This is a genomic window from Bacteroides sp. OF04-15BH, assembly GCF_003477995.1.
GTDB lineage: Bacteria > Bacteroidota > Bacteroidia > Bacteroidales > Bacteroidaceae > Paraprevotella.
The window spans coordinates 57,672-115,342 of sequence record NZ_QUEM01000002.1 but is presented as its reverse complement, the minus strand read 5'-3'; the positions used below and the strand labels follow the sequence as shown (position 1 = coordinate 115,342).

The window sequence follows — 57,671 nt, the reverse complement described above, 5'->3', positions numbered from 1 at the left end:
AAAACTTCCGCAAGGAACAGACCGACTTCCCCGAAGGGGCGCACTATCCGAAGTTCCTTTACCTGAAGGCGATGAGTGAACTCTACACCGGCGAGCGCGACTCGTTCCTGGTTTCCCTGCGCACACTGATCCAGAAATACCCGAAAGAGGAACTTACCGAAATGGCTTCGGCCATCGTCAAGGGTGTGGAAGAAGGACGCGCACTGAATAACAGCAAGTTCGATGCCGGAAGCATCTGGAGCCGCCGCGGTATGGCGCTGGCCGCAGATTCCACAGGCGGACAGGACACGCTCTCTACCGAACGCTACTGCAACTTTGTGTTCCTTATGGCTTATCCGAAGAACAGCCTCAACGAGGACCGCCTGCTCTATGAGCTGGCACGCTATAACTTCAGCAGCTTCCTAGTGCGTAACTTCGACATCGAGGTGACCGAAGACAACGAGATCGGCGAAATGATCGTGCGCGGATTCCTCAGCTTCGACGAGGCACATGCCTATACGCAAAAACTCTATACCAATCCGACCATGTCGGAGATTCTCAAGAAGGTGCGCGTCATCCTCATTTCCGAAGAGAATCTGAAACTGCTGGGCAAGGCCTTCAGCTTCGACGATTATGCCGCCTTCTACGAAAAGCATTTCGCTCCGCTCCAGATCAAGGAGGACTTGCGCCTGGACGAACCGTCGGAAATCCGTATCCGCACCGAGGAGGACTTCCCGGGAACGGAAAACGGCGAGACCGAGGACAAGTACAACGAAGACGAATATGGCTATGATTATTAACCGAGAAAAAGTGAATGGATATGAATAACGGTTCCCTGCTGTGGGTGGACGATGAGATAGAACTTCTGAAAGCCCACATCATTTATCTGGAAAAGAAAGGTTATCAGGTCACCACGGTGTCCAACGGCCAGGATGCTCTGGACTGCTGCAAGGATACGACCTTCGACCTCATCCTGCTCGACGAGAACATGCCGGGCCTCAGCGGTCTGGAAACCTTGTCGCGCATCAAGCTGATCTCTCCTTCCACGCCCGTTGTCATGGTGACGAAAAGCGAGGAGGAGAACATCATGGACCAGGCCATCGGAGCCAAGATTGCCGACTATCTGATCAAGCCGGTAAATCCTACCCAGATTCTGCTGACCCTGAAAAAGAATATCCATAAAAAGGAAATCGTATCGGAGGTGACGCAGACTTCCTACCAGCAGGAATTCGGGCGCATCGGCATGCGCATCAACGATTCGCTCACCCTGGAGGACTGGAAGGAGGTCTACAAGGATCTGGTGTATTGGGAACTGGCGCTCTCCGAAGCGGACAGCAGCATGTATGAGATGCTGTGCATGCAGAAACAGGAAGCCAACCAGATGTTTGCCCGCTTCATCAAAAAGCATTATGAAGACTGGCTCACGGGCGATGACCGTCCGGTACTGAGCACGGATCTGTTCAAGACAGCTGTGTTCCCCGCTCTGAAACGGGATGAAAAGGTGTTTCTGCTCGTTTTCGACAACCTGCGCTTCGACCAGTGGAAAACCATCTGCTCGGAGATTTCGGACAGTTTCCTCATCGACGAACAGCTTTATTGCAGCATTCTGCCCACGGCGACACAATATGCCCGCAATGCCCTGTTCTCAGGACTGATGCCTCTGCAAATTGCCCGTATGTATCCCGATCTGTGGGTGGATGAGGACGAAGAGGAAGGAAAAAATCTGAACGAAGAGGCACTCATCGCCGCGCATCTGGAGCGTTACCGCATCCGGAAATCGTTCAGCTATCATAAAATCAATGAGTCGGCCGGACTGGAGAAACTGAATGCCCAGTTCCGTCAGCTGGAGCATCAGGACCTGAATGTAGTAGTGCTGAACTTTATCGACATGCTCTCGCATGCCCGTACGGAATCGCGTATGGTGCGCGAACTGGCTTCGAACGAGGCGGCCTACCGCAGCATCACTTCCAGCTGGTTCAAGCATTCTCCGGTGCGCGAACTGTTCCGTCTGCTGGCTGCCAGCGACTATACGGTGGTCATCACCACCGACCACGGAAGCATCCGTGTGGGAAACCCGACCAAGGTGGTGGGCGACCGCAATACGAACACGAACCTGCGCTATAAGCTGGGCAAGAACCTGAGTTATCAGGCACGTGATGTGTACGAAGTCAAGGACCCGCAGAAATTGCAGCTCCCCTCACCCAACCTGAGCACAACGTACATTTTTGCCACGGGCAATTATTTCTTTGCCTATCCCAACAACTATAATTATTATGTGTCTTACTATCGCGACACCTTCCAGCACGGAGGAATCTCCATGGAGGAAATGCTGGTGCCGCTGATTACATTAAAAGGAAAAAAACGATAAACCAATCAAATAAACAAGCATTATGGAAATCAAGATTCAATCATTGGAAGAGATACACGAAGCGGCACGCACCTTTATCCGCGAAATGGGCGACAACACCGTTTTTGCCTTCTACGGCAAGATGGGAGCCGGAAAAACCACTTTCATCAAGGCGGTGTGCGAATGCCTGGGTGTGGAGGATGTGATCAACTCACCGACTTTCGCCATTGTCAATGAGTACCGCTCTGAAACCGGCGAACTGATTTATCATTTCGACTTCTACCGCATCAAGAAACTCGAAGAGGTGTACGACATGGGGTATGAAGACTATTTCTACAGCGGTGCGCTGTGCTTCATCGAATGGCCGGAGCTGATCGAAGAAGTACTTCCGGGCAATGCCGTGAAGGTAGAAATCGAAGAAGCCGAAGACGGTTCGCGCGTGATCCGCTTCTAAGCCGCAAATTGTTTCTCTGAATCCACAAAAAGACAGCGGGCAGGATGTGATTTGGATGGGATACCATTCCGACGCACCTTGTCCGTTGTCTTTTTATTCTTTCATCCCTATTTCGAACACAGCTAACAAAAATATACTTATCCATCAAATAGCAATTTGACAAAACAAGCGTCTTAATATTGACAGAAATTAACCATATATATATAACCTTAAAAAATCTTGTTATATTTGCAATTAGACAATTGACAATATACTTTTCTGATAAAAGGATCTATTATGGATTCCAATAGGCTCTCATAAGGAATAAGCAATCAGAAACAGAACATTGCCCCAAAAGCAACTGCTATCATTTACTTTTATATCATAAAAACAACCATGAAAAATTACAATCTCTTTCCCTTAAACGAATAGCTTGATTCTTCATTCATCTCTAAATGGCATACATTTACTTTATCTTTTGGCCTATGATTCAACGTTTATCTCTTGTATTTTTATTGATCTTTTCTTTTATAAGCACTTCTGCCCAACAACTTATCTTGGGGTCTGTTCGTGATGGCTTCTTAGAAGTACCACTCGTCGATACACATGTAACCTTGCTGACCACTGACAGTGTCGTAATACAGGACTCTATCCCTGTCACTCTAAGTAAAAGAGACGGAGAACGTTGGGGTAGTGCCAACTTCATAATCAAGCTACCCAAGAAAACTTGTACCTACCTGCTCCGCGCTACTCTTGATGGATATGAAGATGCTTGGAAAACATTTTCTGTAAAAGCAGAAATCAATGATGTTTGGGGTCTGGATCCGCTCGAATTGCATCGAATCTCCAAGAAAACATTGGGCGAAGTGACTGTCACTGCCACAAAACTCAAGATGTATTACAAAGGGGATACCCTGGTTTACGATGCCACGGCCTTCAAGATGCCTGACGGCTCCATGCTGGACGATCTGATACGCCAAATGCCTGGTGTCACCATGAACGATGACGGCGAGATCTTTGTCAACGGGCGTAAGATTGATGAGTTACTTTTAGGTTCGCGCTCCTTTTTTGGCGGAAACAGTAAAGTCCTGCTCGAGAATCTTCCTTACTATACTGTGAAAAACCTAAAAGTATATGAGAAGGAAAGTGACCGCAATCAGGCTGTCGGATATGAGATAGAGCCCAACAAATATGTGATGGATGTGAATCTTAAAGACAACTACCGGAATGGCTATATAGGTAATGTAGAAGCTGCCGGAGGAACCCAGGAGCGTTGGCTGGGCCGTGCATTCCTGTTGGGATATACTGACAAATTACGTTTTTCGCTTTTGGGAAATGCGAATAATGTCAATGAGAAACGTCACATCGGAGAATCGGGCAGCTGGAAACCGGAAAACATGCCGCGCTCCTTACTGACCACCAAGAGTGTGGCTGGCGAAGTGGATTACCTGTCAAAAGACGGTAAGGTGCAAGACGTTGTCATGGTGGATTTTACGACATCAAAGGACGAAGGAGAAACCACACAACGGCGTGAACTTTTCCTGGATGGAAGTACTCCTTATTCTACATTAAAAGCATCCAATACCTCACACATAAGTCGGCTCCTGGCTAAGAACAGTTTTAAACTCAAAATCCCTAATAAAATCTATACCGACCTTGGACTGGAGTTCATCTACAATAAATACAAAGGTAACAGTGAGTCTATCTCGGAAGATTTTCTAGACAGTATCAACACCCGCTTACGGAGTACCAGTTATAACAACGGACATTCTTTTCGTGCGACTGCGAGTGGATTTATCTCTCCTCGTGCAGACATCTTCCTCCGTCCACTGGCTGTATTCTACGGTTTCAAATACTCTGAAGACAAGAACGAAACGGCTCGTGGCTTCATCACCCGGCAGTTTGTTCATCCGTCTACCCAGACACAGTATAACGCCAATGATTTCTTCCATAGAGAGACTCTTGGAAATATCCATCTTTGCTGGAACAGTAAATTGAACCAGTATCTTGATCTGGAAATACAGGACAGACAGGAATATGCCAAAAGATACAAGCGTGACAACCTGTATCACCCGGATACTCTTTTTCTGCCTTCACAACTGGATGCCTTACAAGCGATAACTGATCCAAGAAATTCTTATGAGAGTGATTATCATATATATTATAATGCCCCTACTCTCGCACTGAAGTGGAACAAGTACATTCCCGGGGAATATATGAAGATGGAGTTTCTCAGCTGGGATTTACGCCTGACCAGCATCATCCGTTCTGAGCATCTGATTTATACGCGCAACTATACGGTGCAGGACAAAAGACGTACCAGTTACAACCTTATGCCTTCGTTCAATTTCAAGATACACCCAACCAGAAAGGCCGGTGAGCAACTGCAGTTCCAATTGATGTATAACCAGGAGACTGCTTCCATATTCGACTTACTTGACTATCGGGACGATGCCACTCCGCAGATTGTGCAACTGAGTAATCCGGATTTAAAAGGCATTGCTACGTCGAAAGTCCAAATCAACTTTACAGATTGGGAGAGCAAACGGAAGGGACAACAATATCATATTCAGGGTGCATTCAATTATTTCCATCGACAGATCGCGCAATCGGTCATATTCAACCCGAGCAACTCCCAGTACACCTACCAACCCAGAAATGTAAGTGGAGCTTATCAGGCATCCGCCAAGTTCGACTTTACACGCTTTCTTGACAAACGGCAACGCTGGTCCTGGCAGACAACACTTGACGCGACTTACAACCATGCCATTGACCATGTCCTGCAAACTGGTATGACGGAAAGCGCGCCTAACGCAGTCAATACGCTTGTCCTGCATGATGGACTCTGGTTGCAATATCAGCACAAGGATCTCAGTGTAAGAGCTGTCGGCGATATCCGTTGGCGTCACTCCGAAGGCAAAATGCAGGACTTTACAACATTAAACGCATTTGATTATCAATATGGAATGACAACACGTTATACAATTCCTGTTCTGAAAACGACACTATCTTTAGACTGGAATATGTATTGCCGGCGTGGTTACGGCAGTCAGGACCTCAATACAGACGACTTTGTCATGAACGGTTCTATCAGCCAGCCTTTCCTGAAAGGCAAGCTTATTGTTGGGTTAGAGTCTTTTGACCTGTTCCATCAATTGTCTGCCGTGCAATATACCATCAACGCTCAAGGAAGAACGGAAACCTGGAACCGGACACTCCCCAACTATGTCATGCTGCACATAGTCTATCATTTCAACAAACAACCGAAAAAATAAAAACAAAGGCCACTAAATAACGAACAAGAGTCGTATCAAACTCTAGCATAGAGTAATGATACGACTCTTTTTGTGTGTAAAATCAGGTTGACTCACGCAACCTGTGTATTTATTCCTCTTCGTCGAGAGAATCACTGAATTCAGCCTCTCCCTGCACTACCCACAATACATCTTCGGGATCGAAGTCGCCGATTTTGTCCTTGTGAGCCTGTTCCACCACGTACTTCACAACCTCATCCAGATCGATGTCGATGAATCCCTCCTCGTCCGGTGCGGCATCCAGCACTCCGCTTGTGGCGTAATAGTCCACAATCACATCCAGAAAATAGTACAGCTCATCGTCTGTAAACTTTCCTTTGACGTCCTGTGGCAGATAATTCTTGATGAATTCGACTGTGCGTGCATCGTCAGCGGCGTCCTGCAGCAAGTCCTGTTCAAAATCTCCCATAAGAAACGAAATTAAAGAATAGCCTTGAGTTTTTCTTCGAAGGTAGCCTTCGGAGCAGCACCGACCTGCTTGTCTACCACTTCACCGTTCTTGATGAAAAGTACGGTAGGCACGTTACGGATACCGAAACGGGTAGCCAGATCGTCATTTTCCTCTACATCGCACTTGCCGATGATAGCCTGGCCTTCGTATTCTGCAGCCAATGCCTCGATATCCGGACCGATTTTCTTGCAAGGTCCACACCAGGTAGCCCAGAAGTCCAAAACGATAGGTTTGCCGGTTGCTACCAGTTCTTCAAAATTTGCGTCTGTAATTGCTAAAGCCATAATTTTCTATATTTATTGGTTTGTTGATTTACAAATATACTAATTAATTTTATAGGACAATGCGGGTTTGCTCTCAATAAATGAAATTAAATTCTTTTTTACAGAAACCTTCGTACTGCGCGAATGCATATTCAGATGCGTCTGCCCGTCGGAATCGGCAATCAGGAAATACAAATCCGAGTTGCCCGGACATTCGCGGATGATGCATTGCAGCGAGAGCAGCGTATCATCGTCGAGCGCATCCACATTCATGGCAATGGTGATTTTCTCAATGACTGAGTCGCGGATATCGGCCAGAAAATCTATCTTGCCCACCTTCAGCTCCAACTGATTGGGGTTCCACTGGCGCGGCTGACAGCGGGCATAGATCATCAGCGTGTTGCCCACTTCCATATATGAGGCCCATTCGGCCCAGTCCTGTCCGAAAAGCGGCAGCTCCATGGAACCGCTGTAATCCTCAAACTGCACGATACCATAGGGTTTTCCGGTCTTGGTGACTCCCTTACGTACTCCCGTAACCATACCTCCCAGCTTCAGGTCGCTGTTGGCAAAACGCTCCATCTGCTGCAAGTCGGCTGCATGCACGTTGCAGACATCGGTCAGAATCACCGAATAGTCATCCAACGGATGCGCAGACAGATAGATGCCCACCAGTTCGCGTTCGCGGTTCAAACGTTCCAAAGCGCTCCACGGTTCGGCCTGCGGAATCTCGGGCGTAGCCACTTCCACCACATCCAATCCTCCGAAAAGAGAATTCTGAGCCGTGTTCTTGTCCATCTGATATTTGGAACCATAGCGCGCCAACGTGTCAATAAACGTTTCTCCCTTACTGTTCAAAGCAAGATATTGCTCACGGGTCAGCTCCGTAAAGCAGTCAAAGGCTCCAGAGAGCACCAGACTCTCCAGATTGTTACGCTTGCAGGCTCCCGTCGGCACGCGCTGGATAAAGTCAAAGATTCCCTTGAACGGACCGTTCGCCTCGCGTTCCTTAATAATAGCCTCCACTGCCGAATCACCCAGTCCTTTCACGGCACCCAGACCGAAACGGATATTTCCTTTGGAGTCGACACTGAACTTGCGGCGACTCTCGTTTACATCCGGTCCCAGGGTATCAATACCGATGGCCTTGCACTCGCTCATCAATTTGGTGATGTCGGAGATATTGGCCAAGCTTCGGCTCATCACAGCCGCCATATAGTGTGCCGGGAAGTTCGCCTTGAGGTAAGCCGTCTGATAAGCCACCCACGAGTAACAGGTGGCGTGACTCTTATTGAAGGCATAAGACGCAAACTTGGTCCAGTCTCCCCAGATTTTTTCCAGTACCTTCGGATCGTGACCGTTTTTCTTTCCGCCCTCGATAAACTTAGGATACATGTGGTTCAGCTTGTCGATAAGTTTCTTACCCATCGCCTTACGGAGCGTATCACTCTCGCCTCGCGTAAAGTCGGCCAGCTGGCGCGACAGAAGCATCACCTGCTCCTGATATACGGTAATTCCGTAGGTATCCTTCAGATAGGTCTCCATGCAGGGAATATCGTACTCCACCGGCTTGCGTCCCTGTTTACGGTCGATAAAGTCGGGGATGTAATCCATTGGTCCCGGACGGTAGAGGGCATTCATGGCGATGAGATCCTCGAAAGTTGAGGGCTGCAGCTCGCGCAGATATTTCTGCATACCGGCAGATTCGAACTGGAAGGTACCGATGGTGCGACCGTCGCAATAAAGCTTATAGGTGGCAGGGTCTTCAATATCCAGCTCGTCTACATCTATATCAATGCCCAGACTGTCGCGCACATTGGCCTGACATTCCTTGATGATGGACAGGGTTTTCAGTCCCAGAAAGTCCATCTTGATCAGTCCGGTATCCTCAATCACCGAACCTTCATATTGTGTACAACGGAGTTTCTCTCCGGTTTCCTTATCTTCGGCCGTGCTGATCGGTACCCAGTCGGACACATCGTCACGGCAGATAATCACACCGCAGGCATGCACGCCGGTGTTGCGCACATTGCCTTCGAGCATCTTGGCATAGCGGATGGTGTCGCGCAACACGGGGTTGGGCGAAGCCTCCGCTTCCTGCAACTCGGGAATGCAGGAGATGGCATTCGGCAGGTTCATCTTGCGCTTCTTGCCGTTTTCATCGTCGGGCAATTTATCGGGGATGAGTTTGCACAGTGCGTTCGAAGTGTCGAGCGGCAGTTTCTGCACGCGCGCCACATCCTTGATGGCCAGTTTCGTGGCCATGGTACCGTAAGTAATGATGTGCGCCACCTTCTCCTCACCGTATTTCTGAGTCACCCAGCTCAACACCTTTCCGCGTCCGTCGTCATCGAAGTCCACATCAATATCAGGCAGGGAGATACGGTCGGGGTTCAGGAAACGCTCGAACAGCAAGTCATATTTAATCGGGTCGATCTTTGTGATACCGAGACAGTAGGCCACTGCCGAACCGGCCGCCGAACCACGGCCCGGGCCTACTGATACGCCCAGCTCATGACGCGCCGCATTGATATAGTCCTGCACAATGAGGAAGTAACCTGGGAAACCCATGGTTTTCATGATGTGCAGCTCAAACTTGATGCGCTCCTCCACATGGTCGGGCAGCGGGTCGCCATACATCTTGCGGGCACCGTCATAAGCCAGCTTGCCCAGATAATCGGCCTCCAGTTTGAGTCGGTACAGTTTGTCGCAGCCACCCAGTTTCTCTACCTTATCCACGGCAGCATCGTGACTCATCACCACTTCGCCGTTTTCATTTCGGGTAAACTCCTCGAACAGCTGTTCGTCGGTATATTTCCGGCGATATTCTTCTTCGGTACCGAAATCTTCGGGGATTTCGAAGCTCGGCATGATCGGTCCGTGGTCAATGCTGTAAAACTCCACCTGATCGCAGATGGCACATGTATTCTCCAGAGCCTCGGGCACATCAGAGAACACCGCATTCATCTCCTCGCGCGTCTTGAACCATTCCTGCTTGGAATAGAGCATACGCTTGGGGTCGTCCAGATCGCGGTTCGTACTCAGACAGATCAGGCGGTCGTGCGCTTCGGCATTTTCCTGATCCACAAAGTGGCAGTCGTTGGTGCACACCAGCTTCACCCCATATTTATGCGCCAGACGGATCAGTTCCTCATTGGCCCGTTGCTGCAAGGGATAGGTCTCACGGTTGGCCCGCTGATTCGGGTCCGTAACCTGATGACGCTGCAACTCCAGATAGTAGTTTTCGCCGAACACGCTCTGATACCAGCGCACGGCCTCTTCGGCCCCTTCCAGATCGCCCTTCAGGATTTTGTGAGGTACCTCACCGGCAATACAGGCCGAACAGATGATCAGTCCTTCCTTATGCGCCTCCAGCTCCACCCGGTCGGTACGGGGCTTTCCATAGAAACCGTCGGTCCAGGCTTTCGACACCAGTTTGATCAGGTTGTGATAGCCCTGCTGGTTCTTGGCCAGCACAATCAGGTGATAACGGCGGTTGTCGCCCTGGTCCTTTTCCATCTGAAACAGACGTCGGGGCGCCACATACATTTCGCAACCGAAAATCGGTTTGAACAGTTTCTTCTCCGTTTCGGCCAACTGCTGCTGCGCCTGCTCCAACTGAGCTTCTACCGACGGGAATTCGGGAGCGGTCTGCCCCTGTTTCTCCTCGTCGGGCAGGGCTTCCCATTCTTCCGAAGCCACATTGCGCCCGGCTTTCAGGGCCTTGATTTTCTGTTTCAGGGCCTTGATTTCGCCTTTTACGGGACCGTTCTTTTTATTCGTATAATTAAAGAATTCCTTGATGGCCATCATGTTACCGTGGTCGGTGATGGCCATTCCGCGCATGCCGTCCTTCATGGCCTTATCGACCAGACGCGACACGCTGGCCTGACCGTCGAGGATGGAATACTGGGTATGTACGTGAAGATGAACAAAATCGTGCATAGGAATCAGGTAAAAATGCTATATCAAAAAATGATTACGTAAATCCGGATAAAGTTACGTCAGTTTCGCGGGAATGCCAAACAGCCGGCCGTTTTTTTTATCATACAGGACAGGAATCCTTTCAAAAGAAGCGGAAGGACACAAATAGATAGAAGATTTTTTTTGTTCTTCGTTAAAATATATCTATCTTTGCCCATTAATATCATAAATTTACTCTAAAACGTGACTTTTGTCTATTGCGGACAAAAGACTAAGACTCTATAAATCCATGGGAAGAAGACTAAAGAAACTGAAGAAGATCAGACTACACCGTGAAGGCACACACACCCTGCTGTTCGGCGGCCTGGCGCTGCTGGTATTGAACGGGGCTTTGTTCTACGGAATCGAAAACAAGATACCTTTTTATATAGTTGCCGTGATCAGCGTCATTCTGTATCTGATTGTGGTAAACTTTTTCCGTTGCCCGATCCGTGTATTCGAGGGCGACACGGAGCGCGTTGTAGTGGCTCCTGCCGACGGTAAGATCGTGGTGATTGAGGAGGTGGACGAGAATGAATATTTCAAGGATCGCCGACTCATGGTGTCTATCTTTATGAATGTGGTGAATGTGCATGCCAACTGGATTCCGGTGGACGGAACCGTGAAGCTGGTGCGCCATCACAACGGTAATTTCCACAAGGCATGGCTGCCGAAAGCCAGCATCGAGAACGAGCGCTCTACCGTGGTGATCGAAACTCCGGAAGGTACGGAAATTCTGGCCCGCCAGATTGCCGGTGCCGTGGCACGACGCATCGTGACTTATGCCAAGGAAGGCGAGGAATGCTACATCGACGAGCACATGGGATTCATCAAATTCGGTTCGCGTGTGGATGTCTATCTGCCGCTGGGCACCGAAGTGTGTGTCAAGATGGGACAGAAAACCACCGGTAACGAAACCATTCTGGCCCGCCTGAAATAACCAAACAACATTTGCATTATGGCTAATATCATTACCAAACAGATACCCAATACGCTGACCTGCTGCAACCTGATGTCGGGCTGCATAGCCACTGGAGCTGCCTTTCACGGCAATATGGAATGGGCAGTCATCATGATTATCATCGGTGCCGTGTTCGACTTTTTCGACGGTATGAGCGCCCGCCTGCTGCATGTGTCCTCGCCCATCGGCAAGGAACTGGATTCGCTGGCGGATGTGGTGACTTTCGGCGTGGCTCCTTCGGCCATGATATTCTATATGTTCTCGCAGGTAGTCTATCCGGATTTTCTGGAGCCTCTGCGCAGCATCCTGCCCTACTCGGCTTTCCTCATGGCTGCCTTCTCGGCACTGCGACTGGCCAAGTTTAATCTGGACGAACGCCAGACCAGTTCTTTCATCGGTCTGCCCACTCCGGCCAACGCTTTGTTCTGGGGCTCGCTCATCATCGGCAACCGGGGTTTTCTGGTTTCGGAGAAATTCAATGCCGTATTTCTGTTCCTTTTCATGCTTCTGTTCTGCTTCCTGCTGGTGGCCGAGCTTCCACTCTTCGCCCTGAAGTTCAAGAATCTGAGTTGGAAGGACAACAAGATAAAATACGTATTTCTGATTGGCTGCATTCCGATGTTTGCCTTCCTGAAATACAGCAGTTTTGCCGCCATTATCGTGTGGTATCTGTTCCTGTCTATACTGACACGCAAGCAGAACTGATTCGTTTTGGCACGCTTCTTGTACCTCTTCCCTACGAAGAAACTAAAATAAAGAAGAAAACAATATGCATACAATAGGTTGCCTACTCACGTTTATCATTGCACTGTTCATTGCAGTACTGGTAGCTGTGCGCCAGATTATCAGCCGTTTTTTCGGCATTTTCCGGAAAATGGACCCACGCCAGCAACAGAACGACAACCCTTTCGGTGGACAAAACAACAGCAGTAACACCCAGAATCGGGAACAGAAACAGCAGCAACAGCACTCGGGAGGCAAACAGAAACTCTTTGACGACAACGAAGGAGAGTACATCGATTTTGAAGAAATCCGGGAAAAACCGGACCAAAGAAACTGACATTCTGACAGATAAAACGAAAAGGACCAAAGCAGAAGCCTTGGTCCTTTTCGTTTTTTAGAAACGGCCACGAATCGGCAACAGCAAACACCGGTGCTTATCCGCAATTATCTTCAGGGAAATAATAAATTATCAACGGGAAAGTAATAAATTATCATCAGGGTGATAATTTATTCCCATCTCAAACGGATTCATCCGGCTAGCGCTTGTTCCGGAAAAAGCGACGCATCAGCTCTCCAGCCTCTTCGGCCATTACTCCCTGCACCACTTCAGTTTTAGGATGCATGGCTCCGGGAGCCAGACGTGCATAGCCGCGTTTCTCGTCCGAAGCGCCGTAGACCACCCTTTTCAGTTGTGCCCAACCGATAGCTCCGGCACACATCACACAGGGCTCAACGGTAACATAAAGCGTACACTCCGTCAGGTATTTCCCACCCAAGGCATTGGCAGCTGCCGTAATGGCCTGCATTTCGGCATGAGCGGTCACATCGGTCAGTGTTTCCGTAAGATTGTGTGCCCGTGCTATAATACGGTCACGGCAGACTACCACCGCCCCCACGGGTATCTCATCCTGCTCAAAAGCCACTTGTGCTTCTTCCAAAGCCTTTTTCATATAAAACAAATCGTCCATCTATATACTCTTATTTTGTTTTAACAAGGCACAAAAATATCTATTTCCCGCCAAAAGTGAAAAAACAAAGATAAAAAATTGGATTTTATATCAATAATGACATATATTTGTAATTAAGAAACAAAATAAAAACCACAAAGATTTTTTACATCATGGAAGAAGATAAAATCAAGTCACCACAAGCGTCACAGCGCTATCGCCGGACACGCGCCACTCTGGAGCAGGATATCATAACTGCTGCAGAACAGTTGATTGGCGAGAAAGGATTCAGCAGACTGAAGCTGACCGAGTTGTGTGAGAAAGCCAAAATTGAGAGCCCCGTATTTTATAACCGTTATGAGGACATCGACGATTTTGTTGAGAAGTTTGTCAGAAACTATGACTACTGGTTGAGCGATAACGTCACACTCGACACTAAAAATCTCTCACCGGTAGAAAATATGAATCATATAATTCAGACACTCATTGATTCGCTTGCAGCCAATCCGGTGATGCAGAAGCTGATTGCCTGGGAATTGAACGAAAACACTTATGTCACCCGCCGCACTGCACAGAACCGCGACAACAACTCACAGGAAGTGATTCATTATTTTGAGAACCAGCTGAAAGCCAACGACATCAACTTCAATGTGGGATGTGCCATTCTGATCGGCGGTGTGTATTACCTGATTATGCACAAGGATCTGGCCACTTTCAACAATATAGACTTCAGCACCGACGAGGGCATGCAGATGCTGAAAGAAACCGTCACCAAGATGATTTACAAACTGTTTGGCACTGCCCGCGGCAGAGCGGCCTCAACGACAGAAAAACTTACCTCACAACGTATCGCCCGCAATCTGCTTCAAAGTGGAGTGGACCGTGACACCATCCTGAAGGCAACCGGACTGAGCGAAGACGAACTGAACGTCTTAAATAATCCCGAAGAAGCAACAGCAGAATAAGATTTTCTTTTTTCATCTTGTTAAATCAGGCATATCCCATCAGGAAGTGCAAAAAACTCCACTTTAAGAATATAGACTCATAATTGAGGACTGAAATAACTTAAAATATAATGAAAGAGGGTGTGTCAAAAACTAAAATGACTACTCCCCGAAATTACAAATTGTAACTATAATAATTAAAAGGACCGTATCAAACTCTGTATTGAGTAATGATGCGGTCCTTTCTTAAGTCTTTTTAAGGTGCTCAAATTTCAAATTATAAGTTCATCTTCCCCAAAAATGAATTTTGACACACCCTCTTTCATTATATATAATCTGTAATGTTTTAAAAGAATATTATTGTTTTATTCCATCCTTTTATTTACTCCATGTTTCTTTAAAGAAACAAATCTGAGTTTCACTGATACACACAAAACCATCCAACAAATTAATTGGAAATCACTAAAATACAGTTTTAACAATACAAAAAGAAAGAAATAATAAGAAAGTTTACATCAATAAAATCTAATATAAATTATAAAATAGTTCTATAAATTCATTGTTTATACAATATATTTATATTATATTTGCATAGTACAAATAAAACAAAAGCAATAGTAATTTTTGCATTCCCAAATAGACGCAAAGTCCATTTTCAGGCACTATATTCTCGATAAAAGATTTATATTCAGAAGAATAACAAACTGATATACTTTTTATTCATTGAAAGATAGATCTATTATATATAACTCTAATAAAAAAACAAAGTATCATGAAACACCATCTTCAAAATCCATGGATTGCCTGAGGTTTTTATATAAACGCAATCTCTAGTTAAATCCAATCATTCATATAAATGAATTTCATCTCTATGATCCATATTTCATAACCCTTTTATACCACAACCCATGAAAAGACTATTATTCCTTCTTCTCTGCGCCATTTCCCTAAGTTTGCAGGCGCAATCTCCTCATTATATATGGGGAAAGGTCATTGACGCATTCACATACGAACCTCTGGATAGTGTACACGTCAGCATTCTGTCTAAAGACAGCACACTCATCACTCAGTTTCAAACCAAACAACCCAAAAACATGACCTTTACCAGTCCCATCAAGTCGGTAAAGAACGGAACCTATATCTTTAGATTTTCTAAAGCAGGATACAAGGATACCTATCAGAACTTCCGTATAAAAAGTTTAAAAAACAGATCGTTCAGCACAGACGTGGGTATCGTCAAGCTGGACAAAAAGAATCTGATACACATGAAAGAAGTGGCTGTCAATGCCACAATGGTCCGAATGGTTTATAAAGGAGATACTCTGGTTTATAACGCCGCCGCCTTCAAGACGGCCCAAGGCTCCATGCTGGATCGCCTGATTGCCATGCTGCCTGGATTCGAACTGCATCCCAACGGACAGATATTTGTCAACGGAAGACGGGTGAGCAGTCTGCTGATCAATGGAGAGGATTTTTTCAAGGGCAAGCCGAGCGTGGCACTGAACAACCTTCCGGTCTACATGGTGGACAAGGTAAAAGTATATGAAAAGATGTCTGACCGGGACAAGGCGCTCGGCATGGACAAGACACGCTACGCCCAATTGCCATTGGTAGTTGATGTCAACCTCAAGAAGGAATACAGCATCGGATGGATTGCCAATGCCACCGCAGGCTACGGCACTGATAACCACTATGTGGGCAAGGCTTTTGCCCTGCGTTTCAGTCCGCGCACACGTTGGGCCACCTATGCCACCGTCAACGATGTATATGCCGGGGACTATTATTCCATGGACGGCAACTGGCAGTCACCCAATTACAAACACAACATCGGAAAGACCATCGAAGGTGGAACCGACCTTTTGCTCACCCACCCGGAAGACAAATACAAAATCAATGCAAACGCAAACGCCAAGTATACGGATTTCTTTGCGGACACGAAAACTTCGTCCACTTATTTTCTGCAACCGGACAATATCTACAAAAGACAAAACAATGTGTCACAAAGCCAGAATGTGAATACCGATCTCAAGGCTAACATGGAATTCAATCCTAAAAAAGGATATTTCATCACTTTCAATCCCTATCTGTCCTACAATCGGAACAAGAGTGATCAGACCAGCAGAAGCGCGGACTTCAATAAGGAACCGTGGGAAAGCTATCTGGGAGAGTCCTTGGACAGCATCTTCCACAACCCGGAAGCAGGCGGATATCATAATGCCCTGATCACTGCCATGAAGAGTCTGAATCGCAGCCGTGGAGAATATTATTATGGAGGGGGAGATTTCAAGGCGGAAAGCCGTATGGCTTATACCCCGGACATCATTACCCTTGATGCCAAAGCCCGTTTTGACGGAAGCAACAACGATCAACTCTATAAGATGAGCACCGGAAAGCCGTTTCAGAATCCCACAGAACAGGATCAGTTCCGGTATCAGAATTGGAACTCCTATCTGTATCAGTTCGGCGGTTCCTATGAATGTATTATTATCTCTGGCAAAAATAGAAATTACAGATATTTCATCACTCCACAGTACCATTACAAGCAAACCCACAGCTCAGATCATCGCCCGCTGTACGAATTGGCCGGCTCACTTTACGAAGACTGGGACCTCGACAAGCTGGCCTCCACAAAAGACCAGTTGGTGCAACAAATGGATCTTCAAAACAGCTATGACCTGAAAAACTGGCAACGGGTACACCGGGAAGAATTGGGACTCAGCACCTCCTATCAGCGACCAGACTGGAAATTTCAATATAACTTTAGCGTCAACCTCCCGTTAGAACAGGTTTATGAAAGGGCACATTACCAAAGAGACCAGACCGATACGGTCATGATCCGTCGGAAAACCTTCTTCACTCCTGAAGTATCCTTGGATTTTCAGGCCGGAGACCGGAATACAACCTGGCGAGGATATAACATCAATTACAAGTTCTCACAGGAAGCCGCTCCGATACAATATAGCATGGACTATCAGGATCATTCTGATCCGCTGGTTGTCCGCTTGGGTAATTCAAATCTGAAAGACAAGAAGACGCATTCCGTAGTGCTGAACTACTATGTGAACAAAAAGAAATTGAACTCTTTCCTGAACGTCCATTTCTACTATGACCTGTGGAAGAATCTGCTCTGCCAGTCCATGACCTACAATAGCCAGACCGGTATACGCACTTACCGACCGGAGGTGATCAACGGAAACTGGCAAACCCGGTTGAACGTATACTACATGCGTCCGTTCCAAAAGAACAAGAAATGGAGAATGACCTCGCAGTCTTACGGAAGCTACCGAAACAGCGTGGACATGCTGCAGACCGAAGCCAGCGCTAATAGCGTCCGAAGCAATGTGCGCACCACCTATATCAGCGAGAATCTGACATTCAACTACGGAAAATACGGAAAGCTCAACCGTTATCTGAGTCTGACCGCCGGAGCGAACCTGAACCATTCCGAAGGGAAAAACTTCCAGACTCTGAACGCATGGAACTTCAGCTATGGAGTGGGCGGTTTCGTGGATCTGCCCTGGAGCATCAATCTACAGAGCTATCTCACCATGTACAGCCGCAGAGGCTTCTCCGACAAACAGTTCAATACGGACGACCTGCTTTGGAACATCAAGGCGAACAAAGCTGTCATGAACGGAAACCTGATCTTTGAACTGGAGGCTTACGACCTGTTGAACCAGCTGTCGGGCACGCAATATTTCATCAACGCTCAGATGCAACAGGAGAAATACGAAAGCGTGCTGAACCGCTTTGTCCTTTTCAAAGTAATCTGGAAGCTGAACAAAGAACCGAAAAAGAAAGGATAAAGGGTGACACAAAAAATGCCTACAGACAGAATTTTTCAAGGATTCCTTGTATCTTTGTGAAAAGAGAAACCTAAACCGTAGAAAACATGGCTTTACACAACGAACTGGGAAAAGAGGGAGAGGCTGCCGCCGAACAGCTGCTTCTCCAAAAAGGCTACCGCATTCTGGAGCGTAACTGGCGCTTCCGGAAGAACGAGATCGACCTGATTGCCCTGAAAGATGACATCATGGTGTTCGTGGAGGTGAAAAGCCGGAGAAATACGGAGTTCGGAAACCCTCAGGACGCGGTGGACATGCCGAAAATAAGACGCACGGTCACCGCTGCCGAGGCGTATATCCGGAAAAAGAGATTTGACGGGAAAGTACGCTTTGATCTGATCTGCGTCGTGGGACTGCAACCACCCTATCACACGGAACATATCGAACAGGCTTTCTACCCGCCACTGGAATTCTAAAAACAAAAGAAGCTATATGGAAAAACATTTCTGTCTGGACGATGGACCGGGATTCAAGATGATTGAACTCGAAAGCATCGACTCTACCAACAATTTTCTGAAATCATACCGCCCTCTGCAACCGTGCGACATGATTCTGGTTACCGCTGAATATCAAAGCCGGGGACGGGGACAGATCGGTAACTCCTGGGAATCGGAACGAGGCAAGAACCTGCTTTTCAGTATGAAGGTGCATCCGCGCTTTCTGGAGGCGGGACAGATGTTCCGCATCTCGCAGGTGGCCGCTCTTGCCGTGCACGATGCCTTTGCCCACTACACCGAAGGCATTTCGATCAAGTGGCCCAATGACGTGTATTGGAACGACCGGAAGATCTGCGGCATGCTCATCGAAAACGACTGGATGGGCAAGCAACTGGAGCAGAGCATTATCGGCATCGGCATGAACGTCAATCAGGAAACCTTCACAGGAAACGCGCCTAACCCGGTGTCGCTCTGTCAGATTCTCGGTCAGGAAACGGAACGTCGCTTCGTGCTGGAGCTGTTTATGGAAAGCTTCCAGAAATACTACCGCATGTTGCAACGGGGCGAAGCCGATACGGTAGACGCCCAATACCGCAAGGCTCTGTACCGCAAGGAAGGCTGGCATCTGTATGAAGATGAAGGAGGACGCTTCCGGGCACGCATTGCCGATGTGGAGCCGGACGGACATCTGATTCTGGAGGATGAACAGGGACAACAGCGGAAATATGCTTTCAAGGAGGTGCGCTATATCCTGAACGGACCGCAGGAACAGGAGCTCACCTTATAGAAAACCTACGGAAAGTACACTTACGAATCGGGGCGCAGAAGCATAGCCCCCACCCTTCAAGACCGCAAAACAGGTACATTCAAGAGATGTGCCCCGGCAGAAGACGTGAGAAAACTTCCGGATTTTATTGGAACAAGAAAACGAAAAAGGTATCTTTGTAGGGAATTCGAATTAACTTAACAAACATCGTATCATGGCTAAATTTAAAAGAATCTTGCTGAAATTGAGCGGAGAGAGCTTGATGGGCGAACAGAAATATGGTATTGACGAGAAAAGACTGGCAGAATATGCCCAGCAGATCAAGGAAGTGCACGAAATGGGGGTACAGATTGGTATCGTGATTGGAGGCGGTAACATTTTCCGCGGACTGAGCGGCGCCGGAAAGGGATTTGACCGCGTGAAGGGCGACCAGATGGGTATGTGTGCCACCGTGATCAATTCTTTGGGACTGAGCAGCGCCTTGGGTGCTATCGGCGTAAAGAGCCGCGTGCTGACTGCCATCCGTATGGAACCGATCGGTGAGTTCTACAGCAAATGGAAAGCGATTGAATGTATGGAAAACGGTGAGGTAGTGATTATGAGCGCCGGAACCGGAAACCCGTACTTTACTACTGATACCGGTTCTTCTCTGCGCGGCATCGAGATTGAAGCGGATGTCATGCTGAAGGGAACCCGTGTGGACGGTGTCTATACAGCCGACCCGGAAAAGGATCCTACCGCTACCAAGTTCACAGAGATTACTTACGATGAGATCTATAACAAGGGCCTGAAAGTGATGGACCTGACCGCCACCACCATGTGCAAGGAAAACAATCTGCCGATCTATGTGTTCAATATGGACATCTACGGCAACCTGAAGAAGGTGATGGAAGGCGAGAATATCGGTACACTGGTACACAACTAATCCCGATATACGGATACAGCAAGGGCTGTTATGCTTCGGAAACATCCGGCATAACAGCCCTTGTCCGTTTTCAACAGGCTGTTGAAAACTCTGTATGCTGACCCAACGGTTATTTCATGACTCCGGCTTCGATCGAAGCATCTACCTGGCCCCCCTTATTGGTGTACGTGCCGGCAACCTTGATGCCCGAGCTGTCCTTTCCGGTATTGACTACCTTGATTTTTCCGGCTTCTACCGTCATGTTGAAGTCTATCTTCATGCCCATACATTTCTTTACTTCCTGAGTTGTCGGATCGGTGTACGGACCACCGGTAGCCTCGATGTCGATGTTCGTAGGATTATCATTCTCGTTGACAAACAGATGACCGTCGGTACTGATACCCTTGGAACCGTTTCCCGTTACCTTTATCCGGATATCTCCGCCGCTGATCGTGATATTCTTGTCGGCTTTCAAGCCCTTGACATCGTTTCCGGACACCATAAGATCAAGCGTACCACCCTTAACCAACAACTGACCGTTGAGTTCGTCCAGCGGATTATTCGTCAGCTCTGCCTGTACCGCGTCTTCCTTATTTCCGGCAACCACCAGGTTACCTCCATTCATCTGAAAATACTGACCGCAGTGCAGACCGTCTTTCACGGCTTCTGTCACCGTAACCGTTCCGGTAGATTTCTTAATCAACAGATACTCATTGCTGCGGATGGCATGTCCGGTCTTTCCGGCCACAGTCAGGCTTCCGCCGTCCTCAAACTCCAGATGACCGTCGCAATTGAGCGCTGCCTTCTGGACACCGCCCGGAGCGTCCTGCAAAGAATTGACGGTTCCCTCGTGCAGAATCATTTCAATGCGCTTGCCACACTGAATGTCGATGGCCGCTCCTTTATTGGAAACCAGATTCAGGTTATTCAAATAGAACTTGCACTTATAATCACCATAATAGAGCAATGAGCCGACAGACGATGTTCCCTGCAACACATATTCCAGTTCATCGGTCGTATTGGTAGAAGTCAAGGTGACATGCGCTCCATTCACCTGTGCAGTAACTCCGGAAACCGTTGCCGGAATGCTTACTTCGGCCCGGTTACCTTCATAGCGCACCACCACTTTGCCGGTTGTATCCAACACAGGAGGTGTAAAGGTAATACTGTCCAGACGCGATACCGGATAGCTCACACCATCAATCTGCAAATAATAACCGCCGCCGGAGAAAGGCATGTCGCCCACTGTAGAACGGTCCACCCGAGTGAAGTTTCCACCCTGCCACACATACATATAACGCTGGGCTGCCACCGGCAGAGCCAGCAACAAGAGGCACAGTACAGCCAGCCCCTTGCCTATATTCATCAATCTTTTCTTCATGACTTCACAATTTTAAGCGTCATTCCGGCATAATGCACCACATAAACACCCTTTGGCAGATGACTCAGCGACAGAGTTCCTCCGGCTGCGGCCATCCGTTCCTTGCAGATCACCGTACCGCTCAGCGAGTACACCGTAGCCCAGGCTCCGGAAGAAGTTGCCGGCAATCCTACTTCGGCAGTCTGTGCGTTCCAGGTCAGGCGGGCGCCGGCCTCAGCGGGTTTCTCTATTCCGGTAGACTGCATCCGGAAAAACATCTTGTTCATATCTTTCAGCGCAAAACGCTCCGAAGTGTTGTCCTTCTTCTCCACAATCATTTCTCCGCTCTGAAAAACCACCTTTTTCAAGTCGGAAACAGCAATCCCCTGCTCGCCGGCCGATGACAGAAACACCATATATTCCGTCTCGTCAGCCTGAACGCACTGAGGTGCCAGCAATGCTATTACGGGCAGAATGCCCCACCAACGTTTTTTCATATTCCTACTATTTTGTGTTTTGGTTTAGAAATCGTATGAATAGCCCAGAATCAGCACATGACGGCTCTCATAAGGATGTGTCTCCATCTCGGTATTGAACAGATAAGACACATTCACTTTGTGCTGTTTGGAGATTTTATAGTCCGTACCACACATCACCTTATACTCTCCGGTTTTCATCTGATTGGCCAGATCGTTGTAGACTTCGAAAGAAACGAACGGTTTCCAGTCGCATTTCTTCTTGTCGTATTGAAACTCCAGACGGGAACGCAGCATGTGCGTGCGCTTCTCGTGCTTTACATCCGGATCAGACTCCGGATATCCGGGTTTGAGTTCACCCTCGTAGAAGCGGTACTTCATGCGCGGCACTTCCTGCTCCGGACGGAATGTGTACTGATAGCGCTCACGCAGAGAAATCTTCAGCCACTTGAAGAATTTCTTGTCGAAAGTGACATCGGCCTTGAAGCGATGGCGCAAGGACCAGTAAGCCTCGGTAATATTATATCCTTCGTAGAAGAACGGGTCCTCAACATCGTTGGTATATTTTTCCTTGCGCTCCTCCGAATTATAGCCATACAGCAAGGCATATCCGGCCTTGAGCTTCATAAACTTGGTGGGCTTGTATCCCAGACTGAGCGTTCCGCCAAAACGGTCGGTCTTGCGTAGACAGTCCTCCATACGGTATTCGCCCTCAAACGACAGTTCCAGGTTATGCGGTAAGGACTTCGACACATTGATTTCCGTCCACAACCCAAAGTCATCACTCTGAGCCCACAAAGCCGTGCCCCAGCAAAGCAAGGCACCGGCCAGTCCTAAGATTCTCTTTTTCATCATTGCTTGCTATTTTTCGTTCTTGTCAATAAGGTATCAGTTATTGCGGGGCAGACGGAGCATGTCCTCCATTTCGCTTCCCTTTTCCTCGGCATCCTCATAATAGATTTTGAGCAGTGCGCTGTCACGCAGGAAATCGATGGTGCCCACCTCCACACGGATCACATTCAGTCCGGTGCGCTGTTTCAGATCGGCAATCAGATCGGCACGCCGCTCGGGAGTAATCAGACTGATGTTGTCATAACAGATATACTTGCTGGGCACGTGACGAACCAGACGGCTGCTCTCAAAGAGCCAGGCCACCAGTATGAAAATCAGGTTCGGAATCAGCAGCTCGATGATGCTCATTTCCTCGGCCATACCGTTGATGACCGACAGAGCCACCAGGAAGAACAGATAAGTCATCTCACGGATGGGCACTGCCTCCGTACGGTAACGGATAATGCCGAAGATGGCAAACAAGCCCAGAGCCGCACCGACCTTCAGTTTGGCCCCTTCCATGTAGTAAACCAGCATAAAGATGCTGACAGATATTAAAATGAAAGTAAAATAATAATCTCTGCGCTGGCTCTTCGGATAATAGAAGAAACGTACGATACTGCCTACAGCCAGAATGTTCAATGCAAAGCGCACCACCAGTTCCAGCAAGCCGCGCATGTCCAGGACGGGAACTCCCATCACGGTAATTGGTTCTAAAAAAGACATAGCTATAAAATTGTTTGGTTTTTAATGGGTTATAGTTTCAATATTGCTCTCTTTCTGATTTCTGTCATTTTCATCTTGAAGCGGTTCTGCTTCAGCGAAGGATTGGTCAATAAAGAACCGATACAGTATTTGCTGAAGCCCAAGGGACGCACCCGCAAACGGCGAAGCACCTGCAACACGGGCGAAGGCACATTGCCGTCGCGCTTCAGTTCTATGATAACCAGATTGCCGGTCCCCTCCTTGCATCCGGTTTCATAATTTTCAAAACAGACCCCGAAATCAATGGTCAGACGCTCTGTTTTTCCTTTGTTGACCAGTGTGATGCGATAAAAGTGATTGCATACGGCCGGTTGGAAAGCCGACAGACCGCAACGGAACTGCTCTTGCAGGAAATTTTCTGCCCCGCTCTCCAGCAGACGGTCCTCGCCGGCCACCATAATCCGCTCCTTATGCGTGCGCCCGTGATTGTTCTTTTCTTTCACCTCCAGAAAGGTGATGTCCGAATCCAGATAGGTACGCACCCGGATTTTGCGTCTCGGCGTCTTGCCGTTGTGATGCATCCGGTAAAAGGCATGGTCGGGAGTGTCCCAATAGATGGTCTGATAGGCACAGATGCGCACGCCCTCCACCTCCTGCACAAAGTAGTCATCCCGGAGCAATTCGAGCATCTGATACAAATGTCCGATATCCGTCACAAATTTCTTGTCCGTACGATTCATCAGACGAATGGACGACATCTCATGCAGAGAAATCGGGTCCATGGCCGCCAGCAGAGGCTGTAGGCTGTTTTTATAAGCTGTTGGATCTTCCACGAATGATATTATGTATTAAGGTTGACGATTATTACGATATGGTTACAAAGGTATTGTTTTTTTTTTCTTATCCACCAAATCATATTGTGAAAGAGAAAAAAAAAAACTATTTTTGCTCCATCATCAAATATTAATTCAATAACGACTAAAACAATTCAATATGATTGACGTAAAAGCATGCCTCGCTGAGGCACAAGAGAAAATGGATGAGGCCGTAATGTATCTGGAGGACTCATTGGCTCACATCCGCGCCGGAAAGGCCGACGTACGAATTCTGGACAGCATCCGTGTGGACTCATACGGAAGCATGGTACCTATCAATAATGTAGCTGCCGTAAACACTCCGGACGCACGCACCATCGCCATCAAGCCTTGGGACAAGAGCATGTTCCGCATCATCGAGAAGGCAATCATCGACTCTGATCTGGGCATCATGCCGGAAAACAACGGTGAGATTATCCGTCTGGGTATTCCTCCATTGACCGAAGAGCGCCGTAGAACTCTGGCCAAGCAGTGTAGCAAGGAGGCCGAGACTGCCAAGGTAAGTGTGCGCAACGCACGCCGTGACACCATCGACAAGCTGAAGAAGGCCATCAAGGACGGACTGAGCGAGGATATGGAAAAGGATGCTGAAAACGACTTGCAGAAACAGCACGACAAGGCCATCAAGCAGATCGATGCCTTGCTGGCTGCCAAGGAAAAAGAAATCATGACTGTCTAAATGAAAGGACTTGTCATCAAGAATACAGGAAGCTGGTATGTCGTCAAAACCGACGACAACCGGCTTATTGACTGCAAGATCAAGGGAAACTTCCGCCTGAAAGGCATCCGAAGCACCAATCCTGTGGCCGTGGGCGACCGTGTGACCATACAACCGAATGCCGAGGGTACGGCCTTTATCAGCGAGATTGAGGACCGCAAGAACTATATCATCCGCAAGGCTTCCAACCTGTCCAAGCAGAGCCACATTCTGGCGGCCAATCTGGATCAGGTTTTTCTGGTTGTCACCGTGAGCCATCCCGAAACGTCGACCACCTTTATCGACCGTTTTCTGGCTTCGGCAGAGGCTTATCGGGTGCCGGTGTGCCTCATCTTCAACAAAACGGACTGCTACAGCGAGGACGAAACAAGCTATATGCAGGCGCTGGTAAATCTGTATGAAACCATCGGTTACCGCTGTTTCTGCTGCTCCGCACTCAACGGCGAGGGCATTGAAGTCCTGCAACAGGAACTGGCCGGCAAAATCACTCTGTTCTCCGGCAACTCGGGTGTGGGCAAATCTACTCTGCTGAACGCCCTGCTTCCGGGTATCGGAGCCAAAACAGCCGAGATTTCCTACGCGCATGATACGGGTATGCACACCACCACCTTCAGCGAAATGTTCGAACTGCCGCAGGGTGGATACATCATCGACACTCCGGGCATCAAGGGCTTCGGCACCTTCGACATGGAGAAAGAAGAGGTGGCGCATTATTTCAAGGAAATATTCGCCGTATCGGCCGACTGCAAGTACAACAACTGTACGCACACACACGAGCCGGGTTGCGCCGTGCTCCGGGCGGTAGAGGACCATTATATCAGTCAAAGCCGCTACAATTCTTATCTCAGCATGCTTGAGGACAAGGATGAAGACAAATACCGGCAAGGATATTAGTCTTCTGCCCCGAACTTATTATCTGGCGTTTCCACTTCTGGAAACGCTTTTCTCCGCCTATTACATATAAGGAACCGTAAAATCATAGGCTTATGGACATCATTCTCATCAGTACCTTATTCGTACTCTGCGTGTTCTTCATGGCTCTGGAGATTTTTATCATTCCCGGAACCAGTCTGGCAGGAATCGTTTCGGCCGCGTGCCTCATCGGTGCCAACGTGCTGGTGTTCGACAGCTACGGTCTGTCGGCTGGCATCATCGTACTGGCCGCTTCGCTGATTGTCTGTCTGGTGGCGGGCATCTGGATGCTCCGCTCCAAAGCTCTGGACCGTATCTCGCTGAAGCGCACCATTGACTCGACCGCCGCTACAGAAGAACAGCTTTCGGTCAAAGTGGGCGACCGGGGAATCGCACTGACTCGCCTGGCCCTGATCGGCAATGCCGATTTCGACGGAAAAATCGTACAGGTACAGTCGGCCGACGGTTTTCTGGATGAAAAGACTCCGGTCGTCATCACCCGTGTCATCGACGGACAGGTATGGGTGAAACGCACAGAAAACCTTATCTGAAAAGAACCCTTTTTTATTCATTTAATTACCTATAACCATGGAAATTCAATTTTTCGGACCGGTTATCATTGCGGTAGCGGTCATCATCGTTCTGAGTATATTCTTTCACTTCGTGCCTTTCTTCCTCTGGCTGTCGGCCAAGGTATCGGGCGTTCACATTTCGCTCATCCAGCTGTTTCTGATGCGCATCCGTAATGTGCCGCCCAATGTCATTGTGCCTTGTCTGATAGAAGCGCACAAGGCCGGACTGACCAACGTGACACGCGACAATCTGGAGGCACACTATATGACCGGCGGTCATGTGCAGCGCGTGGTGCATGCGCTGGTATCCGCTTCGAAAGCCAACATCGACCTGCCTTTTGAAAAGGCTACCGCCATCGACCTGGCGGGCCGTGATGTATTCGAGGCTGTGCAGACTTCCGTAAACCCGAAGGTGATCGACACCCCTCCGGTAGCAGCAGTGGCCAAGAACGGTATTCAGCTGATTGCCAAAGCGCGCGTCACCGTGCGGGCCAACATTCACCAACTGGTGGGCGGTGCCGGCGAAGATACGATTCTGGCCCGTGTAGGCGAAGGCATCGTGTCCTCCATCGGTTCTGCCGAAAATCACGAGCAGGTGCTCGAGAATCCGGATTCCATCTCCAAACTGGTTCTGAAGAAAGGTCTGGATGCCGGTACGGCTTTCGAGATTCTGTCTATCGACATTGCCGACATTGATGTGGGTAAGAATATCGGTGCCACCCTGCAAATGGATCAGGCAAACGCCGACAAGAACATCGCACAGGCCAAGGCCGAAGAGCGCCGTGCCATGGCGATTGCCGCTGAACAGGAAATGAAAGCCAAGGCTGAAGAAGCACGTGCCGAGGTGATTCAGGCCGAAGCCGAGGTACCTAAAGCACTGGCTCAGGCTCTGCGCGACGGTAACATGGGCTTTATGGACTACTACAAACTGCAAAACCTGAAAGGAGACACCGCCATGCGCGAACGGATCTCCAAACTGGGAAAAGACGACATTAAAGATATTCTGGAGTAAAGGCTCCGCAACGATTCATCCCTTTATTTTGTGCTGCATGCTTGAATCCCGGCACGGAATAAAGGGATTTTTTCATACTCTGACCCGAAGATGCGGTATCTTTTCATTTTACTGAGCAGTAAGTAATGGATTACTGACGGCGCAGTAATCTTTTACCGACGGGGAGATAATTTATTATCATCAGGGTGATAATTTGGAACAACCCGCACAAGGATACAAAAAACGGGGCGACACCGTGTGATGTCGCCCCGCATTTTTGACTTCCCTTTCGGAAATTAATGCTGCTTGTAATTATATACTTTCAGATTGCTGATACGGCTAGAGAACTGACCGGCCTTCTCCAATGGGAACACCAGAGTGCGTGACTGGTACATCTTGTCCTTGCCGCCCTCGTTATAATACAGAGTACGCTTGCCCAGTTCCTCTGCCAGTTTGCCGTCGATATACAGACGGCTGGCCTGATTGTCACCCTCGATGGCAATGTTCACCTTGCCCGGTTTTACCCGATAGCCGAAGGTGTAGAGATAACCGTCGCGGGCATATCCCAGCATACCACTGATTGGATCGGCCAGATAGAACACGGCATCGCGTGAACGGAACAGCTCGGTACCCTTGGCCTCATCGGCTCCTTCGATATCAAAGCTTACGGTGTAATCGTAACCCACTTCACGATAAGGCGTCTTCATGCCCGGAGTCACCGCAGCAGCTTCATATACCATTTCCTTACCCTTGCCGATACGACCCAGAATATTCACACCCGGAGCCTCGCTCAGTGCCAGGCGCTTCTGGTTGAAATCGGCGTATGGCAACTTGGTATCCTTGCCGGTCCACATCTTCACAGCCAATGTCTGCATGGCCGGGAAAGCACGGTGATGCACATCCTGCATCGAAATTCCATTACCTACATGATCGTTCCATACGGCAAACATACCACCCAGAACAGCCGGATCGTTTTCATCGAACACCTCGTTGGCAATCACTGCCGGAGTCCAGTTCTCATACAGATACTGGCAGTTCAGGTAATCGTAGTAATAACCGGCCTGAGGCACGATGTAAGTCAGTCCGTCGGGAATGCTGATCATCTTATAGCCCAACGCCTTCATGTCGCGCGGCTGCGCAAACGGATTGTGCCAGATGTTCATCACGACATTATCCACCTTCACCGGAGTTTCACCCTTGGCATGAGTCAGAGCGCCCCATACACAAGCCTGTTTGCCGAACTGCTCTACGTATTTGATGTAGTGGTCGGTAAAGGCACGGAACTGCTCTACCACCTGCTTGTCCTTATTGGAATACTCGTCGGTACCGATATTCACACGCTTGCCGCGGAACACCGGATTGTTTCCCTCAAGATATTCCTTGAACAGACCGTCCATGAACTTGTAAGTTTCCGGATTGCCCAGATCCAGATGGTCCATACCGTAAGTCTGGCTGCCGATTTCCGGCTTATAGTGTGAGAAGGCCAAAGAGTGGGCCGGAGCATCGATTTCCGGAATAATCTCCACATAGTTGTTCTCGGCCAGTTTCTGCAAGTCGATGAATTCCTGCTTGGTATAGAAACCGTCCTCGGCTGTCAGCCCCGGATAAGTGTCGCATTCCAGACGGAAAGCGGCATAGGTCTTGTTCCAGTCATGACCGAAGAATTGCTTGAATCCGTTGTCGTTCAAATGAATCTGGAAGGTATTCATCTTATAATAGGCCATGAACTTCACATAATCGCGCAGGAAGTCGATGGTGAAGAACTTACGACCGACATCGAGCATGAATCCGCGCACGCCATAGCTCGGGAAGTCACGCATGTTTCCTTTGGCCAGACTGCGGCTGTCTGACTGTTCCGTCATCTGCAACAGGGTACGGGTTGCCCAGAAAGCGCCCGAGGTTTCAGGAGCCGTAACCTGTACGCGGTCGGTGATACGTATATCATAACCTTCTTTCGGCATCTTCTTGTCGGCCTTGAGCTGGAATACGAAATCTCCGGCTGCAGCCTTGCCTACCATGACCGGCATACGCACGCCGAACATTTCTTCATAGTCGGCGGCAAAGGCCTGGGCTACACGCAACAATTCAGCCTCACCAGAAGCACAAACGATGCGTGACGATGCGGTCGGCACAAACTGTCCGTCGCCACCCTTCCATTCCTTCAACTCCGGAATGACAAAAGGCTTTGCGTTCTGCGCCCACACAGCGCCCGACAGACAGAATACACTGCATGCCAGCAAAACTAATCTCTTAACTTTTCTCATAAGGGTAATTACAATTTATTGGTTAGTAAATAATTTATCGAGTTTCTGGTAGAGTTCCTCAGACTCTCCGACAAAGATCTGCACCAGATTGCCATTCGGGTCTATCAGCACCTTGGTGGGAAAACCGCTGACGGCATAACGGGTGGTGACTTCTTTTTCATAACCGTTATAAAGATTGGTCCACGGCAGACCGTGCTTAGTCACTCCGTTTCGCCAGGCATTCTCCGTGTCATTGCAGCAAATACCCACAATCTCCATCCGGTCTTTATACTTTTGATAATATTCCTTCATCTGCGGAATGCCCTTAATACACCATCCGCACCAGGTTCCCCAAAAATCCAGAAGCACATATTTTCCCTGAAAATCGGCAAGAGTACGTTCCTGCCCTTTCAAATCGCGTAGGCGGAAATCAGGTGCCTTCTTTCCGGAAACCAGTGTCTTCTGGGCCTCTTCACGCTTCCGGGCCTGTTCATAATCGCTCTTCATCCGGTCAAAAACAGGCCGGAATGCTCCGTTCTGGACCTCAGGCTGAAGCAGCGGTATCAGGGACACGGCGTCATTCAACGGTTGCAACGTCACCAGGTAAGCCGCAGCCAGACTACCGGGCTGCTGCATCACAATCTCCTTGCAGACCTTTTTCTGTTCGGCATAGACCTCTTTCAACTGTCCCATCAGGCGGGACAGGATTGCCTGGTTTTTCTCTTTGTCCTGATAACAGGTATTGATGATCCGCAACAAAGAATCGGATTTCGCATGCAGTTTTTTCCAAGCTCCACAGGCATCCAACTCCTTATAAAGCCTAGTCCCCGAAGGTTTCAGGGCCGTAACCGGACCGTTCAGTTTCAGATGGTCGCCGGGCAAAAACAGAAAGGCATTGCGGGGGCTCATCATCATGGCTGCCGCCGCAGGATCTTTCGGCTTGGCAATTACATGAATCTGCATCAAGCGGTCGGGTACGGTTATCGAGAACGCTCCGTTCTGCAAAACGACCGTATCACGCATCAAAGCCTGTCCGTTGGCAGGGTCATAACTGCATACGATGACTGCCCCGCTCTCAACACCCTGGATATTTCCGGAAAGGTTGTCGGCCAGAACTGTCCCGGCCAACAGGCAGGCAGCCAAAAAGGAAAGAAACTTTGTTTTCATGTTATTGGACCTTTAAATAAACAGTCTGAGACCGGCGCATCATAAATGGTGTTCACCGGTCTCAGAATAAGAATATGAGCCAAGAGAGGCATCAGAAAACACTCCTCCCTTGGCTCTGAATATTATTTGCAGTTACCCAGACAACGAGGCTTGATCTGCTTGAAGAAATCATTACCCTTGTTGTCTACCAGGATAAATGCCGGGAAGTCTTCTACTTCAATCTTCCAGATGGCTTCCATACCCAGTTCCGGATATTCTACACACTCAATGCTCTTGATGTTGTTCTGAGCAAGGATGGCAGCCGGTCCACCGATAGAACCGAGGTAGAAACCGCCATGCTTCTTGCAAGCATCGGTTACAGCCTGGCTACGGTTACCCTTGGCCAGCATAATCATGCTGCCTCCGTGGCTCTGGAACAGATCTACGTAAGGATCCATACGTCCGGCAGTAGTCGGGCCCATAGAACCGCAAGCCATACCGGCCGGAGTCTTGGCCGGACCAGCGTAGTAGATAGGATGATCCTTGATGTACTGTGGCAGGTCTTCACCGCGGTCCAGTTTCTCTTTCAGCTTGGCGTGAGCAATATCACGGCCTACGATGATGGTACCGTTCAAGCTCAAACGGGTAGCTACCGGATACTTGTCCAACTCAGCCAGAATCTCGTTCATCGGACGGTTCAGGTCAATCTTCACAGCGTTGCCCTCACCAGCCTGACGCAGTTCTTCCGGAATCAGTTCGCCTGGGTTAGAATCCAGTTTCTCGATCCAGATACCGTCCTTGTTGATCTTGCAACGGATGTTGCGGTCGGCAGAACAAGATACGCCCAAACCTACCGGACAAGAAGCACCGTGACGAGGCAAGCGGATGATACGCACGTCGTGTGCATAGTACTTACCACCGAACTGAGCACCCAAACCGATACGATGAGCCTCTTCCAATACCTGTTTCTCCAGCTCGATGTCGCGGAAAGCACGACCGGTTTCGTCGCCGGTAGTAGGCAGAGTATCATAGAAACGAGTTGAAGCCAATTTCACAGTGAGCAGGTTCTTCTCAGCAGAAGTACCACCAATCACAAAGGCGATGTGATAAGGAGGACAAGCAGCTGTTCCCAGAGTCTTCATCTTTTCAACCAGGAACGGAACCAAAGTAGCCGGATTCAGGATAGCCTTGGTTTCCTGATAGAGATAAGTCTTGTTGGCAGAACCACCACCCTTGGTCACACACAGGAATTCGTATTCCATACCTTCAGTAGCCTCGATGTCGATCTGAGCCGGCAGGTTACACTTGGTATTTACTTCCTCATACATGCTGAGCGGTGCATTCTGTGAATAGCGGAGGTTTTCCTCAGTATAGGTCTTGTATACACCTTTTGACAAAGCCTCTTCATCGCAGTAGCCGGTCCAAACCTGCTGTCCCTTCTCACCGTGGATAATGGCGGTACCGGTATCCTGGCAGAACGGCAGAACGCCCTTGGCGGCAACTTCGGCGTTGCGCAAGAAGGTCAATGCCACATATTTATCGTTTTCACTGGCTTCCGGATCAGTCAGAATCTTAGCCACCTGCTCGTTGTGTGAACGGCGCAGCATGAAAGAAACATCACGGAAAGCAGCGTTGGCCATAGCGGTCAAACCCTCGGGAGCAATCTTCAGGATTGGGGTTCCCTCGAACTCGCTGACAGACACATAGTCTTTGGTCAGCAGATAGTATTCAGTATTGTCCTTTCCTCTCTGGAACATAGGAGCATACTTGAACTCTGGTGCATTTGCCATAATCTTTATTTTATTAGTTTACAGTTATGTTTAATCGTGTAGCAAAGGTAACAAAAAAAGTCGATACCGCGGACATTTCCCGGCAGGAATATCCGGGATTCCGCGCTCTTTTCTTTAAGCCTTGGCACTCAGTCGGGCTATCAGTTCGTTTCCCAGTTCGGTTTTCACCCGGATGTGCTCCAATACGGCCGTCACAAATGGGTTGCTGTTAAAGGCACCGCGCACTTCCTCGAAGTCCATCTGTTGCTCTGTACGACTACCGTCGGCTCCGAAACCGGTCATGGCGCTGAGTGAAAACTCCTTGCGCGCATCTTCATAAACCATACGGTCCAGTCCCACCACGGCGGCCTGCCAGCGCTGCACGATGTCGATCACATCCTGACGGGATATCGTTTCGGGATTCAGATGATAGTATTCCAGAATCTTGCCGTAGGCCCAGGTCCATTCATAAGCATAATAATTCCGGTGCATTTCGGCAAAGCGTTCGTGCATCTGGTCCACCGTGCGGACACGTTCCTGCTCGATATCGTCCATCAGGCACTCCACTTCGCTTTTCGGAGCAATCAGTCCGGAAATGTCTACCCAATCCCCTTCGCCAATCGGACAGTCGGGCTTCAGCCAGACACGCAAGGCCTCATCATCCGTATATTCCAGCTGTTCCAGGCGCTTGATAATCGAATTACCAAGGAACTTCTGAATGGCTGTTTCATAGAACATGATTCCCTTGTTCAGGGCCGAATTCTTGATCTTGGCACTCTGATAAGAGTATATCTCGGACGTTTCGCCCGATACCCGGGCCAGTTCTTTCAGAATACGGCGTCCGTTCATCATCTTCTGAATGGTATACGGGCTGAGCAGATTATAATTAATCTGGTCCAGACGGTTCGGATCGGTACGCTTGTCGCGTTTCGGCCATTTCTGGGCATCGCGGATGGTACCCACACTGCGCAGATTGACTCCCGGCACTAGATAAGTGGTGTTCTGCTCTTCAATCAGATAAGAGAACGGCAGGTTCGTGGTGTCAGGATGGTGCACATGGCGCCCCATCACCAGTGAGAAAGCTCCGATACGAGCCGGCCAAAGCACATAAGAATCGGAAGTGGTCTTTGCACCGCGCTCCAGAGTTCCCTGATGAATCGGGCCCAGTTTATACATGTGATTGCTTTGGTTGGAACCCGAACCTGCGTTCATAAAGGAAAACATACCGGCAATCAGCAAGGTAGACTTGTGGTGTGTCACCGTAAACGGACCGGCAAAAATGGCACAGGCCTCCCCGTTTTCCTCCTGACAGTTGCTGAAAAACAGAGAATCGGATGCGGAATACGTGTGCCCCATGTGGCAGGCCTGCCCGACAAAACAACGGGTCAGCATCGTACCGTCTTCCACACGTGAGCCACTGGAAATAATAAAGTCATCGCAAATCACCCCCTGCCCGATGTGAACAGGAGCCGCCTCATTACTGTTCAGGCTTCCGTTCTTCAGGCGACCGGCTCCCTTGATCTTGGCAAAATCACCGATACGAACATTTCGTATATATCCGGAATCCACTATCGTAACATGACTGCCAATGGTTCCAATCTCCGAGGCATGGATATCGGCATATTCCTGAATGATGCGGCGCATCTTGTCAATCAGCAAGGGGCGGTGACGGTACAAAGCCATGAAATAAGCCTGATGAGCCGACAGATGATCATGGATGAGCACCTCGCGGCCACCGGTTTCATTCAGCACAGACACCTCGACTCCGTTACCGAAGCGGGTCTTACCGTCGACCAGAATCGTATCGACGTTTTCAATAAAGGTATGGTCACCGATACAATAATTCGCAATGTAGTTCTTTACGTTTTCTATCAGACAATTGTCGCCCACGGTGACATGATGCAAGGTGACATTTCTCAATCCGGAATGCTTTACAATGCCTCCGCTCAGAGTAAATTCGTCATGGAACACCCCAAGGCGCACTTGTCCTGAAAAACGGGTCTGGCGTACATGTTCCGGCGAGAAGCCTTCGGCCACCTCAACATGCTGCCAGTCATCTGCCTCGCAGAACTGCCGTTTCAGGCAATCAATCTCCTCCTTCGTTAGTTTGCGATAAGTCTTCATAGCTACTGGTTTTTATAAAAACAAAAAGAGGGTGAAGAACTGTGGTTACAGTTCTCCATCCTCATCATATTTCTGAAATAAGAAATCGTTATACGGATACTTTTGCACGTGCAGCTCGCGCACCTTGTCGTAGAGCACCTTGCGGAACTCCTCGATGTTGGTTTTCTGACGGGCCGAAATAAAGATGCAGTTGTCGTTCATGCGGGCCATCCAGGTTTTCATCATATCGTCGAGCGAAATGTTTTCCTTGGTAGCCGGAGTCAGGTCGTCTTCATCCTTCTCGGTCCAGGTATAGGCATCCACCTTATTGAATACGATCATCGAAGGCTTGTCACTGCAATTCAAATCGGCCAGCGTTTTCTCCACCACCTTGATCTGCTCTTCAAAGTCAGGATGCGAGATATCTACCACATGCAGCAGCAAATCTGCCTCGCGCACCTCGTCCAGTGTACTCTTGAAAGAGTCTACCAGATCGGTCGGCAATTTCCGGATAAATCCTACCGTATCGGAAAGCAGGAACGGCAGATTGTCGATAATCACCTTGCGCACCGTGGTGTCCAGAGTCGCAAAAAGCTTGTTTTCCGCAAAGACCTCGCTCTTGGCCATCAGGTTCATCAGCGTGCTCTTACCCACATTCGTATATCCGACCAGTGCCACACGGATCATTCGTCCGCGGTTGCTGCGCTGGGTGGTCTTCTGGCGGTCGATCTCAGCCAGACGCTGTTTCAGGAGCGACATGCGGTTCAGGATAATACGACGGTCCATTTCCAACTGGGTTTCACCCGGACCACGCAATCCCACAGAACCTTTACCACCACCGGAACCGGAACCACCTCCCTGACGCTCCAAGTGCGTCCACAAGCGTTGCAGTCGGGGCAGCATATAGCGATACTGTGCCAGCTCTACCTGAGTCTTTGCATTGGCCGTTTGGGCACGCATGGCAAAAATATCCAGGATGAGCGAAGTACGGTCCAGGATCTTCACCTTCAGAACCGCTTCGATATTGCGCATCTGCTTGGCCGACAACTCGTCGTCGAAAATCACCATACCGATTTCGCGCTCAGCCTCTTCCTCGGCTTCGATATAGGCGCGTATCTCCTCCAGCTTACCTTTACCCACATAAGTCACGGCACTCGGGCCGGCAGCACGCTGGGTAAAGCGCTTCACAGTGACGGCTCCGGCCGTATCGGCCAGAAACTCCAGCTCATCTAGATACTCATTGGTTTTGCGCTCATCCTGCTGTTGTGTAATCAGACCGACCAGGATGGCGGTTTCGGCCTGAGCTTCTGATATTACAAATTCTTTCATCTGATAAAATCCTTTCGTAATCAATTCCCGGGATTTCCGGCTGCGGAGCGTCAGGAAGGCGCCCTTTGCCGCCCCGGAATGTAAAACAAATACAAAGACAGGACCAAATAGGAACACAAAGAAGCATCCCCTGTACCAAAGGGATGCTTCCTGATGTATGTGTCTGTCGGATTAACGCACCTGGATAACCAGATACTTGCTCACGCTCCAGAATTCAGTAGGATTGGTGATGTGCAGCACATACTGCCCTTTGGTATCCTTCTCCAGTTTATAAGTTCCGGCCGGATGATTGGTCAGCAACTTGGCACTCTTAGAGTACAGTTTGATCTCCTTGTCATAACGGATATCAATCTTGGTGAAGTAATCCTTGTTGAAGTTTCCGCTCTTCAGAACATCGCCGTTCTGCAGAATCTTCTGTTCCTTCAACTCAGACTTGGTACCGAATACGAACCACGCTGTATTCAACTGCTTGTCCTGGGCAGCTACTGTCTGGCTCTTGCTGGTATTCTCGGCAGCCAGATTCTCCACATCGTTGTTCAGGCTGTTGATGGCCTCATCCTGCTGTGCAATCACAATGTCCTTTTCTGCCAGCTGGATTTCCAGTTCCTGAATACGCTGTTTCTGTGCCTCCATATCCTGAGTCAGCTTGTCGATTGTTTCTTTCAGCTTGTCGGCATTGATGGAGCTGGTGCGCAGTTTGTCCTTCAGTTTGGCAATCATGTCGCGGTTCTGCGCCATGGTGCTCTGAATGAATTCCATATTCTCGCGGATAGCTTCCTTGTTTGAAGCAGACTCCAGGTTGCCGTCGGCCACTGCGATACGGCCTTCTGCCTCGTTAATCCGGCGGAATCCGTCCTGAATCTCGTTGAATGTACCCATGATCTCATTCAACTCCTGATCCTTATTATCGATAATGCGTTGCAAAGAGTCGCGCTCTGCGGCAGCAGAATTATCGTCGTTACTCTTATTTCCGGTACAAGAAGCAGCCATCAAAGATACGCAGGCTGCCAAAAAGAAAAGTTTTTTCATATTCTTGTCATTTAAAATTTTACAAAATCAGGCTTCGTTCTCGTTGTCTTCGTCCTCGTCCTTTCGGTTTCGGTTCTTGTTCTTCTTTTTCTTTTCCACTTCCGCTCCGGCCAGAATAATGACAAACTCTCCGCGCGGCTCCACTTCCTGAAAATGTCCGAGCACCTCTTCCAAAGTTCCCCGCACGCACTCTTCATGCACTTTGGAGATCTCACGGCACACGGCCACTTGTTTTTCCGCACCATAAAACTCTATGAACTGTGCCAGTGTCTTCACCACGCGGTGCGGCGATTCATAAAAGATCATGGTACGCGTTTCTTCCTGCAAGGCTTCCAGACGCGTCTGCCGTCCTTTCTTCGGCGGCAGGAATCCTTCAAACGCAAAACGGTCGCAAGGCAATCCCGATGAAACCAGCGCCGGAACAAAGGCCGTAGGTCCCGGCAAGGCAATCACCTGAATGCCGGCCTGCACCGCTGCGCGCGCCACCAGAAATCCCGGATCGGAAATGCCCGGCGTGCCGGCATCGGAAATCACGGCAATGTTCTCTCCTCTTTTCAGACGCTCCACGATGCCGCTGACCGTCTGGTGTTCGTTGAACTTATGATAGGAAATCATGGCATTGCGGATTTCAAAATGCCGCAGCAGATTTCCCGAAGTACGCGTGTCTTCCGCCAAAATCAGATCTGCCTCGCGCAGGATCCGAAGCGCACGGTACGTGATGTCCTCCAAATTGCCCACCGGTGTGGGCACAAGATAAAGTATACCCATTTCTTTTTTTCTGATACGGGCAAAAATAAATAAATTAATATAGTTTTCGAATATTCAACGCGAAGATTTAACAGAAGTTTATCATTTCTACTTTCTTTCTCGTTTTTCTAAAAAGGAAATATTAATTTTGCATTTTTGTTCATCACTAAAAAACAAGATTCACAGCAAACAATGGAAACGAACGGAGAAAGAATAAGAAGAGGACGAATTGAAGTGATCTGCGGCTCCATGTTTTCGGGCAAAACGGAAGAACTGATCCGACGTCTGAAACGGGCCAAGTTTGCCCGCCAGAGCGTGGAAATCTTCAAACCGGCCATCGACACGCGCTATTCCGAAGCCGACGTGGTGTCGCACGAAGGAAATTCCATCCACTCCACACCGGTGGAATCGTCATACAGCATCCTGCTGCTCGGCTCCGACACCGAGGTTGTCGGCATTGACGAGGCACAGTTCTTTGACGACAATCTGGTACAGGTGTGCAACGAACTGGCCAATCAAGGCACCCGAGTTATTGTGGCCGGCCTGGACCTGGACTTTCTGGGCGTGCCGTTCGGACCGATTCCGGCTCTGTGTGCCATTGCCGACGATGTGACCAAGGTGCACGCCATTTGTGTGAAATGCGGCAACCAGGCCTATATTTCGCACCGCACCGTGAGCGACAACAAGCGTGTCTTGCTGGGCGAACAGCACGAATACGAACCGCTCTGCCGGGTATGCTATCTGGAATCCATCAAAAAGGATCAGGACAAAAAGCCCGACGACACACCTGCACAAGAATAAAATACACATATTATAATAGCCATGAGAAAAGAAATCACGTTTGACCGTTTTGTCCGCGGAGGATTGGGAATAGCCGGTACGGCACTGGCCATCTACATCCTCAATCTGCTGAGCGATGTGCTGCTCCCCTTTTTCATAGCGTGGGTATTTGCCTACATGCTCTATCCGCTGGTCAAATTCTTCCAGTATAAGCTCCGGCTGCGCAGCCGCGTGGTGAGCATCATCCTTTCGGGCATCGTCGTTCTGGCCGTGCTGACCGGCATTTTCTGGCTGGTCATTCCGCCAATCATTTCCGAAACCATCCGTTTCAAGGATGTCATTCTGGAATTCATTTCCGCCCGATGGGGCGACTCCGTCATCACGGAACAGGTCAAACTGTTTTTCCAGACTCATGTGGACCAGAACAGCATCTTGCAGCTGCTCCACGAAAAGAATATCATGGAAGCGGCCAAATCGGCAGTTAATCAGGCGCTCGACGTGGTGTATAAAACCGTGGACATTGTCTTCGGAATCATCGCTTCACTCATCACCCTGCTCTATATGTTCTTTATCCTGCTGGACTATGAAAAGCTGTCCAACGGCTGGATCAAGCTGGTGCCGAAAAAGAACCGGCGCTTTGCCGGACGCCTGGCACACGATGTGGAGCACGGCATGAATGCCTATTTCCGCGGTCAGGCTCTGGTGGCCTTTCTCGTAGGTATCCTGTTCAGCATCGGGTTCCTGATTATCGACTTCCCGATGGCCATCGGTCTGGGACTGTTCATCGGCCTGCTGAATCTGGTGCCTTACCTGCAAGTCATCGGATTCATTCCCACGATTCTGCTCGCGCTCATCAAAGCGGCCGACACGGGAGAGAACTTCTGGCTGATTCTGCTTCTGGCCTGCATCGTGTTCATCGTGGTGCAAACCATCCAGGACATGATTCTGGTGCCCAAAATTATGGGCAAGCTCATGGGGCTGAATCCGGCCATCATTCTGCTGTCCCTGTCTATCTGGGGCAGTCTGCTGGGCATCATCGGTCTGATCATCGCGCTGCCGCTCACCACATTGATACTGTCGTATTACAAACAATACATTGATTATAATGAGAAACAGTGGCAAAAACGTCACAGAAATCTCACCCTGAAAGCCGAAGAAGAAAAAAATTCGCAAAAAAGTGCAGAATAATTTGGAAGTTTCAAATATATGTTCTACCTTTGCACACGCAAACAGCAAATAGGATGATTCGCTAGCTCAGCAGGTAGAGCACAACACTTTTAATGTTGGGGTCTTGGGTTCGAACCCCAAGCGAATCACAGAAGAAAGGATCTCATTTTTGAGGTCCTTTTCTTTTTTATTCCCCTTTCATCCCTTTTTCTCCGCCCATCCCTCCCAAAGACATAAAAAAATGATCCTGATGAATTGTAAAAAACATCAGAATCATTTTATCAAATCATCGAAATAAAATTTTCGTGCGCCCAAGACGCCTTTTCCATTCTCCTGAAACAATCTTGAAAAGACGAACGATCCTGCGTCAGGCTTTTGTTGCATGCCCTCTCAGGATACCGCGTGAAAAGCGGGTTGTAGTGAGCAAGGTGCATCCCAGAGCAGCCGCACAACAGAGCACCATAATGAGACTGGTGGTCTGAAGCATATCGCCCAAGCCGGTCAACGGCGACAGCACTCCTCCGAACAGAAACATCAGAAAACCCAACACCGCCGAAGCATTACCGGAATTCGCACGCTCCAGATCGAGTGCCAGCATCGTACTGCTGGGCAGAATCAATCCCAAGAATATCATAAACACGAACAAGCAGCCCTCAACAATCATCACCGGTGCACCGGAAATCAGTACGGAGGCCACCAACAGGCTGATCAGCCCGAAGCCGACCACGCCCACACGCATGGCCTGCGTAGCGCTGCGGAAAAACGAAACCGTGAGGCTGCCCAGCATCACCGCCACGGCATTGGCACCGAAACACAGGCTGTAGGCCACCGGCGACAGACCGTAATGACTCTGGAAAATAAAAGGAGAGGCGGCAATATAAGTAAACATCACTCCCATGGCAAATGCCTGCACCAGCACGTAGCACATGAAGCGGCCATGCCCCAACACGGGCACATAACGCCGGAAGGCAACCCACACACTTCCCTCACGACGCGCAGCAAGCGGCAGTGACTCCTTGAAAAAGAGCAGAGTTACCAGCAATGCCAGTCCGATGACAAAGAGAATCCAGAAAATCCCCTTCCAGTTGGTCACCTCCAACAAAAAGCCACCCAACACGGGAGCGCAGATAGGCGCCAGTCCCTGCACGCTGCTCAGCATGGAGAAAAATCGGGTAAGCTCCTTGCCTTCATAAAGATCGGTAGCAATAGATTTGGAAATCACCAAGCCACCGGCACCGGCCAACCCCTGAATCAGACGGAAAAAGATAAACCAATAGATATCGGGGGCATACAGGCAACCTAATGTGGAAACAGAAAAAGTCACCAGCGACAACAGTAACGGAGATTTGCGACCATACTTGTCGCTCAGCGGACCAATCACAAGCTGCCCCACAGCCAGTCCCACCATACTGAAGGTAAGACTCAACTGCACCAACGAGGCGGTAGTATGAAAATATTCATTTAGTGACGGTAGCGCCGGAAGATAGAAGTCGGTCACAAACGGGCCGAATGCGGAGATGGCCCCAACCATAAGCAACAGATAAAGCTCGGAATTTCTTGTTTTTTCGTTCATATTCTTTTTACCCTTTTAATTCAGGTGCAAAGTTCCGAACTTTTTACGAATGGATTTCGCCCTATTCTCTGCCAGAAATGTCCTAATCGTGACTAACATGGTTTCCGGTTCCCCACAAAAGAGTATATTTGCAGCAAAATGTGATGATCATGAACACGAACTCCACACGATTCGGAATCACCGACTTCCATCCGGACTCTTTGCCCTTCGTGCAGGAAGGGCAAAACTGGCGCGCCCCCATCGGACGGGTGCATTTCCTGCTTGTGATGCAGGGAGAAGCACGCATGCTTATCGACGGTCACCAACAGACACTCACCGAGAACACGTTTCTGTTTCTCCTGCCCAACATGCTGCTCTGTCCCCAGACACACAGCAGCGATTTCCGGGCGCAGTGCCTGTTTTTCGACTTTGATTTCATGTCCGACTTCCCGCTCCTGCTCAAGGCTGAAATCTCACACAAAGTGGCTTATTCTCCGCTCATTACCCCCGACACACGCACCGCAAACCTGCTGCAGCGCTATTTCGAATTCATCGAAGAGCGCTACCGCGCGCCCGAAAACAACAATGAGATTATCAAGGGACTGCTCTTTGCGCTGATCATGGAGGTAAACCGGCTCTATATCCACCGGGAGACCAAGGTCAGAGTGTCGCGTCCGGACGAAATTACCGACCGGTTCTTTTATCTGCTCCACCGGCACTGCAAGGAAGAACACTATTCTGCCTTCTATGCCAGCAAACTCTGCATCTCCGACAAGCACCTGATGCGCACCATCCGGCAAAAAACAGGACAGACGTTCCACTTCTGGCTCTCGGACTTTCTGATGCGCGAAGCCAAAGTGCTGCTGAGGTCCACCGACATGAGTATTATGGAAATAGCCGAAATACTCCACTTTCCCAATTCGTCGTTTTTTGCCCGTTTTTTCCGCCGTCATCAGGGCGTTCCGCCCCTGCAGTTCCGCAAGAACAGATAGCCCGACGCACTCCGAAAACGGCAAAACCGACGGCCGCGGACAGCCCTTTCCGAAATTAAATATATTTTTCCTGTGATTTTCCGTATATTATAAGTATAGTGAATCAGAAAATTCGTATCTTTGCAGTTCAGAATCACAGTAATAGATAATAGAATACAGTATGGCAGAAACAAAGAAAATCAAGACAGCGTTAGTTTCAGTATTTCATAAGGACGGCCTGGACCAGATTCTGGCCGAACTGCATAAGGACGGAGTACAGTTCCTTTCAACAGGAGGAACCCAAAGTTTTATCGAAAGTCTGGGCTATCCGTGCCAGGCCGTTGAAGACCTGACCACCTATCCGTCAATCCTGGGCGGACGTGTAAAGACCCTGCACCCGAAAGTATTCGGAGGTATTCTGGGCCGCCGTGCACTGGAAGAAGACCAGGCACAGATGAAAAAATATGAAATTCCGGAAATCGACCTGGTTATCGTAGACTTGTATCCGTTTGAGGCAACCGTAGCCAGCGGCGCTTCAGCAGCCGACATCATCGAAAAGATCGACATAGGCGGTATCTCACTGATCCGTGCAGCAGCCAAGAACTTCAACGATGTAGTGATCATCCCGAGCAAGGCTGAATACAACGACTTCCTGAACATCCTGAAGGAAAACGGTGCACAGACCACACTGGCACAGCGCCAGATGTTCGCAACCCGCGCTTTCGGTGTGAGCAGCCACTACGACACTGCGATCCACGCATGGTTCGCCGACAACAAATAATCAAATAATAACAAACAGGAAATACTGATTATGGGATTTTTTTCATTTACTCAAGAAATCGCAATGGACTTGGGTACTGCCAATACGATCATTACCTGCGACGGGAAGATTGTGGTAGATGAGCCTTCAGTGGTGGCACTCGACCGCCGCTCAGACAAGATGATTGCCGTGGGCGAAAAGGCCAAGATGATGTATGAAAAGACACACGACAATATCCGCACCGTGCGCCCGCTGCGCGAAGGTGTGATTGCCGACTTCTACGCCTGCGAGCAGATGATGCGCGGCCTCATCAAGATGGTACATACCGGCAGCCGCTTCTTCTCTCCGTCATTGCGCATGGTCATCGGTGTGCCTTCCGGCTCTACCGAAGTGGAACTGCGCGCCGTGCGCGACTCTGCCGAGCATGCCGGCGGACGTGAGGTGTACCTCATTTACGAGCCTATGGCCGCTGCCATCGGTATCGGTATTGACGTGGAAGCTCCCCAGGGTAACATGATCGTGGATATAGGCGGCGGTTCTACAGAAATTGCCGTTATCTCTTTGGGTGGTATCGTCACCAACAACTCTATCCGTATTGCTGGCGACGACCTGACTGCCGACATTCAGGAATACATGAGCCGCCAGCACAATGTGAAGGTGAGTGAGCGTATGGCCGAACGAATCAAGATTCATGTAGGTGCCGCACTGACCGATCTGGGCGAAGAGGCTCCGGAAGACTACGTAGTATACGGTCCGAACCGTATCACCGCACTGCCAATGGAAGTGCCGGTGTGCTATCAGGAAATTGCACACTGCCTGGAGAAATCCATCGCACGCATCGAAACAGCCGTGCTGAACGCTCTGGAAAATACTCCGCCGGAACTGTATGCCGATATCGTGCACAACGGAATCTACCTGAGTGGTGGAGGTGCCCTGCTGCGCGGACTGGACAAGCGTTTGACAGACAAGATCAATATCCCATTCCACATTGCCGACGATCCGTTGCACAGTGTGGCTAAGGGTACCGGTATTGCCCTGAAGAACGTCAACAACTTTTCTTTCCTTATGTAAACACTAACGGAATAAGAATCATAATTGCGGGAAATGAAACCCGGCGAGGTTGTACCCGTCGCCTTTCATTTCCCGTTTTTATTTAATCAAACAAGAAACGTGCGTAAACTACTTGATTTTTTATCGAAATACAATTACTGGTTCGTCTTTATCCTGCTCGAGGCCATCAGTCTGTGCGCCCTGTTCCGTTTTAACGGCTATCAGGGCAGTGTGTGGTTTACTTCGGCCAATACCGTGGCCGGAAACATTATGGAAATCCACTCCAAGACTCTGTCTTATCTGGCATTAGGCGACAACAACCGGGCACTGACCGAACGCAATGTCGTGCTCGAACATCGCATAGCACAACTGGAACACGAACTCAAGAAACTCAGCACGCCTCCCACCTACACCCAACAGCGCACGGACTCTCTGCTGCGCTCCTATCAGTTGCTGGACGCCAACGTGGTGAACAACTCCGTGCTGCTACAAGACAATTACCTCACCATCAACAAGGGAGAAGCCGACGGAGTGCGCCCGGAAATGGGCGTGGTCTGTGGTACCGGTGTCGTGGGAATCGTATATATCACAGCCCCGCACTACTCCATTGTCATGCCGGTGCTCAACTCCAAATCAAACATCAGCTGCCGGCTGCGCAAAAGCGGCTACTTCGGCTATCTGAACTGGGACGGCGGCAGCCCGCTCTATGCCTGGATGAATGATGTGCCCCGCTATGCAAAAATCCAGACCGGCGACGTCATCGAAACCAGCGGTTTCTCATCCGTATTCCCGGAAGGACTGTTCATCGGAAAAGTCAATCAGGTGAGAAACTCCAAAGACGGACTGTCTTATCGCATCAAGGTACACTTGGGTACCGACTTCGCCCGTCTGCGCGATGTATGCGTCATCATGTCTCCGGATCAGGATGAGCTGAACGCACTCGACGGACAATTAAAAGAAAAATCAAGGAAATGATATCATGGTATTAGTTTGGTTTTATAAGATATTATGGATGATTGCCCTCTGGGCCATACAGGTTCTGGTGTTTAACCAGATTCATATCCTGGGGTGCATCACACCCCTCATCAGCGTTTATTTCCTGCTGCTGTTCCCCAAAAACACTTCCCGCAGCGTACTGCTGCTTTGGGGCTTCATCGCCGGAATCCTGATTGACGTGTTTTCAGGAACCCCGGGTGTGGTTTCGGCTTCCATGACTCTGGCAGCCTTTTTCCTGCCCCCCTTACTGAAACTGCTGGTATCCAAGGATGCTCCCGAGGATCTGGTTCCCTCAATCCGCTCCATGGGTAAATGGAAATTCTTCCAGCTGCTGTTCCTGCTCACTCTGCTGCACCACGTCACCTTCTTCCTGCTGGAAGCATTCTCTTTCTTCAATTGGGAGGTTCTGCTCATCAGTATGGGCGGAAGCATTGCCCTGTCGCTGCTCCTGATGATGACTTTGGAATTTGCACGCAACCCTAAAAAGCAGAAAAACTAGGCATCTATGGGAAAATACGATTTTGAGAACCGCAAATATGTCATTGGCGGTGCCGCAGTATTCATTGTCATTGTTTTCCTCATACGACTGTTTACACTGCAACTGATGAGCGACGACTATAAAAAGAACGCCGACTCCAATGCTTTTCTGAAACGAATCAAATATCCGTCGAGAGGAATCATCACCGACCGTAACGGCAAGCTGCTGGTCTACAACCAGCCGGCCTATGACATTATGGTGGTGATGCGCGAACAAATCGGCGTGGATACGGCCGACTTATGCCAAAGTCTGGGCATCACTCCGGAATTCTACGTGAAACGCATGGAAGAAATCAAGGACCGCAGACGCAACCCCGGTTATTCCAGCTACACGCAACAGCTGTTCATGAGCCAGCTCTCGGCCGAGGAATTCAGTGTATTCCGCGAAAAGCTGTTCCGTTTTCCGGGATTCTACATCCAGAAAAGAGCCATCCGCCAGTATCAGTACTCCAATGCCGCACACGTTTTGGGCGATGTGGGCGAGGTGTCTGCGGCCGACATCGAAAAGGACGATTACTATCAGAGCGGTGACTACATCGGAAAACTGGGTGTAGAGCGCTACTACGAAGAACAGCTGCGCGGTGAGAAAGGTATCGAAATTCTGCTGCGCGACGCGCACGGCCGCATCCAAGGAAAATACATGGATGGCAAATTCGACAAGGATCCGGTTCCGGGAAAAGACCTTACTCTGGGACTCGACCTGAAGCTTCAGGCCTTGGGCGAACGCCTGATGCAAGGCAAGCTAGGCAGTATCGTTGCCATCGAGCCTTCCACCGGCGAGATTCTGTGCATGGTGTCTTCCCCGACCTACGACCCGCACCTGATGGTGGGACGTATGCGCGGAAAGAACCATCAGACACTCAGCAAGGATTTGATGAAACCTTTGCTCAACCGAGCCATTATGGGTGTATACCCTCCCGGTTCAACCTTTAAGCCGACTCAGGCACTGACTTTCCTGCAGGAAGGAATCATCACGCCGCAAACGGCGTTCTCCTGCCCGCACGGATTTCATTACCGTGGCCTGAAGGTAGGCTGCCACGGCCATGCCTCCCCCATCAATCTGGTACCGGCACTCGGAACGTCCTGCAATGGTTATTTCTGCTGGGGACTGTTCTACATGTTCGGAAACCGCACGAAATATAAGAATGTGCAGGAAGCGATGACCCGTTGGAAAGACTATATGGTGTCTATGGGATTCGGATATAAACTGGGTGTGGACCTGCCGGGCGAGAAGCGTGGTCTTATCCCGAATGCACAGTTCTACGACAAAGCTTATCGCGGATCGTGGAACGGACTGACCGTTATCAGTATCTCCATCGGACAGGGTGAGGTCAACGCCACTCCGTTGCAGATAGCCAATCTGGCAGCCACCATTGCCAACCGGGGCTATTACTATGTGCCTCATGTAGTGAAGAGCATTAAAGGCGGTTCTTTGGACACGCTCTACAGCCGCAAGCATTACACCATGACCGACTCCAAATACTATAATTATATTGTAGCCGGCATGCGACGCGCAGTAGTTGGCGGTACCTGTCGCGCGGCAAACAGCCCGTATTACGAGGTTTGCGGTAAAACGGGTACGGCACAGAACCGCGGACATGACCACTCGGCCTTCATGGGATTTGCCCCGATGAACAACCCGAAAATCGCCATTGCCGTGTATGTGGAAAATGGTGGATGGGGAGCCGACTACGGTGTGCCGCTCGGTGCCCTGATGATGGAACAATACATAATGGGAAAACTCTCTCCTGAAAGCGAGAAAAAAGCAGAAGAGTTTCAAAATAGAAGAATCAATTATGGTAACGAATCGAGATAATAAAAGTATATGGGCTTCGGTAGACTGGGTGACCATTCTGCTGTATGTGGCTCTCATGGCCTTCGGATGGGTCAGTATCTGCGGAGCGAGCTATGACTTCAGCCAGGGAGGAAACTTCTTCTCATTCGACTCACGTTCGGGCATGCAGATTGTGTGGATCGGCACCTCTCTTGTGCTGGGCAGCATCATTCTGTTGCTCAACGACCGGATTTACGACACCTTTTCTTATGTGATCTATGCCCTGTTGCTGGTACTGCTGTTCATCACGCCCTTTCTGGCGCGCGACATCAAAGGTTCGCATTCGTGGATTAAAATCGGACCGTTCAGCTTGCAGTCTGCCGAATTTGCCAAGTTCGCCACGGCGCTAGCCGTGGCCAAGTTCATGTCTTCGTATGGGTATAACATAGCCCGCTGGCGTGACTTCGCCATGACACTGGCCCTGATATTCGTCCCCATGCTGCTCATCATCGCGCAGCGCGAAACCGGTTCGGCACTGGTTTATTTTGCTTTCTTCCTGATGCTTTACCGGGAAGGAATGCCAGGCTCTATCCTGTTTGCCGGCATCTCGGCGGTGGTCTACTTTGTGGTTGGCGTACGCTTTGACGCGGATCCGCTATGGTTCACTCCAACAAGTATCGGAGAATTTTCGGTGATGCTGCTCATCATGGTCTTCACTTTAAGCATGATCCGTATCTATTGCGGCAAGTCCAAGATGCTGACCCACCTGATTTACTGGACAGCCGGCATCAATGTCGTGGCACTGGCTTTTGCATTCTATGTCATCCCCTTCGATGTGGTATGGGTGCAACTGCCGCTATGCATCGGACTGGGACTCTATCTGATCTATGTATCCGTCACAGCCCGTGTGAAGAAATATTTCTATATTGCGGTATTTGCATTGGGCTCCCTGGCTTTCTTCTACTCAGTGGACTTCGTACTGAACAACGTGCTTGAAGCACATCAGCAGATTCGTATTAAAGTATTGCTGGGACTGGAAGACGACCCCACAGGAGCCGGATACAATGTGAACCAGGCAAAAATCGCCATCGGTTCGGGCGGTCTGAAAGGAAAAGGCTTTCTGAACGGTACACAAACCAAACTGAAATATGTACCGGAACAGGATACAGACTTTATATTCTGTACGGTGGGTGAAGAAGAAGGTTTTGTAGGTTCGGCAGCGGTATTGCTGCTGTTTCTCACATTGATTCTAAGGCTGATTCATCTGGCAGAGCGACAGCCCTACCGGTTCGGACGGGTATATGGTTATTGTGTGCTGAGTGTTTTTCTGTTCCACTTGTTCATTAATGTGGGAATGGTGCTTGGACTGACGCCCGTAATCGGTATCCCACTGCCATTCTTCAGCTATGGCGGTTCCTCCCTGTGGGGATTCACCATTCTGCTGTTCATATTTCTACGCATCGACGCTTCGCGAAATCTGGCTCAACGCTAAGGAGCCGGAACTGCCTGGATTTGAAGGCCCACCTGGCCCACTCCGGGCACCTCCTCGCGGCGCAGGATATGAAAGACTTTAACGGTACCGGTCTGCCCGGCCTGATAAGTGTGCTCCGGCAAAGGACATTCTGACAAAAACAGTCCGATACCGTTTTTATCCAAGTCGGAACACGGCACAATCTCACAGCAAACAGTATCTAAAAAGACGGTATCAGGCTGATGTAACGTCTGGCAGACCCCAATCCAGATTTTCTGATAAGGGTAACAGGCATTGGTACGCACACCGACCTTTCCCTGATAGACGCCCGCCTGCGTTACTTCCGGCAGGCTGAAAAGCAACGTATCAGTCTTATTCCATCCGTCAAAAGATACGGGGCGGTATTCATATACCAAGGTAGACGGCTCATTGCAGCAACTGCCTGCTCCCACAAGGGAAGCAAGCAGTGCGCAAAAACCAGTCAATATGTTAAGCGTCTTTTTCATTGTTCTTTTTGCTATCGGCCTCTCCGGCTGTATTTTTTCCTTCTGGAGCCTGATTTCTGTTCCGGTTATCCCGGTTCTTCCTTACTTTCTTGTTTTCTCCAGGCTCGCGGTTTTCTTTCTGTGCCGGACGGTTACGCTTTCTTTGTTCGCGGTTATTTCTGTTCTCTGCATTCCCGGCATTCTCCGGAGCTCCCTGCTGAGGTTTGTTCATCTCGGCATTCTTCTCACCCTGCGGTTTGCCAGTCTTCTGATTCTCCGGTGCGGCATTACGTTTTCCACCGTCCTTGCGGTTGCGATTTTTCTTCTTTCTCTTATCAAAGCGAGTCAGGCTCTCTTGTTCTACCAGATCCACAGTTCTTGGCGACAGACCGTCGTTTCCTTCGGTAAGCGTATCCGGCTTTTCTCCCTTGCGGTTCATCGAAATCACGGCAAAAGCGCGTTTGGCATGAATGGTTACCAGATTGGCTGCCAAATTCTTGTCGGTAGAATAAGTAATCATGCCCGAAAGAATATCTGCCTTGAAGAAGAAATATTCTCCAGCCTGTGTGAGCAATGAAATCTCGCGGCTCGGCAATCGTTTTCCGGCTTCCACATAAGCATCCACTTCGTAGTTCATGCAACATTTCAACTTGGCACACTGTCCGGCCAGTTTCTGGGGATTCAGCGAAATATCCTGGTAACGGGCTGCACTAGTTGACACGGAAACAAAATTCTTCATCCAGGTGGCACAACACAATTCGCGGCCACAAGGACCGATACCGCCGATGCGTCCGGCTTCCTGACGCGCTCCAATCTGTTTCATCTCAATACGTACCTTGAAAGCTTCGGCCAGCACCTTGATCAACTGACGAAAGTCCACACGACCGTCGGCTATGTAATAAAAGATAGCCTTATTTCCGTCGCCCTGATACTCCACATCGCCGATTTTCATCTCCAGTCCCAGTTTCTTGGCAATCTGACGGGAACGGATCATCGTATCGTGCTCCTTGGCCTTGGCCTCTTCATACTTCTCCATATCGACGGGCTTGGCCTTACGGTAAATACGCTTGATGTCCTGTTCCGATTTCAGATTCGCCTTCTTGATCTGAAGAGGAACCAGTCTTCCGGTAAGAGTCACCACTCCGATATCGTGTCCCGGAGAAGCCTCAACGGCCACAATATCTCCTTTTTCCAGCGGCAACTGGTTAGTGTTGCGATAATATCCTTTGCGCGTGTTCTTGAACTGCACTTCCACAAGATCAGTCGCTTCGCTATTACCGGGGATATCCGCCAGATAATCGTATGTATTAAGCTGTTTGTCCTGTCGTCCGCACCCTTTGGCACAAAGTCCGCGACAGCAGCCGTTCATTTTAAAGTCTTGATCCATCATATCATAAGGATTAGATATATTAATTTATTGAATAAGAAGGACAATCATCTTCAGGGCAAAATCAAAGAAAACGAACTTGGGATTTCCGTTTTGTTCGATATCTCTTTGCGCCAGACTCAGTTCGTCCATTATATGAATCACATTCCGCTCATTGATGAAACGGGCAAAATTTCTGGAAAAGTTTTCCTCCTCCATCGTCTCATAATTCAAGTCAGGTTGCCGGAAGTTGTAGATAAAGTTCTCCCGAATCAGTTTCTGCGAATAGGCCAGAAAATTCTTCTGTTTTTCCCGTCCCAGCGCAGCAATCTGCTCACTCCATTTCTTCAGGTCCTTGATCTTGCGCTGATAGCTCAGACGCATCAGAATGACAAACAGATCAAAGAACAGATTCTGATCGGCATTGCTGCGCAGCAACTGTTGGGCGGCAATCAGGTTGCCGTTGGCAGTATGAGCCACACGTCGCGCCGTATCACTGTCGCAGGCATTTCGCTGTATCAGTGCACCGGCTATTTCGTCCTCAGACAAGCCTTTCATGCCGATACACTGCGCCCGACTGACAATCGTAGGCAACACAGCCTCCAAACGTTCACTTATCAACAAGAAATGTGTTTCGGCCGGCGGTTCCTCCAGAAGTTTCAGCAGTTTATTGGCACATTCCAGATTCATTTTCTCCGGCAGCCAGATAATCATGACTTTCTTTCCACCCTGATTGGATTTCAAACTCAGCTTTTTCTGTATGGCATCGCTCTCGGCAGAATAAATCATCGCCTGCTGATTGCCAGCCTGCATATCCTCCAGCCATTCATCCAGACCGAAATAGACGTTCTCGCCCAACTGTTTTCTCCACTCCGGCAAATAGACATCAGACACGGAATGCGCCGCATCCTTATACTTAACAACCGGGAAAACGAAATGGAGGTCGGGATGCGCCCATCGGGCTGTCATCCGGCAACTGTTACACGCACTACAAGGTTCACCGTCATGAGGCTGGCTGCACAACAGATAACGGGCAAAGGCCAAGGCGACCGGCAGTTTTCCACATCCTTCCGGTCCATAAAAAAGCAAGGCATGCGCCACACGCCCTTCATCGGCCTCACGACGCAGCCGGTCTTTAATCTCGTCTTGTCCTACAACCTCCTTGAATAACATCATCAGTCAGTAATTAATAAATTTGGCGGGCAATCTCACGAATACTGTCCACTGCCGATACGGTATAGAAATGAATGCTGGGCACGCCGTGTGCCATCAGTTCCTTACACTGCTGCACAGCCCATTCAATACCCACCTGCTTCACTTCCTCGTCCGACTTACACTTTTGGATTTCTGAAGACAACGCCAGCGGCAAATCGCAATGGAAGGTCTTCGGAACCATCGTCAGCTGCGACAGTTTGGCCAGCGGCTTGATGCCCGGAATAATCGGAATATTGATGCCGATGGCGCGTGCACGCTCCACAAAGGAGAAATACTTCTCGTTGTCATAATACAACTGAGTCACGGCATATCGGGCACCCAAATCGGCTTTCAGTTTCAGCATCTGCAAATCTGTCTCCAGATTCGGCGCTTCCTCATGCTTCTCTGGATAGCAGGCCACACCGTAAGAGAAAGGCACTCCCGGCACCTTAATGGGGGTATCATCTACAAAAAAGCCCTCATTAAAACGGTTAATCTGACCAATCAACTCTGTAGCATGGGAATAGCCTCCAGGAGTCGGTTTGAAAGAAGCGTCTTCCTTGGCCTTGTCGCCACGAAGCACCAGCAAGTCACTGATTCCCAGAAACTGCAGGTCGAGCAGCATATATTCAATATCTTCCTTGGAGAATCCGCTACAAAGAATATGAGGAACCACATGCAGGTTATATTTGTTTTGAATGGCTGCAGCCACGGCAATCGTTCCGGGACGGCGACGCAGGCGCGCCCGCTGCATGAGTCCGTTACCGGCATCCTTATACACGTATTCACTACGATGGGTGGTAATATTCACATATTTGGGATCGAATTCCTTCAATTGCTCAATGGTACGGAAAAGTGCATCAATACCTGTACCTTTAAGCGGTGGCAAGACTTCGAAAGAAAATGCTGTACTTTTAGTACTGTTGATCAGATCTATGACGTTCATCTGCTATTCTATAATCAATGAATAATATTCCAATATCGTACAAAGATACAAAAAAAAATAGATTATGTTCTTTCCGCTTCACAAAAGATAAAAGTTGAAAGATTTCAGAACCAAAATATAAAATCGTTTTGAGCACCAAATCTGAAAAAAGAATATCTTTATTCAACAAAACAAAATCTGAAAACAAATCACCACCTTAATCGTAAATTTGCTCCGGACAATCCTCTGTTGCCCGATATCACTTCAAATACAATCTTATAAATTATCACATTAAAAACTAGCACAGCCTATGGATTTTATTGTTTTCATGGAAAAGGAAATCTTAAACAAGAAAAGGCAAGGGAAAATCAAGACCGCCAAGAACTATCAGGCTGCCCGAAACACTCTGGTGCAGTTTCTGGCAGAAAAAAGAAGCACGACCGTTCTTGAGCTGGAAACTTTTGATGCTCATCTGGTGAAGGCGTTTGAAAATTACTTGCTTTCCAAAAAGATCTGCAAGAACAGCACCTCCTTTTATATGCGCATACTGCGAGCGGTATATAACAGAGCCATTTCGGCATCCGGCATTCCCTCCCGCCAACCTTTCGGAACGGTCTATACGGGAATAGCCAAAACCGTAAAAAGAGCGGTAAACATTCAGATTGTGCAGCAAATCATGAAATTTACGCCAACAACTCCCTCCATGGAGTTTGCCAAGGATGCCTTTCTCTTCTGTTTCTTTTCATGCGGCATGCCGTTTATCGACATGGCCAAGCTCACGGCAAAGAACATTCAGGACGGGCGTATCACCTACACCCGAAGCAAAACCAACCAGCAATTATCCATCAAAATAGAACCGGTCATGGAGCGCATCATCCACAAGTATTACAATGGCAAACGCGAGTATCTCTTTCCGATTCTGAAAGACCCCAAAAACCATCATGCAGACTATCATCGGGCACTACGGCTGTATAACCAGAACCTAAACAAGATCAGCCAGTCGTTAGGCAAAGGGGTTCACCTCACATCGTACGTACCTCGGCACAGTTGGGCCTCCATCGCACACGAGCAAAACATCTCCATGAACGTCATCAGCGAGTCATTGGGACACTGCAACGAAAGTACTACCTCCATTTACATCAAATCGCTGAGCACCAAGAACACAGACCAAGCCAATGAAAGAATCCTGAAGAAGGTATTATCAGGAGAACAGAAGAAGAAACAACAGAAAACAGAAACCTATCTGAATCTTGTTTTTTTCAGAAAGTTCTATGAATATCACGACAAAACAGCAAGAAAGACATTCACATATTCTTTCTAAAGCAATCCGGAAAACGACAAAACCAAGACACAAACAAAAGAAAGATCTGCAAAAGAATAACTGATTGAAGTTCATTACCGAACTTTTTCCTTATTTACTTCTTATAAATCTGACTGACCAGATTGCATCTTTCTGACGGCAGGATTCCCTGTCGCCAAGAAGTGTACGCCCATACGGCAAGCAAGGATGCAGAGAATAGATATAATAAAAAAATGAAACAGATTCTTAACAGATAAAACAGTTTGCTTTCATTTTTCATGTTCTCTTTCTTTATAAGAAAGAGCATAATTCGATGCAAATATACATATTCTGTTTGATTCGACAAAAAAAAATGCATTTTTTTATTCCAAGCCCCTTTTCTGCGATTATAATCTGTAACCTATTCCTTATTATTATAAGCCCCCTCCTTTCATCCTTCTCAAGAAACCCCTTCTGCATTAGCATCCTATTACATATTTTTTATACTGAAAATCAACAAATTACACAAGCGCAAGAATAATCCTATGCGCATTTCTTATAAAGAGATTTCCAAAAAACTTAAACTAAAGCACTAAAAAACAAATACTTACAAAGAATAGAACATGGCAAAATCTTAAATGTTTTTGAAAACGATGCAACATTCCGATCATATTAACAACAAATTTTTAAATAACAGTTCTAATCAAAATTAATTAATTTATGAAAAAGAATTTCATTAAAGTGTCAGTCATCTGTGCGTTGACATTGGCTTCATCCACTGCAGTGGTAAGCTGTTCTGACTATGATGACGACATCAAAAATCACCAGGAACAGATCGACGCTCTGAAGAAGCAGCTGGATGCATCAAAGACCGAGATTACTGAGGGATTGAACACTGCCATTGAGGGATTGAAGGCAGAGATTACCGAGATTGCCGGAAGCAAGGCTGATGCAGCTTCTGTCAAGGCTTTGGAGCAGAAAGCAGCTGAATTGCAGCAGGCTTTGGATTCAAAGGCCAGCAACGAGCAGATTACCACATTGAGCGAAGAGGTTAAGGGCCTGATCAATGATGTAAATACAGAGTTGTCTGCCGCTATGGAAGAGACCAAGACTTCTTTGGAAGGCCAGATTTCTACTTTGCAGCAGAAGCAGGATGAATTGAACAAAAAGATCGAAGGACTGGATAATAGCGAGGAAATTGCAACCATTCAGTCTGAATTGGACAAAGTTACTTCTGACCTGGCCAAGGCTCAGAATGACTTGAAGACTATCCTCGACGCCAACTACGGAGAAAAGATCACCGATTTGCAACAACGTGTAACTAATCTGGAAGGCTTAAAGGCTGAACTTGAAAACTACACAGACGAAGCAATAAAGAATCTGAAACCTGAAATTACCGCTGAAATCCAGGCAGCAATCAACGGCGTTAAAGAATTGATTCCAGAAAATCTTGACAGCAGGCTGACAACTCTGGAAGAAAAGATTGCCAACTATGTTACTGCAAATGACTTGCAAGCTGAAGTTGACGCATTGGAATCTCTGATCAATACTAAAGAAGAAGGATTGAAGGCTTTAATCGACGGTAAGGTTAGCCAGGATCAGTTCAACGAGTTGCAAGCTGAAGTTAATGCACTGGAAGAGAAAATCGTATCTAGTGAAACTATAGATGAGAAAATCCAAACTGAAATCAAAGCACTGAGAGAAGACGTTAAAAAGCTTCTGGGCATTATGGTTCAGAGTATCATGTATGTACCTCAGTTCGATGGCAACTTACAGCCTACTCATGTAGCATTCAATACACTGTATGCTCAGCCAACTATTGGTGGAAACCCAGCAAAAGTTGCTGATAACGTAACTTCTAAGGTCCAATTCCGTGTTACTCCTGCTTCTGCAGCCGCATCCTTTAAAGATAATTACAAAATTACTTTTGAAGGAAAGTGGATTGGACAGACCCGTGCCGCACAGGAAAACTATCTGAATGCAGAATATGTTGCAGATGCCGACGCAGAAGCTAAAGGTATCGTGACTTTCAATGTATCTCGCAGTACAGTATTCTCTCCAGGACAAGCATACGCATTATGCGCACACATCGCTGCCATTAATGAAGAGGGAAAAACAGAAAATATGACTGATATCTCTTCTGACTTCTTCGTTGCCAGCCACAGCGACATTACCGTAAAGACCATTGAAGTAGTTGCCCCAAATTTCAATAATGCAAAAACTGTTGCATGGAATGACACAAAAACAAGTTTCACTCCAGGAACTGTTACGCTGAAAGGCACAAAGCTAGACAACACTACCATCAATGACCTTGCAGCCATCTTTGGAGCTGATAAATTTACTGTAAAATATGCATTGACAGATGTCACAACAAATGGCGCCAATGCATTCCAGATCAACGAAAACACCGGTGAAGTCAAAGTCAAGAGTGCATCAAGTAGCGCCATTAACAGCAAAGCTGGTGTCAAGGCAACAGTAACAGCAGCAGGTGTATCTTACAACACGCAGTTCAACAACGCATCATTTGAGATCATTAAGGACATTAAGACCTATAAAGAGGATATTGATGTAAACTGGTTGACCATTGCTACACAAAACATCACTGTCGACCTGCTTGACGCAACCCACAAAACTAAGATTGCGGATGCCTTTGGCATCAGTACAAGCGACTGGGCGAACATTGTAAGCACAGCTCAAATAACTGATGATCTCGGCACTGTTAGCGGCATAAGTTTGAATAAGACTGGAGGAAACTTGTCATTGACTATTGCTCAACTGACGCACGTCGCTGCTGACAAGGTTGTAACAATCACTCTTAAGGACAATACTAGTGGAACAACCCAATCATCAAGCGAATACGAAATCAAGCTGACAATTAAGGCAACCAAATATGTTGACGATAAGCTCAATCTTACAAAACAGGATGCTGTATGGGACAATAACAAGGTAACTCTGACTCCGACATTCACAATGAATAATGGTAAGGTAAATGCCATGAATTTGAATGTAGATGTAACTTCTATCTACAAGAATTTCGCTGCTGACATTGCGAACATCCACAGCAATTACGCTCACGTCACGATTGTCGCTCCAACAAATAGCGTACCAGGTGTTACTGCAGCCAACTACAACAGCCTAACTGCACCACAAAACAAGACCATGACTATCAATCAGGCAAATTACAGTGGCGGTGCAACAATCCAGGCCCAGACAAAATTTGTTTATGAGAATGGTCGAGTTGTAGACAGTAAGACTCAGAACTTCACATTTGGCGTACAACA

General features: G+C 48.6%; 48 protein-coding genes and 1 tRNA gene (2 of these 49 cut by a window edge). 28 read left to right on the top strand and 21 right to left on the bottom strand.

Annotation, left to right across the window (positions count from 1 at the left end; translation table 11 throughout):
* The 4 genes from DXA74_RS01455 to DXA74_RS01440 form a co-directional block, all read left to right on the top strand.
* On the top strand, positions 1-779 hold the end of the coding sequence (locus tag DXA74_RS01455; protein WP_233550406.1) for a lipopolysaccharide assembly protein LapB. 2,125 nt of this gene lie to the left of the window's left edge; the window shows 779 of its 2,904 coding nt (coding positions 2,126-2,904); the start codon falls outside the window, past its left edge; its stop codon occupies positions 777-779.
* Between the two features lie 20 nt (positions 780-799).
* Positions 800-2,347, top strand: a complete 1,548-nt coding sequence (locus DXA74_RS01450) for a bifunctional response regulator/alkaline phosphatase family protein (protein ID WP_118525130.1) — start codon at positions 800-802, stop codon at positions 2,345-2,347.
* A gap of 22 nt (positions 2,348-2,369) precedes the next feature.
* The gene (gene tsaE / locus DXA74_RS01445; RefSeq protein WP_118525052.1) at positions 2,370-2,780 is read left to right on the top strand and encodes a tRNA (adenosine(37)-N6)-threonylcarbamoyltransferase complex ATPase subunit type 1 TsaE; all 411 of its coding nucleotides are present in this window, start codon (positions 2,370-2,372) and stop codon (positions 2,778-2,780) included.
* A gap of 536 nt (positions 2,781-3,316) precedes the next feature.
* Positions 3,317-6,034: a hypothetical protein gene (locus DXA74_RS01440; RefSeq protein WP_147400995.1), complete on the top strand. Its 2,718-nt coding sequence runs from the start codon at positions 3,317-3,319 to the stop codon at positions 6,032-6,034.
* Positions 6,035-6,143: 109 nt separating this feature from the next.
* Here the strand turns inward: DXA74_RS01440 and DXA74_RS01435 are convergent, their stop codons facing one another.
* From DXA74_RS01435 to dnaE, 3 genes are read right to left on the bottom strand one after another with little or no spacing between them, the layout of a single operon-like run.
* A complete protein-coding gene (locus tag DXA74_RS01435; protein ID WP_118525050.1) occupies positions 6,144-6,482 on the bottom strand; it encodes a hypothetical protein in 339 nt (112 codons plus the stop codon).
* An 11-nt stretch (positions 6,483-6,493) separates the two neighbouring features.
* On the bottom strand, positions 6,494-6,808 hold the full coding sequence (gene trxA / locus DXA74_RS01430) for a thioredoxin (protein ID WP_118525049.1): 315 nt from the start codon (positions 6,806-6,808) through the stop codon (positions 6,494-6,496).
* Between the two features lie 39 nt (positions 6,809-6,847).
* Positions 6,848-10,732, bottom strand: coding sequence for a DNA polymerase III subunit alpha (gene dnaE, locus DXA74_RS01425; RefSeq protein ID WP_118525048.1), 3,885 nt, complete (start codon positions 10,730-10,732; stop codon positions 6,848-6,850).
* A gap of 268 nt (positions 10,733-11,000) precedes the next feature.
* On the opposite strand from dnaE, the gene DXA74_RS01420 reads away from it, so the two are divergent.
* From DXA74_RS01420 to DXA74_RS01410, 3 genes are all read left to right on the top strand, one after another.
* Positions 11,001-11,690 (top strand): phosphatidylserine decarboxylase family protein, encoded by a 690-nt coding sequence (locus tag DXA74_RS01420; RefSeq protein WP_118525047.1) that lies wholly within the window; start codon positions 11,001-11,003, stop codon positions 11,688-11,690.
* Between the two features lie 18 nt (positions 11,691-11,708).
* Positions 11,709-12,416 carry a phosphatidylcholine/phosphatidylserine synthase gene (locus DXA74_RS01415; RefSeq protein ID WP_118525046.1) on the top strand — a complete coding sequence of 236 codons (708 nt, stop codon included), beginning with the start codon at positions 11,709-11,711 and terminating at the stop codon, positions 12,414-12,416.
* 64 nt (positions 12,417-12,480) lie between these two features.
* Entirely contained in the window at positions 12,481-12,771 is a 291-nt protein-coding gene (locus tag DXA74_RS01410) for a DUF4834 family protein (RefSeq protein WP_118525045.1), read from the top strand.
* 199 nt (positions 12,772-12,970) lie between these two features.
* Here DXA74_RS01410 and DXA74_RS01405 read toward each other — a convergent pair whose 3' ends face one another.
* Positions 12,971-13,402, bottom strand: a complete 432-nt coding sequence (locus tag DXA74_RS01405) for a nucleoside deaminase (protein ID WP_118525044.1) — start codon at positions 13,400-13,402, stop codon at positions 12,971-12,973.
* Positions 13,403-13,554: 152 nt separating this feature from the next.
* Between DXA74_RS01405 and DXA74_RS01400 the strand changes: the two genes are divergently transcribed.
* The 5 genes from DXA74_RS01400 (at position 13,555) to pyrH (ending at position 20,298) form a co-directional block, all read left to right on the top strand.
* Entirely contained in the window at positions 13,555-14,346 is a 792-nt protein-coding gene (locus tag DXA74_RS01400) for a TetR/AcrR family transcriptional regulator (RefSeq protein ID WP_118525043.1), read from the top strand.
* An 887-nt stretch (positions 14,347-15,233) separates the two neighbouring features.
* Positions 15,234-18,131, top strand: coding sequence for a hypothetical protein (locus tag DXA74_RS01395; protein ID WP_147400994.1), 2,898 nt, complete (start codon positions 15,234-15,236; stop codon positions 18,129-18,131).
* Positions 18,132-18,217: 86 nt separating this feature from the next.
* Positions 18,218-18,586, top strand: a complete 369-nt coding sequence (locus DXA74_RS01390) for a YraN family protein (RefSeq protein WP_118525041.1) — start codon at positions 18,218-18,220, stop codon at positions 18,584-18,586.
* A 16-nt stretch (positions 18,587-18,602) separates the two neighbouring features.
* On the top strand, positions 18,603-19,394 hold the full coding sequence (locus DXA74_RS01385) for a biotin--[acetyl-CoA-carboxylase] ligase (protein ID WP_118525040.1): 792 nt from the start codon (positions 18,603-18,605) through the stop codon (positions 19,392-19,394).
* Between the two features lie 193 nt (positions 19,395-19,587).
* On the top strand, positions 19,588-20,298 hold the full coding sequence (gene pyrH / locus DXA74_RS01380) for a UMP kinase (protein ID WP_118525039.1): 711 nt from the start codon (positions 19,588-19,590) through the stop codon (positions 20,296-20,298).
* 109 nt (positions 20,299-20,407) lie between these two features.
* On the opposite strand, the gene DXA74_RS01375 is transcribed toward pyrH, so the two are convergent.
* Genes DXA74_RS01375 through DXA74_RS01355 form a run of 5 tightly spaced genes read right to left on the bottom strand, consistent with a single transcriptional unit; the run spans position 20,408 to position 24,482 of the window.
* The gene (locus DXA74_RS01375) at positions 20,408-21,658 is read right to left on the bottom strand and encodes a carbohydrate-binding domain-containing protein (protein WP_118525038.1); all 1,251 of its coding nucleotides are present in this window, start codon (positions 21,656-21,658) and stop codon (positions 20,408-20,410) included.
* Positions 21,655-22,134 carry a T9SS type A sorting domain-containing protein gene (locus DXA74_RS01370; RefSeq protein WP_118525037.1) on the bottom strand — a complete coding sequence of 160 codons (480 nt, stop codon included), beginning with the start codon at positions 22,132-22,134 and terminating at the stop codon, positions 21,655-21,657. Before DXA74_RS01370 ends, DXA74_RS01375 begins: the two co-directional genes overlap by 4 nt.
* A gap of 24 nt (positions 22,135-22,158) precedes the next feature.
* The gene (locus DXA74_RS01365) at positions 22,159-22,968 is read right to left on the bottom strand and encodes a DUF2490 domain-containing protein (protein ID WP_118525036.1); all 810 of its coding nucleotides are present in this window, start codon (positions 22,966-22,968) and stop codon (positions 22,159-22,161) included.
* A 33-nt stretch (positions 22,969-23,001) separates the two neighbouring features.
* Positions 23,002-23,670: a DUF4956 domain-containing protein gene (locus tag DXA74_RS01360; RefSeq protein WP_118525035.1), complete on the bottom strand. Its 669-nt coding sequence runs from the start codon at positions 23,668-23,670 to the stop codon at positions 23,002-23,004.
* Positions 23,671-23,699: 29 nt separating this feature from the next.
* Positions 23,700-24,482, bottom strand: coding sequence for a polyphosphate polymerase domain-containing protein (locus DXA74_RS01355; protein WP_233550405.1), 783 nt, complete (start codon positions 24,480-24,482; stop codon positions 23,700-23,702).
* A gap of 160 nt (positions 24,483-24,642) precedes the next feature.
* Here DXA74_RS01355 and frr point away from each other — a divergent pair, with 160 nt between their 5' ends.
* The 4 genes from frr (at position 24,643) to floA (ending at position 27,738) form a co-directional block, all read left to right on the top strand.
* The gene (gene frr / locus DXA74_RS01350; protein ID WP_118525033.1) at positions 24,643-25,203 is read left to right on the top strand and encodes a ribosome recycling factor; all 561 of its coding nucleotides are present in this window, start codon (positions 24,643-24,645) and stop codon (positions 25,201-25,203) included.
* Positions 25,204-26,136, top strand: coding sequence for a ribosome small subunit-dependent GTPase A (gene rsgA, locus DXA74_RS01345; protein WP_118525032.1), 933 nt, complete (start codon positions 25,204-25,206; stop codon positions 26,134-26,136). It begins immediately after the preceding gene.
* A 92-nt stretch (positions 26,137-26,228) separates the two neighbouring features.
* Positions 26,229-26,705 carry an NfeD family protein gene (locus tag DXA74_RS01340; RefSeq protein WP_118525031.1) on the top strand — a complete coding sequence of 159 codons (477 nt, stop codon included), beginning with the start codon at positions 26,229-26,231 and terminating at the stop codon, positions 26,703-26,705.
* A gap of 37 nt (positions 26,706-26,742) precedes the next feature.
* Positions 26,743-27,738 carry a flotillin-like protein FloA gene (gene floA / locus DXA74_RS01335; RefSeq protein ID WP_118525030.1) on the top strand — a complete coding sequence of 332 codons (996 nt, stop codon included), beginning with the start codon at positions 26,743-26,745 and terminating at the stop codon, positions 27,736-27,738.
* A gap of 275 nt (positions 27,739-28,013) precedes the next feature.
* On the opposite strand, the gene DXA74_RS01330 is transcribed toward floA, so the two are convergent.
* The 7 genes from DXA74_RS01330 to rsmI form a co-directional block, all read right to left on the bottom strand.
* The gene (locus DXA74_RS01330) at positions 28,014-29,981 is read right to left on the bottom strand and encodes a family 20 glycosylhydrolase (RefSeq protein WP_118525029.1); all 1,968 of its coding nucleotides are present in this window, start codon (positions 29,979-29,981) and stop codon (positions 28,014-28,016) included.
* A 15-nt stretch (positions 29,982-29,996) separates the two neighbouring features.
* Positions 29,997-31,127: a TlpA disulfide reductase family protein gene (locus tag DXA74_RS01325; RefSeq protein WP_118525028.1), complete on the bottom strand. Its 1,131-nt coding sequence runs from the start codon at positions 31,125-31,127 to the stop codon at positions 29,997-29,999.
* 122 nt (positions 31,128-31,249) lie between these two features.
* On the bottom strand, positions 31,250-32,896 hold the full coding sequence (locus DXA74_RS01320; RefSeq protein ID WP_118525027.1) for a fumarate hydratase: 1,647 nt from the start codon (positions 32,894-32,896) through the stop codon (positions 31,250-31,252).
* 114 nt (positions 32,897-33,010) lie between these two features.
* Complete coding sequence (locus DXA74_RS01315; protein WP_118525026.1) at positions 33,011-34,999, bottom strand: DUF4954 family protein; 1,989 nt, start codon at positions 34,997-34,999, stop codon at positions 33,011-33,013.
* A 45-nt stretch (positions 35,000-35,044) separates the two neighbouring features.
* On the bottom strand, positions 35,045-36,307 hold the full coding sequence (hflX, locus tag DXA74_RS01310) for a GTPase HflX (protein ID WP_118525129.1): 1,263 nt from the start codon (positions 36,305-36,307) through the stop codon (positions 35,045-35,047).
* A gap of 171 nt (positions 36,308-36,478) precedes the next feature.
* Positions 36,479-37,336, bottom strand: coding sequence for a hypothetical protein (locus DXA74_RS01305; protein WP_118525025.1), 858 nt, complete (start codon positions 37,334-37,336; stop codon positions 36,479-36,481).
* Between the two features lie 27 nt (positions 37,337-37,363).
* A complete protein-coding gene (gene rsmI / locus DXA74_RS01300; protein WP_118525024.1) occupies positions 37,364-38,104 on the bottom strand; it encodes a 16S rRNA (cytidine(1402)-2'-O)-methyltransferase in 741 nt (246 codons plus the stop codon).
* A 171-nt stretch (positions 38,105-38,275) separates the two neighbouring features.
* Between rsmI and DXA74_RS01295 the strand changes: the two genes are divergently transcribed.
* The 3 genes from DXA74_RS01295 to DXA74_RS01285 all read left to right on the top strand — a co-directional run bounded on the left by DXA74_RS01295 (position 38,276) and on the right by DXA74_RS01285 (position 40,179).
* Entirely contained in the window at positions 38,276-38,884 is a 609-nt protein-coding gene (locus DXA74_RS01295) for a thymidine kinase (RefSeq protein ID WP_118525023.1), read from the top strand.
* Between the two features lie 21 nt (positions 38,885-38,905).
* Positions 38,906-40,051 carry an AI-2E family transporter gene (locus tag DXA74_RS01290; RefSeq protein ID WP_118525022.1) on the top strand — a complete coding sequence of 382 codons (1,146 nt, stop codon included), beginning with the start codon at positions 38,906-38,908 and terminating at the stop codon, positions 40,049-40,051.
* A 55-nt stretch (positions 40,052-40,106) separates the two neighbouring features.
* Positions 40,107-40,179: transfer RNA gene (locus DXA74_RS01285), tRNA-Lys, on the top strand.
* A gap of 218 nt (positions 40,180-40,397) precedes the next feature.
* On the opposite strand, the gene DXA74_RS01280 is transcribed toward DXA74_RS01285, so the two are convergent.
* Entirely contained in the window at positions 40,398-41,603 is a 1,206-nt protein-coding gene (locus DXA74_RS01280) for a multidrug effflux MFS transporter (RefSeq protein WP_118525021.1), read from the bottom strand.
* 149 nt (positions 41,604-41,752) lie between these two features.
* Here DXA74_RS01280 and DXA74_RS01275 point away from each other — a divergent pair, with 149 nt between their 5' ends.
* From DXA74_RS01275 to rodA, 7 genes are all read left to right on the top strand, one after another.
* Positions 41,753-42,574, top strand: a complete 822-nt coding sequence (locus tag DXA74_RS01275) for an AraC family transcriptional regulator (protein WP_118525128.1) — start codon at positions 41,753-41,755, stop codon at positions 42,572-42,574.
* 160 nt (positions 42,575-42,734) lie between these two features.
* The gene (locus DXA74_RS01270) at positions 42,735-43,334 is read left to right on the top strand and encodes an IMP cyclohydrolase (RefSeq protein WP_118525020.1); all 600 of its coding nucleotides are present in this window, start codon (positions 42,735-42,737) and stop codon (positions 43,332-43,334) included.
* Between the two features lie 30 nt (positions 43,335-43,364).
* Complete coding sequence (locus DXA74_RS01265; protein ID WP_118525019.1) at positions 43,365-44,384, top strand: rod shape-determining protein; 1,020 nt, start codon at positions 43,365-43,367, stop codon at positions 44,382-44,384.
* 99 nt (positions 44,385-44,483) lie between these two features.
* Positions 44,484-45,338 carry a rod shape-determining protein MreC gene (gene mreC / locus DXA74_RS01260; protein ID WP_118525018.1) on the top strand — a complete coding sequence of 285 codons (855 nt, stop codon included), beginning with the start codon at positions 44,484-44,486 and terminating at the stop codon, positions 45,336-45,338.
* Between the two features lie 4 nt (positions 45,339-45,342).
* The gene (gene mreD, locus DXA74_RS01255; RefSeq protein WP_118525017.1) at positions 45,343-45,858 is read left to right on the top strand and encodes a rod shape-determining protein MreD; all 516 of its coding nucleotides are present in this window, start codon (positions 45,343-45,345) and stop codon (positions 45,856-45,858) included.
* 6 nt (positions 45,859-45,864) lie between these two features.
* The gene (gene mrdA / locus DXA74_RS01250; RefSeq protein WP_118525016.1) at positions 45,865-47,712 is read left to right on the top strand and encodes a penicillin-binding protein 2; all 1,848 of its coding nucleotides are present in this window, start codon (positions 45,865-45,867) and stop codon (positions 47,710-47,712) included.
* Positions 47,693-49,162 (top strand): rod shape-determining protein RodA, encoded by a 1,470-nt coding sequence (rodA, locus tag DXA74_RS01245; RefSeq protein ID WP_118525015.1) that lies wholly within the window; start codon positions 47,693-47,695, stop codon positions 49,160-49,162. Before mrdA ends, rodA begins: the two co-directional genes overlap by 20 nt.
* Here rodA and DXA74_RS01240 read toward each other — a convergent pair.
* From DXA74_RS01240 to metF, 4 genes are read right to left on the bottom strand one after another with little or no spacing between them, the layout of a single operon-like run.
* Positions 49,159-49,647 (bottom strand): gliding motility lipoprotein GldH, encoded by a 489-nt coding sequence (locus DXA74_RS01240; protein WP_118525014.1) that lies wholly within the window; start codon positions 49,645-49,647, stop codon positions 49,159-49,161. The two genes, rodA and DXA74_RS01240, sit on opposite strands and share 4 nt — an antisense overlap.
* Positions 49,631-51,013 (bottom strand): regulatory iron-sulfur-containing complex subunit RicT, encoded by a 1,383-nt coding sequence (locus DXA74_RS01235; RefSeq protein WP_118525127.1) that lies wholly within the window; start codon positions 51,011-51,013, stop codon positions 49,631-49,633. The genes DXA74_RS01240 and DXA74_RS01235 overlap by 17 nt, the downstream gene beginning before the upstream one ends.
* A gap of 27 nt (positions 51,014-51,040) precedes the next feature.
* On the bottom strand, positions 51,041-52,165 hold the full coding sequence (locus DXA74_RS01230; protein ID WP_118525126.1) for a DNA polymerase III subunit delta': 1,125 nt from the start codon (positions 52,163-52,165) through the stop codon (positions 51,041-51,043).
* Between the two features lie 13 nt (positions 52,166-52,178).
* Positions 52,179-53,132 carry a methylenetetrahydrofolate reductase [NAD(P)H] gene (gene metF / locus DXA74_RS01225; protein ID WP_118525013.1) on the bottom strand — a complete coding sequence of 318 codons (954 nt, stop codon included), beginning with the start codon at positions 53,130-53,132 and terminating at the stop codon, positions 52,179-52,181.
* A 289-nt stretch (positions 53,133-53,421) separates the two neighbouring features.
* Between metF and DXA74_RS01220 the strand changes: the two genes are divergently transcribed.
* Together DXA74_RS01220 and DXA74_RS01210 are read left to right on the top strand one after the other, a co-directional pair.
* Positions 53,422-54,432 (top strand): site-specific integrase, encoded by a 1,011-nt coding sequence (locus DXA74_RS01220; RefSeq protein WP_118525012.1) that lies wholly within the window; start codon positions 53,422-53,424, stop codon positions 54,430-54,432.
* Positions 54,433-55,110: 678 nt separating this feature from the next.
* Positions 55,111-57,671, top strand: the 5' portion of a protein-coding gene (locus tag DXA74_RS01210; RefSeq protein WP_147400993.1) for a hypothetical protein. 448 nt of this gene lie beyond the right edge of the window; the window shows 2,561 of its 3,009 coding nt (coding positions 1-2,561); its start codon is at positions 55,111-55,113; the stop codon falls past the right edge of the window.

What these genes read in the sequence shown, in the direction of transcription:
- DXA74_RS01450 (WP_118525130.1), top strand. Translation starts at nt 800, where the DNA reads ATGAATAACGGTTCCCTGCTGTGGGTGGACGATGAGATAGAACTTCTG.
- tsaE (WP_118525052.1), top strand. Translation starts at nt 2,370, where the DNA reads ATGGAAATCAAGATTCAATCATTGGAAGAGATACACGAAGCGGCACGC.
- DXA74_RS01435 (WP_118525050.1), bottom strand. Translation starts at nt 6,482, where the DNA reads ATGGGAGATTTTGAACAGGACTTGCTGCAGGACGCCGCTGACGATGCA.
- trxA (WP_118525049.1), bottom strand. Translation starts at nt 6,808, where the DNA reads ATGGCTTTAGCAATTACAGACGCAAATTTTGAAGAACTGGTAGCAACC.
- dnaE (WP_118525048.1), bottom strand. Translation starts at nt 10,732, where the DNA reads ATGCACGATTTTGTTCATCTTCACGTACATACCCAGTATTCCATCCTC.
- DXA74_RS01420 (WP_118525047.1), top strand. Translation starts at nt 11,001, where the DNA reads ATGGGAAGAAGACTAAAGAAACTGAAGAAGATCAGACTACACCGTGAA.
- DXA74_RS01415 (WP_118525046.1), top strand. Translation starts at nt 11,709, where the DNA reads ATGGCTAATATCATTACCAAACAGATACCCAATACGCTGACCTGCTGC.
- DXA74_RS01410 (WP_118525045.1), top strand. Translation starts at nt 12,481, where the DNA reads ATGCATACAATAGGTTGCCTACTCACGTTTATCATTGCACTGTTCATT.
- DXA74_RS01405 (WP_118525044.1), bottom strand. Translation starts at nt 13,402, where the DNA reads ATGGACGATTTGTTTTATATGAAAAAGGCTTTGGAAGAAGCACAAGTG.
- DXA74_RS01400 (WP_118525043.1), top strand. Translation starts at nt 13,555, where the DNA reads ATGGAAGAAGATAAAATCAAGTCACCACAAGCGTCACAGCGCTATCGC.
- DXA74_RS01395 (WP_147400994.1), top strand. Translation starts at nt 15,234, where the DNA reads ATGAAAAGACTATTATTCCTTCTTCTCTGCGCCATTTCCCTAAGTTTG.
- DXA74_RS01390 (WP_118525041.1), top strand. Translation starts at nt 18,218, where the DNA reads ATGGCTTTACACAACGAACTGGGAAAAGAGGGAGAGGCTGCCGCCGAA.
- DXA74_RS01385 (WP_118525040.1), top strand. Translation starts at nt 18,603, where the DNA reads ATGGAAAAACATTTCTGTCTGGACGATGGACCGGGATTCAAGATGATT.
- pyrH (WP_118525039.1), top strand. Translation starts at nt 19,588, where the DNA reads ATGGCTAAATTTAAAAGAATCTTGCTGAAATTGAGCGGAGAGAGCTTG.
- DXA74_RS01375 (WP_118525038.1), bottom strand. Translation starts at nt 21,658, where the DNA reads ATGAAGAAAAGATTGATGAATATAGGCAAGGGGCTGGCTGTACTGTGC.
- DXA74_RS01370 (WP_118525037.1), bottom strand. Translation starts at nt 22,134, where the DNA reads ATGAAAAAACGTTGGTGGGGCATTCTGCCCGTAATAGCATTGCTGGCA.
- DXA74_RS01365 (WP_118525036.1), bottom strand. Translation starts at nt 22,968, where the DNA reads ATGATGAAAAAGAGAATCTTAGGACTGGCCGGTGCCTTGCTTTGCTGG.
- DXA74_RS01360 (WP_118525035.1), bottom strand. Translation starts at nt 23,670, where the DNA reads ATGTCTTTTTTAGAACCAATTACCGTGATGGGAGTTCCCGTCCTGGAC.
- frr (WP_118525033.1), top strand. Translation starts at nt 24,643, where the DNA reads ATGATTGACGTAAAAGCATGCCTCGCTGAGGCACAAGAGAAAATGGAT.
- rsgA (WP_118525032.1), top strand. Translation starts at nt 25,204, where the DNA reads ATGAAAGGACTTGTCATCAAGAATACAGGAAGCTGGTATGTCGTCAAA.
- DXA74_RS01340 (WP_118525031.1), top strand. Translation starts at nt 26,229, where the DNA reads ATGGACATCATTCTCATCAGTACCTTATTCGTACTCTGCGTGTTCTTC.
- floA (WP_118525030.1), top strand. Translation starts at nt 26,743, where the DNA reads ATGGAAATTCAATTTTTCGGACCGGTTATCATTGCGGTAGCGGTCATC.
- DXA74_RS01330 (WP_118525029.1), bottom strand. Translation starts at nt 29,981, where the DNA reads ATGAGAAAAGTTAAGAGATTAGTTTTGCTGGCATGCAGTGTATTCTGT.
- DXA74_RS01325 (WP_118525028.1), bottom strand. Translation starts at nt 31,127, where the DNA reads ATGAAAACAAAGTTTCTTTCCTTTTTGGCTGCCTGCCTGTTGGCCGGG.
- DXA74_RS01320 (WP_118525027.1), bottom strand. Translation starts at nt 32,896, where the DNA reads ATGGCAAATGCACCAGAGTTCAAGTATGCTCCTATGTTCCAGAGAGGA.
- DXA74_RS01315 (WP_118525026.1), bottom strand. Translation starts at nt 34,999, where the DNA reads ATGAAGACTTATCGCAAACTAACGAAGGAGGAGATTGATTGCCTGAAA.
- hflX (WP_118525129.1), bottom strand. Translation starts at nt 36,307, where the DNA reads ATGAAAGAATTTGTAATATCAGAAGCTCAGGCCGAAACCGCCATCCTG.
- DXA74_RS01305 (WP_118525025.1), bottom strand. Translation starts at nt 37,336, where the DNA reads ATGAAAAAACTTTTCTTTTTGGCAGCCTGCGTATCTTTGATGGCTGCT.
- rsmI (WP_118525024.1), bottom strand. Translation starts at nt 38,104, where the DNA reads ATGGGTATACTTTATCTTGTGCCCACACCGGTGGGCAATTTGGAGGAC.
- DXA74_RS01295 (WP_118525023.1), top strand. Translation starts at nt 38,276, where the DNA reads ATGGAAACGAACGGAGAAAGAATAAGAAGAGGACGAATTGAAGTGATC.
- DXA74_RS01290 (WP_118525022.1), top strand. Translation starts at nt 38,906, where the DNA reads ATGAGAAAAGAAATCACGTTTGACCGTTTTGTCCGCGGAGGATTGGGA.
- DXA74_RS01280 (WP_118525021.1), bottom strand. Translation starts at nt 41,603, where the DNA reads ATGAACGAAAAAACAAGAAATTCCGAGCTTTATCTGTTGCTTATGGTT.
- DXA74_RS01275 (WP_118525128.1), top strand. Translation starts at nt 41,753, where the DNA reads ATGAACACGAACTCCACACGATTCGGAATCACCGACTTCCATCCGGAC.
- DXA74_RS01270 (WP_118525020.1), top strand. Translation starts at nt 42,735, where the DNA reads ATGGCAGAAACAAAGAAAATCAAGACAGCGTTAGTTTCAGTATTTCAT.
- DXA74_RS01265 (WP_118525019.1), top strand. Translation starts at nt 43,365, where the DNA reads ATGGGATTTTTTTCATTTACTCAAGAAATCGCAATGGACTTGGGTACT.
- mreD (WP_118525017.1), top strand. Translation starts at nt 45,343, where the DNA reads ATGGTATTAGTTTGGTTTTATAAGATATTATGGATGATTGCCCTCTGG.
- mrdA (WP_118525016.1), top strand. Translation starts at nt 45,865, where the DNA reads ATGGGAAAATACGATTTTGAGAACCGCAAATATGTCATTGGCGGTGCC.
- rodA (WP_118525015.1), top strand. Translation starts at nt 47,693, where the DNA reads ATGGTAACGAATCGAGATAATAAAAGTATATGGGCTTCGGTAGACTGG.
- DXA74_RS01240 (WP_118525014.1), bottom strand. Translation starts at nt 49,647, where the DNA reads ATGAAAAAGACGCTTAACATATTGACTGGTTTTTGCGCACTGCTTGCT.
- DXA74_RS01235 (WP_118525127.1), bottom strand. Translation starts at nt 51,013, where the DNA reads ATGGATCAAGACTTTAAAATGAACGGCTGCTGTCGCGGACTTTGTGCC.
- DXA74_RS01230 (WP_118525126.1), bottom strand. Translation starts at nt 52,165, where the DNA reads ATGTTATTCAAGGAGGTTGTAGGACAAGACGAGATTAAAGACCGGCTG.
- metF (WP_118525013.1), bottom strand. Translation starts at nt 53,132, where the DNA reads ATGAACGTCATAGATCTGATCAACAGTACTAAAAGTACAGCATTTTCT.
- DXA74_RS01220 (WP_118525012.1), top strand. Translation starts at nt 53,422, where the DNA reads ATGGATTTTATTGTTTTCATGGAAAAGGAAATCTTAAACAAGAAAAGG.